This window comes from Streptomyces sp. NPDC028907, assembly GCF_055564995.1.
In genome coordinates, this window is record NZ_JBVHVE010000003.1 from 561,330 (window position 1) to 617,254 (window position 55,925).

Sequence of the window (55,925 nt, forward strand, 5' to 3'; positions counted from 1 at the left end):
GTCACCCAGGTCGCCCTCCAGCTAAGGGAGTTGGCCGAGGGAGTACGAGAGGCCGAGACCCTCTACGCGGTCCGCACCGACCTCACCGGCCCGTCGGGCAGCGTCCTGGAGCCCCTACGCCAGGAGGTGGCGGCGGCCCGCTCCATCGCCTCCCCGCACTGAAACCCATCTGACGGCGTGGAGGACCGACTCGGCTCGCTCAGGCCCCGGGGGCCGGTGCCCTGCGCCATCCGGCTAAGCCTTGACTGGTGCGGCCGACCTGGCGGCCTGCTCGATCTTCGCGCAGTAGGCCGCACGGGCTTCCTCGTCGATCTGCTGCTCGTTCTCGGCGCGCACCCCGGTCCGGCCGTCGAGGCTCTCGCGCAGGATGTCGGCGTGCCCGGCATGCCGGATGGTCTCGCCGAGGACATGGACCGTGATGGCGAACAGGTTGGTGTTGGGACAAGGCTCCGGCCACCACGGCACGTGGCCGGGGGCGTCGAGGGAAAGCTCGTTGATCGTCGCGTCCGAGTGTGCCCACGTGCGCCGGTAGAACCCGGTGATCTGATCGCGGGTCTCGTCCTCGGCCGCCCACAGATCGCTGCCGTCGTAGTCCTGCCACCGGGGCAGCGGTTCCGGGGAAGGGCGGTCGAAGACCTCGCCGAAGTACCTGGCCTCGACGGTGGCCACGTGTTTGACCAGGCCGAGGAGGTTGGTCCCGGTCGCCGTCAGAGGTCTGCGGGCGTCGTATTCGGACAGGCCGTCGAGTTTCCAGAGCAGCGCTTCGCGGTCCCGCCGCAGTCTCCCGTGCAGGTTGTCCTTCGCGAATTTGTCGATCATGCGGCGTGAACCTTCCATGGGCTGTTCGTGGTCTCAAGATCCCGTACGTGGTCCGCAACGGGGACTGTCTTTCAGAGAGCAGGTCGGGACGGGGACCGGGGAGGTGGGCGGGTGCCAGGTGAGAATCCAGCCGGCGGTAAGCACCGCCGCGCCGCCTGCCAGAGCGATTGCGCCGCCTGTTCCGATGCCTGCGGCCACCGCGCCGAAGCAGGCCGGCCCGACGCCCTGCAGCGTCATGCTGCCGGAGCCGAGCAGACCGAAGGCCTGGCCCTGGCCATCCTGCGGCAGGGCGTTCAGGAACGGCCGTTGCAGGCCCAGACCGTAGGCCAATCCGAAGCCGCAGAGCAGCAGCAGGCAGGACGAGACGCCCACTCCGGGCTCGGCGGCGAAGCCGACCAGCGGCAGTCCCGTCAGCGCGGTCAACGGGACCACCAGCCGCTCCCGGGTGGGTGGCCGTAGCAGTCGACCCACCAGCAGGTCACCGACAAGCATGCCGACCGGCAGACAGCCCATCAGCACCGCGTACCAGCCGGGCGCGAAGTGGCGTCCTCCCGCGTAGGCGACGATCAGACCTTCCGCGCCCGTCACGAACGCGGGCGGTAGCCACTGGGCCAGCATCAGTCGTCGTACCGTGTGTCCGCGCAGCAGCAGGCCGGCACCGTGCAGGCTCGCCCGGACGGCCCCGCCATCGGCCCGAGCGCTGCCGGGTGTGCCGCCGAACTCTCCCGGCTCCAGCCGGGGTAGCCGGATGCGGACGGCGAGCGCGCAGCCGAGGTAGAGGGCGGCGCTCACCACGAGCGCCCGGTGCGGGCCCAGTACCGCGACGACCGCACCTCCCAGCGCCAGACCGAACAACTGCGCGCCGGAGGAGGCGATGTTGTTCAGTGAACGGCCCAGTACATAGGCGTCGCCCTTCAGCCACTGCGCGACCAGCCGACTCGACGCGCCGCCGAACACCGGTGTGGCGAGGGCGACCAGCGCCACGACACCGAGGCTTGCCGCGATCGGCATCCGCACCAGGGCGAGCAGCAGGGCGGCTGCGCACTCCAAGGCATGGCCGCCGGCGATGAGCGCGCGGGGCGGCAGTCGGTCGGCCAGTGAGCCCAGCAGCAGCGAGCCGAACAACTGCGGGAGAAAGCCGATGCCGAAGGCCAGTGCGCTCAACAGCGCGGAGCCGGTGGTCGCGAAGACCAGCACCGAGAACGTGGTGATCCGCACCGAGCCCGCGGTGATCGCGACGGCTCGGGTCGAGAAGAGCAGCCGGAATCGCGGCTCGGCCAGTACCTCCCGGTAGGTGGCACGGTGGTCGCCCTGCGCGGGTCCGGCGGTTGGGGTCATGACGCGCAGCCTCGCCGTGCGCCCACGCCACTCACCAATGATTCGTCGGTGGACGAATCGGAACAGACGTCCGGCGGTAGCATCGCAGAGTGCTCCGCTTCGAAGTCTCCGTCGAGGACCTGCTGCGCAGCCGCTTCGCACTGTCGCCCGCGATGGACCTCTGCTTATTGCTGCGCTCGCTCGCCGGCCAGGACCGGCCGCTGCCGCGAGCCTGGTCCACCCGGCTCCTGCCGGCCTTTGAACGGCTTCGCCGCGAGACCGAACTGGACGCCGTCCTCGCCCTGCACACCCCGCAATCCGGACCGGACTTCGTCGCCCCGCCCTCGCGCGGCCTCAACCAGACCTGGGCAGACGACCTGGCCATGATCCGGGCCACACCGCTGGAAGCGGCCCGCCACGAGATCGCCACCACCGCGACCGGCCCGTCCACCCATGATCCCCGCGTACGCGCGGTGCTGGACTCCACCGACGCCGTATCCAGGATCGCCGAGGCGATGGACCAGGCGTGGCACGAGCTGCTCGCCACGGACTGGCCGCAACTGCGCGCGATCTGTGAGCGCGATGTCGTGCACCGGGTGGGTGTGATCGGCGAACACGGATGGGCCACCACGATCGAGAGCCTGCACCCGAGCATCGCCTGGCGCGCCGGCGGCATCGAGATCGGCTTCTTCCCCTCAGTCGGAAACGTCCGCCTCGCCGGTGACGGACTGCTGCTGATCCCTTCGGTCTTCGTCGCGAATATCGCCGCCCACCTGGACAGCCCCTGGCCCCAGACCTTGGTCTATCGTGCCCGCGGCACCGCCGCCCTGTGGGGCGAACAGGAGACCGTCCCCCAACCGGACGCGCTGACCGCTCTGGTCGGCCGGGCCCGAGCGCGGCTGCTGTTGGCGTTGGACGCCCCGGCCAGTACCAGCCATCTCGCCCGAAGCCTCGCCATGGCACCCGGCGCGGTGGGAGACCACCTCGCCATCCTGCGAGGCGCGGGGCTGCTCGTCCGCGCCCGGTCCGGACGGTCGGTGCTCTACCGGCGCACCCCGCTCGGCGAGGCGCTGGTCGCCGGTTCGGGCTGAGAGCTCGGATCAGCACTGTTCTTTGAGGCGCCGCCATATGATCGCCCGGACAGCTCCCAGCTGGGCGGACCGTCCACAAAAAACGGCGCGGCCGCCCCGTGCAGGGGAGCGACCGCGCCATGTGGGGGGTGGAACCAAACAGCCCTACCGGCCGACCTTCTCCAGAGCCTTGTCCATCGCGACAGCGAACCCGTTGGCCCACAGCTGGTCCACGCGGGCCCTCTCGTTGGCGTCCGGGACGGAATTCGTGCAGGACGGACCAGGCCCGCCGCCCGACATCAGCTCACTGCACGGCCCCTCGTAGTGGTCCGGCAGCCCCAGCACATGCCCCGTCTCGTGCGCGGTGACGCGAGTCGAGTCGTACTCCTGGTTCTGCTGGTAGTCGAGGAAGATGTAGCCGTTGCCGTGACCGTCGGTCGAGGCGTAGGAACCGCGCGGGTCGTTGCCCTCGCGGTAGGTGAAGTCGGCGTTCGAGCCCTGCTGGAGCTTGACGTTGGACACGGCGCCGTTCCATATCTCGGTGCTGCGGGCTATCTGCGCGCTGAACGTCGGCGCCGAGGAGGCGTCGTAGGTGACGGTGACGGCGGCGGCGCTCGGGTTCGCGGCGCGCTTCTCGGCGACGGACTTCAGGACCGCCTCGAAGAACGCCCGACTGGCGTCGGACTCCGCGGACTTGGCGACGTAGCCGGCGTGGGCGGGAGCCGCCGTGGCCGGAGCTGCCGTACCGAGACCGAGAGCCGCGACACTGAGGCTGACTGCCACCGCCGTACGGGCGGACAGGGACATACGCATTGATGACTCCTAGGTGGGGGGTGAGTCGTCAAGGCGAGTGTCGGCGCCTGTGAGGCCGATGTGATGATGGCAATCGGTGATAGCCCCGCCCTATCGGGGCCCCAATTGGCAGGGATCCGGGGGGATTTGTGCGGCTGGTGAAACCTGTTGTTCCGCTTTAGTGTGCGAGGGCATGGACCTTGAGGTGAGACACCTCCGCGCGCTGTGCGCCATAGCGGACACCGGCAGTCTGCACCGGGCCGCACGCCAGTTGGGTGTCGCCCAGCCATCGCTCAGCACGCAACTGCGGCGCATCGAGCAGGAGCTGGGCGGCGCGCTGTTCGTACGCGCGAGAACCGGCTGCCGCCCCACCCCGCTGGGCCGTCTGGTCCTCAGCCGGGCCCGTCCGCTGGTGGCCGATATGCGTGCCCTGGTCGCGGAGGCGAGGGCGGCCGCGGTGGGCGGTGCGGAGCTGCGGGTCGGGTCGACGGCGAGCAAGGCCCTGGCGGGCTGGCTGCGCCGGCTGCGCGGCCACGGCCAGGATCCGACCCTGCACATGAACGTCTCCCCGAACGCCCTGCTGCGCATGGTCGCCGACGGCCAGCTGGACGTCGCCTTCGTGCACGAGGTGGAGGGCTGCCCGCTGCGGATCCCACCCGAACTTCGCCTGCGCGTGCTGATGGAGCGCGAGCCGCAGTTCGTGTCGCTGCCGACCGACCATCCGGCCGCGGCGAAGACGGAGGTCACCCTGCCCGACCTGGCCGACGACCGCTGGATGGTCGATCCGACGGTCGACGGGGAGTGGGACGCGGTGCAGCGGATGTTCCGCGCGGCCGGCGTCAGCCCCCACGTCCTGCACGGCGACTACTACACGGCGGACGCCCTGGTCGCCACCGGCGAGGTGGTCGCCGTCTGCCAGCCGACCCACGCCGACAGCCCCACGATGGCGGTACGGCGCCTGCACGGCGACCCCCTGGGCGTACGCCTGCTCCTCGCGGCCCGTACGGAGACGGACCTGGACGGGGTCTATCCCGCGCTGGAGGAGGCGTACTGGGAGGTGGCACGGCAGGCGCCGGCGTACCGGGAATGGCTGGAGCGGGAATGGCTGGAACCCGACGGCGAGCGGCAGCCGCCGGTCCCAGCACTCCCGTGATCAGTCTCCGTGACCGGTGTCCGTGGGGTCAGACGCCGATGTCGCAGCCGTCCTTGCGCCAGACGGCGACGACCGCCGGGCGGTTGATCTTCCCTTCCCCGTCCGGCCAGGCGCTCAGCGGCTTCTCGGCCGTCGCGCCGTCGATCTCGCCCGGGTGCTGCACGGAGACCAACACACGGCGGTCCTCAATCACCGGCCCGCAGGTCTCCGCACCGTTCGGCATCGTCAGGAACTGCTTCAGCTCACCACGGCGCTCACCGCGCGTAGCGACACCGAAGAGGCCGTCGTGCGAGCCGAGCTGGTTGCCGTCGGTGGAGATCCACAGGTTGCCGTACGAGTCGAAGGCGACGTTGTCCGGGCAGGAGATCGGGGAGACGTCCTCCTTCGGGAACCCGGCGAAGTAGGTCGCCGGGTCGTCCGGGTCGCCCGCGACCAGGAACAGCGTCCAGGCGAACTTCTTGCTGTCGGCGCGGTTCCAGCGCTCGGTCAGCTCCAGGACCTGGCCGTGCTTGTTGGCGTTGCGCGGGTTGGCCTCGTCGGCCTTGGCATTCGACCCGACACCGCGGTTGGTGTTGTTGGTGAGGGCGACGTACACCTTGCCGGTGTGCGGGTTGGGCTCGATGTCCTCGGGCCGGTCCATCTTCGTCGCGCCGACCTTGTCACCGGCGAGACGCGTGAACACGAACACCTCGTCCGCGGTCATCCCCTCCACGTGCGAGACGGCGCCGTCGGCGGTGGCGGTGGCCAGCGGGATCCACTCACCGCTGCCGTCGAACTCACCGTCGGCGGGAAGCCTGCCGGTGCCGTCGATCTCGATGGCGGGCGAGTCCCCGGTGAGCTTGGCGACGTAGAGCGTCCCCTCGTCGAGCAGGGAGAGGTTGTGCTCCCGCACGGCCCGGCTCGACCCCTTCCGCATCCGCTTGCTGCCGATGAACTTGTAGAAGTAGTCGAAGCGCTCGTCGTCACCGGAGTAGACGACGGGACGCCCGTCCTCGGTCAGCCGAACCGTGGCCCCCTCGTGCTTGAAGCGGCCGAGCGCGGTGTGCTTGCGCGGCTTGGAGGCGGGGTCGTACGGGTCGAGCTCGACGACGTACCCGAAGCGGTGCGGCTCGTTCGGCTCCTGCGCGACGTCGAACCGCTTGTCGAACCGCTCCCACTTACGCTCGCTCGCACCGGTCCCGAGCCCGTACCGCTTGTCGGTCGCACGGGTGGCGCCCGCGAAGTACTGGTTGAAGTTCTCCTCGCCGTGGAGCGTGGTGCCCCACGGGGTGACGCCACCGGAGCAGTTGTTGAGCGTGCCGAGGACCTTGGTGCCAGTCGGGTCGGCGGAGGTCTTGAGCAGGTCGGACCCGGCGGCGGGCCCGGTGACCTCGAACTCGCTGGTGGCGGTGACGCGGCGGTTGAGCGGATGCCGGGGCACGGCGGTCAGCTTCCCGCTCCTGCGGTCCCCCTCGACCACGACGGCGGAGAGCCCGTGAGCGGCCCAGGCGACCTCGACCTGCTGCTTGGTCGGGTTGTCGGCGTCGTACTCGCGGAACATGAGCACTTCATCGGTGTACTCGTGATTGGCGACGAGAACCTGCCGGTGGCGCTCACCAGGCAGCGGAAGCAGCGCGAGGAAGTCATTGTTGTAGCCGAACTGCTTCGCCTGGGCCTCGGCGGTCTGGTTCTCCGGGTCGAACGCGGGGGCGCCCCGCAGGATGGGCTCGCCCCAGCGGATGACGATGTTCTGCGCGTAACCGTCCGGAATCGTCACGGTATCGGCGGTGTTCGGCGCGACGGGGTTGAAGCGCAGACCGCGCGCACCCCGGGAGGACCCGGTCCTTTCGGACACCCCGGCGGCCTCGGCGGCATCCGCCTTCGGCGCGGCCACGGTGACAGTGCCGCTCACGGCGGCGGCCGCGGTGACGACGGCGGCGGCGCGCAGCGTGGTGCGGCGGCTGACGGCTTCGGTGATGACGTCACCGACGTACGGGTTCGTGGTGGTGTTGGGCACCTCGTGGAAACACGCGTCACCACACCGGAACCGGCAGGTCAGGGCGGCCCGCCCGCCCGGGTGCGAGTCGCTGTTCGTTCTGATGATCGGCAACGGAATGCGCATGGTGTCTTGTTCTCCCCTTGCTTCCCCTTGAGTGCAGCGTGGGGGACGCTAGGGGCACGTCTGTGCGGGAGCGGGGCGACCGCATGAACTAAAAGTGAACCAGAGGTAGCGGTACCGAAGTTGGGCACCGTCCCGGACTCGGCGTGATGAGCCCTTGACGGACAAGGGGCTCAGGTGCCAGCCCCTCCCCAAGATCGCCATCCGGGGCCGCTAACCTTACGTGTCCGTCCTGGCCAGGGATCTACGGGCATCAACTCATGCGAAGGGTTGCGCACATGGGCATTCTCACTCTCCTGCGGAACGCGTTCGGCCGGTCACGCAAGGGGCGTACCGCCGAAGCAGAGGGTGCGACGACGCCTTCGCCGGAACCCCGGCCGACGGTCCCGTCCCCGACCCCGGAACCCCAGCCGACCCCGACGGCCCAGGTCCCGGAACCCCGAAGCGCGGACCGTCCGGCCCCGGAGGCCGTCAAGACCACCGAGAACACCGAGCCGCAGTCCGCTCAGGACAACTCGGACGAAGAGCACGAGCTGGTCTCGGCCGCCTTCGACAACGTGACGGTCCCGAAGTCGGAAGAGCCGGCGGCGGGAGAGTTGGCGGCGGAAGAGCGGGTGGCTGAAGAGCGGGTGGCTGAAGAGCCGGTGGCTGAAGAGCCGGTGGCTGAGGAGCCGGTGGCTGAGGCGCCTGTGGCGACTGAGGAGCCGGTGGTCGAGGAGCCGGCCGCGGTGGAGCCGGTCACCGAGGAAACGATCCCGGAGACACCTGCCGTCGACGAGCCGACGGTCGAGGAGCCGGTGGCTGAGGCGCCTGTGGCGGCTGAGAAGCCGGTGGTCGAGGAGCCGGCCGCGGTGGAGCCGGTCACCGAGACGCCGGTTGCCGAGGAGCCGGCGGTCGTAGAGCCGGTTGCCGAGGAGGAGCCGGTCGAGGCGGAGCCGGTGGCCGAGGAGCCCGCGGCGGAGCCCGAGCCCGCGGCCGCCGACGGCGAGGACGCCCCACAGGGGCCACCCGCGGTCGACGACGAGACCAGCACGGGTGGTGCGGGTGGGAACGCCCAGGCCGAAGGCAAAGCCGAGGCCGAACCGACGCCCCAGCCGGAGGCCCCCGCGGTCGACGACGAGACCAGCACGGGTGGTGCGGGTGGGAACACCCAGGCCGAAGGCGAAGCCGAGGCCGAACCGACACCCCAGCCGGAGGCCACCCCGCCCGCCCTCGCCCTCGCGAAGGCCGGCCTCACCACCGCCCGCGCCAAGGTCTACCTCGTCCTGGACCGCTCCGCGAGCATGCGCCCCTACTACAAGGACGGCTCAGCCCAGGCACTCGCCGACCAGACCCTCGCCCTCGCCGAGCACCTGGACCCCGACGCCCCGAACCACTCCCTCCACGTCGTCTTCTTCTCCACCGAGGTCGACGGCACGACCGACCTCACCCCGGCCTCCTCCGAGACCGCCGTCGACGACGCACACGCGGGCCTCGGCCGTATGGGCCGCACCAGCTACCACGCCGCCGTGGAAGCCGTCCTCGCCCACTACGACAAGAACGCCACCCCCGGCACCCCCGCCCTCGTCGTCTTCCAGACCGACGGCGCCCCCGACGCGAAGACCCCCGCCACCCAGGCCCTCACGAACGCCGCGAAGTCCCACCCCGCCGTCTTCTTCTCCTTCATCGCGTTCGGCGACCACGACAACAAGGCCTTCGACTACCTCCGCAAGCTGAAGACCGACAACACGGCCTTCTTCCACGCGGGCCCGACCCCCCTGGAGCTCACGGACGCGGAGCTCTACGACGGCGTACTGATCGACTGGCGCCCGTAACTCTCGTAGATCACCACCGCGAGGCAAACCCGAAGATCACCACTGAAGATCACCAGGCCGCCCCTTCCCACCCCTCAAAAACGGGAAGCGGGCGGCCCACCCATGTCGGCTACGATTTCAAGGTTCGCAAGACAGAAAACAAGCCCCCGAACACCGACCTGGGAGCAGCCCCGCGATGGCTCGACACCTCATCACCAGCGCCCTTCCGTACATCAACGGAATCAAGCACCTGGGCAACATGGTGGGGTCCATGCTCCCGGCGGACGTGTACTCCAGGTACCTCCGACAGCGCGGCCACGACGTCCTCTACATCTGCGCGACGGACGAGCACGGCACCCCGGCCGAGCTGGCCGCCAAGGAGCAGGGCCTCCCGGTGGACGAATTCTGCGCGCAGGCACACGACGCGCAGAAGGCGGTCTACGACGGCTTCGCACTGGCGTTCGACTACTTCGGCCGGAGTTCCTCCCCCCAGAACGTCGAGATCACCCAGCACTTCGCCCGCAAGCTGCACGAGAACGGCTTCATCGAGGAGCGGGCGATCCGCCAGGTCTACAGCCCGGCCGACGGCCGTTTCCTCCCGGACCGCTACGTCGAGGGCACCTGCCCGCACTGCGGCTACGACAAGGCCCGCGGCGACCAGTGCGAGAACTGCACCCGCGTACTCGACCCGACCGACCTGATCAACCCGCGCTCGGCGATCTCCGGCTCCACCGACCTGGAGGTCCGCGAGACCAAGCACCTCTTCCTCCTCCAGTCCAAGCTCCAGAACGAGGTCAAGGAGTGGGTCGCCCGCCACGACGGCGTGTGGCCGCACTTGGCGTCCTCCATCGCCCACAAGTGGCTGACCGAGGGCCTGCACGACCGGGCGATCACCCGTGACCTGGACTGGGGCGTGCCCGTCCCGGCGGACACGTGGCCGGAGCTGGCGGCCGAGGGCAAGGTCTTCTACGTCTGGTTCGACGCCCCGATCGAGTACCTCGGCTCGACGAAGGAGTGGTCGGACCAGGACCCGGAGAACCGCGACTGGAAGTCGTGGTGGTACGACGTCGACACCGACGTCCGCTACACGCAGTTCATGGCGAAGGACAACGTCCCGTTCCACACGGTGATGTTCCCGGCCACCGAGCTCGGCATCCGCGAGCCCTGGAAGAAGGTCGACTTCGTCAAGGCCTTCAACTGGCTGACGTACTACGGCGGAAAGTTCTCCACCTCCCAGAAGCGCGGTGTCTTCACCGACCAGGCCCTGGAGATCCTCCCCGCCGACTACTGGCGCTACTTCCTGATCGCCAACGCCCCCGAGTCGGACGACTCGTCCTTCACCTGGGAGCACTTCACGGCGACGGTGAACAAGGACCTCGCCGACACCCTCGGCAACTTCGTCAACCGCGTCCTGTCCTTCTCCAAGAAGCGCTTCGGCGAGGAGGTCCCGGCGGGCGCCGAGGCCGGCGAGGCGGAGGCGAGGCTCGGCGAGGAGATCGCGCGGCTGCTCGCGGAGTACGAGGAGCACATGGAGGCCCTCCAGTTCCGCAAGGCCGCGGCGGCGCTGCGCGCCCTGTGGTCCGCGGGCAACTCCTACCTGGAGGAGAAGGCCCCCTGGCTGGAGATCAAGACCGACAAGGACGCCGCCGCGCTCACCCTGCGTACGGCGATGAACCTGATCCACCTCTACGCGGTGGTCTCGGAGCCGTTCATCCCGACGTCGGCGGCCGCCATGCGCCAGGCCTTCGCCCTCAGCGACGACACGGCCACCTGGGTGAGCGCGGACGAGGCCCGCTCCCTCACGTCCGTCCCCGCCGGCACCCCCTTCACCGTCCCCCCGGTCCTCTTCGCCAAGCTGACGGACGACGACCTGGAGGCGTACAAGGAGCGCTTCGGCGGCGAGGCGGCGTAAGGGAGCCCGCAAGCTTGTGAAGGCCGTCGCCGGGGCAGTGGGCCGACGCCGTGGGTCGATCTACTTCAGAACCCCGGCGCCGGTCGTCCCCGCCAGCTCCGTCGCCAGGTTCTTCGCCGACGTCTGCAGCCCGGCCGTGAGCGTCGGCTTCCAGTTCACCGTCGTCTTGATCTTCTTCGAGCTCGCGGCGTTGTAGGCGGCCACGAGGTCGGTCGAGGTGCCGTTGACGAGGTTGCCGCTGCCGGCGATCGAGCCGGTGCCGTCGCCGCTCAGGAGCTTGGCGACCTTGGCGCCGGACGCGACCTTCCAGGCGTTGTGCTGGGCTACGACCTGGGCCTTGGCGCGGGAGTCGATGCTGTACTTCGGCGTGTAGCCGTTGAGCGTCGTCGTGTCGTACAGGTTGTTGTAGAGGTGGATCTGGCCGATCCGGGCCAGCGGGGCCCGCTGCACGATGCCCTTCCACACGTTGTGGTGGAGGGTGACGCGCAGCTTGCCGGTGCTGTCGCTGTCGCTGCTGCCGATCAGCATCGTCTTGTCGTGGCAGTCGAAGAGATTGCGCTCGACGGTCACCAGGTCGGAGCCGTTGGTGATGTCGAGGGCGCCGTCGTGGATCTGGTACTTGCGGCCGAAGTACGTCTTCAACGACTTGTCGAAGGTCGGGGCGTCCGTGAACGTGTTGTGGTCGGCCCAGACGTTCGTCGCCCCGCGCAGGGTGACCGAGTCGTAGCTCGAGTTCCACTCGCCGGCCGAGCCGTCCGTGGGGTCCCACTGCGGGAAGCAGTCCTCGGTGGCGGAGAAGGTGAGGTTGCGGACGATGACGTTCCTGACGTTCTGCACCTGGAGGCTGCCGCCCTTGATGCCGGCCTTGGTGCCGGGGACGCCCACGATGGTGGTGTTGGACGGCACCCGGAAGACGATGTTCTTCTTCTGCTTGCCGGCGGCGGCCTTGCGGGCGTTCTCCTGGCTGCCCGACGGCGCCTTCTTGCCGTAGGTGGCCGGGTCGTAGGCCTTCAGGTAGGCGGAGAGCGAGTAGCCGGTGCCCGAGGCGTAGTCGGCGCAGGTCAGCTTCTTGCCGGCGTCGCTGGTGTTGGCGTCGATGGTGCCCTTGATCTTGATGATCCGGGGCGTGGTGTCGGAGACCGAGCCCAGTGCCTTCACGAGCTGGGCACGGGTGCTGACGGTGAAGGTGTGCGCGGAGTCGGCCTTCGCGCCGCCCGTCGTACCGGAGCCGGAGGCCGCCCAGCCGTCCTTCGCGGGCAGGGACTGGTGGTACAGGTCGACCGTGCCGGCGTTCGCGTTCAGCACGAGGACACCGGCACCCACGCCGGCGGCCGCCACGGCGGCGGTGACGACGAGGGTGCGGCGCCCGCGGAGGGAACGGCGGTGGGAAGGGCTGTGGGCGGAGCGGGGGGTGGGGCGGTGCGAAGGGGATGCCACGAATGAGTCCTTACGTGCTTCGGTGAGGCTCGCGCGCCGGCGAGCGGGCCCGGCTGAGCGGGCTTCCGACTCGTTCGTGGTCACGGAGATCGGAAAGGTTGCCGTGAATTTCTTGACTGAACAGTGGTCAAGTCGCGGACATCACGGGGATGTTGCCCATTGGGTTGGCATCGATCGCCCCCCGCCGCCACCATGTCCCCCTTCACAACCGTATGGTTTCCGCCATGGCAGTCCCTGAGGTCATCCCGATCGCCTACGAGCCGCACGGTCGTACCGAGGCGATCGGCTGTTATGCGGACGGGCAGTTCATGGGGTCGGTCACCTACGCATTCCCCAAGGGGTTCGACCTCGACACCGGCTGGGAAGAGCACAAACGTCTCTATTCGGTCCTGCACACCTTCGACTCCGAGGGCAGGTACCGCGAGTCGGAGATCTGGTGCGCCGGCACCTGGGCCGAGCAGCAGCGCGCTCCGCACGGCCCCGACTCGGTGCTGGCCCGTGCCCGGGCCCACCTCGCGACCCGGCTGCGCAGCCTCCCCCGCCGTACGTACACGGACATCGCGGTCCGGCCCTTCCAACTCACCGTCGACGGTGTGCTGTTCGGCCTCGTGACCGGGGACGACGAGGGCGAGGCGTGGGCCGAGCTCCATCCGGACAACCTGGGTTTCGGGGCGCCCTGGGACGGTTCGTACGACACCTGATCGTTTACGCCCCTATGCCTGACCGCCCCCGAGCGGCTATACATTGCGAAGATCACGCAAGGCCGTCAGTTGGCCGCCAAAGGCCATCGAGTGGGGGGATCCATCCATGGCGCTCTTCGGAAACGCGCACACCGTCGACCCGGGCCAGGCTCAGCAGGACTTCGCCCGGCTGCTGGGCCACGGTGAGCAGGTACACGCGGCGTATCTGCTGATACGGGACACCATCCTGTTCACCGACCGCCGCCTCATCCTGGTCGACAAGCAGGGCATCACCGGCAAGAAGGTGGAGTACCACTCCATCCCCTACCGCAGCATCACGCACTTCGCGGTGGAGACGGCCGGCACCTTCGATCTGGACGCCGAGCTGAAGATCTGGCTCTCGGGCTCGGCGACGCCGATCGAGAAGACGTTCACCAAGGGTGTGGACATCTACGAGGTGCAGGCGATCCTGACGCAGTTCGTGGCTAAGTAGGGACCGTTGTTCGCTCTCCCCGTCGTCAGGCGGCTTGGCCGAGCGCCAGAGCGCCGACGACGGGGGCGGCGTAGACGAGCGGGTACGGGATGTGCGCGTACCAGCGGGCCCTGGCCACGGTCACGGCGGCGCCGGCGAAGTAGACCACCAGCCCGGTCCCGGCCAGCACCCCGATGACCGGTACGAACAGCCCGACCACCAGCCCGACGGCACCCGCGCCCTTGGCCAGCCCGAGCCAGGTCCACCACGAGCGGGGAACCCGGTAGTCGGTGAGCGCCCGCACGATCCACTCGGCGCGCATCAGCAGCACGACGGCCGAGAAACCGGCCATCACAGCGGCCAGGACAGTGACGACTACGTGTGCGACGTTCATGGTGGGCTCCTCGGCGTGCGCGGTCGGGTACGACGGTGTCTTTGTCATCCGTCACAGGGCTGACGCCGGGCATCGGGCGAGTGTGACAGCCAGGGGGGTGGCTTTCGGGTACGCCGAACGGACGGCATGTTGGCCGCACGTCCCTCCGTGCGGGACCGCGATAATCGGGCCCACCATGCTTCCCCCGCCCCGCGACCTCCCGTCCGACGTCCTCGCCGTCGGCGCCCGCTACCCGCTCGTCCTGGCCGGCGACTGCGCGGCCCGGGCGCACGGCCTGACCACCCGGCACGTGCGGTCGGTGGAGCTGGCGACCGAGCACCCCGAGCCCATGGACCAGATCGCGGCCATGGTCCGCCACGGCCTGACGGAACGCGGGTGGCGGGTACGTCCCCTGGAGGCCGACCCGCTCTCCGCCCGGCTGCTCGTCACGGACCCCGACACGGGTGAGGAACGCGCCGTCGACCTGCTGAAGGAGACCTTCTGGCGGCCCCCGGTGACGACCGGCCTCGGCCCGGCCCTGTCCCTGGAGGACCTCATCGGCACGAAGGTCCGGGCCCTCACCGACCGCGGCGCCGGACGCGACCTCATCGACGTCCACGTGGCCGCTGCCCACTGGAGCTACCCCGACCTGGAGGAACTCGGCCGCCGCCACGCCTGGGACGACCTCGACCTGGCGGACCTCCAGTCCCGCCTGGAGGCCACGGAGCTGCTGGACGACCGGGAGTTCGTCGCCGGCGGCCTGGCCCCGGAGTCGGTACCGGCGCTCCGCCGGTGGGCCCGGGCGTGGGCGGACGACATCGCGGAACGACTGCTGGAGGAGGAGGCGCTCAGGCCTCCGGCGGACGGGGACGAGTGACGGCCGCGGTACCGGCGCCGGTGCCGGTGCAGGTGCCGGTGCCGGTGCCGGTGCAGGTGCCGGTGCCGGTGCAGGTGCCGGTCACGATGTACGCAGTCGCCGAGCCGCCCAGGAAGATCGCGCTCGCCCGAGGATCAGGATCCGGTGTTCGTGGCCTCCGGGTCGACGCCCATGGTGATCGTGGCGACGACGCCCTTGGCGATGGCGTTCCTCTTGTACTTCAGCTTCAGCAGACCGCCCTCGGTCCCGTTGTCCGGGTAGATGGTGTCCTCGTCCAGCGTGGTGCGCGTGGTCGTGTTGGTGGAGTACGGCTCCACCTCGGCGGACGCCAGCACGCTCGCCTCGTCGAAGAACAGCTGCCCGGTGTGGCAGGTGTCGCCGCCCTCGTAACCGGCGTCCGTCCAGGTGCCGTTCACATGCACCTTGGTGTGGATGTGCACACAGCGACCCTGGTACCAGCCCGGGAAGACCGTCCGGAAGACCACCTGGCCGTTCCGGTCCGTCCGCCACGTGCCGCGCAGATACCGCTCGTCGTCCGTCGGCTCCTCGTGGCCGCCGCCTCCGCCACCCGGCTCGCCCGAGGGCGTGCCGGACGGGGGCTCGCCCGACGGCTCGCCCGTCGGCTCACCCGACGGCGGAGTACCGCCTCCGCCGCCCCCGCCGCTGCCCATCGCCTCATAGCCCGAGTACACGCCCAGCGCGTTGCAGTGCCAGATGTCGACCGCGGCGTTCCTGACCGGCTTGCAGGTCTCGGAGTCGATCACCTTCAGGCGCAGGGTGAGCGGGATGCCCTCCTGGTCCTCGGTCACGTCCTGGCGGAGCTTGTCCGCGTCGATGTAGTAAGGGCCCTCGGTCGTCTCGGAGGTCAGCCGGTAGCAGACCTCACGGCTCGACGAGCTGCTCGACGCGGTGGCGCCCGCGGCAGCGGAGCCCTTCGTCTCGCCGGCGAACGCGCCCGCCGCGAGCGTGCCGCCCACGCCCACCGCCGCGGCTGCTCCCGCACCGGCCACGACGACCTTGCGACGCGTGAGGTCCCGCTTGTGTTTCGGCCCTTCGGCCGTGTGGTTTCCCGTCATGGGCAGTGAAGTTAGGGACGGCGCCTGTCAGGAGCATGGGTAAGAGCTGGGCAAGAGCCCTGCATGAGCGCCGTGAACGAAAGTGGGTCGGAACCGACGCCGGTTCCGAGCCACTTCACCAAGTGCCGTCCGCTGTTGCCTACTTCGGCTGCGGCTTGCGCACCGTCAGGTGCAGCTCCTTCAGCCGCGCCTCCTCCAGCTCCGTCGGCGCGCCCATCATCAGGTCCTGGGCGTTGCCGTTGAGCGGGAAGGCGATGGTCTCGCGGATGTTCGGCTCGTCGGCGAGGAGCATGACGATACGGTCCACACCCGGGGCGATACCGCCGTGCGGCGGGGCGCCGAAGCGGAAGGCGCGGAGCATACCGGCGAACTTCTCCTCGACGGTCTCGCGGTCGTAGCCCGCGATCTCGAAGGCCTTCAGCATGATCTCCGGCTCGTGGTTCCGGATCGCCCCGGAGGACAGCTCGACGCCGTTGCAGACGATGTCGTACTGCCAGCCCAGGATGTCCAGCGGGTCCTGGGTCTGAAGGGCCTCCAGACCGCCTTGCGGCATCGAGAACGGGTTGTGCGAGAAGTCGATGGCGCCGGTGTCCTCGTCCTTCTCGTACATCGGGAAGTCGACGATCCAGCAGAACCGGAAGACGCCCTCCTCGAAGTGCCCGGCTCGCTTGGCGGCCTCGACCCGCACCGCGCCCATGATCTTCGAGACCTCGTCGAACTCGCCCGCGCCGAAGAACACGGCGTGACCGGCGGCCAGCGACAGGCGCTTGGTCAGCTCGGCGACGTTCTCCTCGGTGAGGAACTTCGCGATCGGGCCGGAGAGCGAACCGTCCTCGGCGACACGGACCCAGGCCAGGCCCTTCGCGCCCTGCGAGACCGCGAAGTCACCGAGCTGGTCGAAGAACTTCCGGGGCTGCGCCGAGACGTCCGGCACCGGCAGCGCACGCACGTGCTTGCCGGCGAACGCCTTGAACTCGGAGCCCTCGAAGATGTCGGTGATGTCGACGAGTTCGAGCTGGGCGCGCAGGTCCGGCTTGTCGGATCCGTACTTCAGCATCGCCTCGCGGAACGGGATCCGCGGGAAGGGCGAGGTGACGTGGCGGCCGTTGCCGAACTCCTCGAACAGCTCGGTCATCAGCTTCTCGACGGGCTGGAAGACGTCCTCCTGCTCGACGAAGCTCATCTCGATGTCGAGCTGGTAGAACTCGCCCGGCGAGCGGTCCGCGCGCGCGTCCTCGTCACGGAAACAGGGCGCGATCTGGAAGTAGCGGTCGAAGCCGGAGATCATCAGCAGCTGCTTGAACTGCTGCGGCGCCTGCGGCAGGGCGTAGAACTTGCCCGGGTTCAGGCGGGAGGGGACCACGAAGTCACGCGCGCCCTCGGGGGAGGTGGCGGACAGGATCGGGGTCGCCATCTCGTTGAAGCCGAGCGCCGTCATCTTGTGCCGGATCGCCGAGATGACCGACGTACGCAGCAGGATGTTCTTGTGCATGCGCTCGCGGCGCAGGTCCAGGAAGCGGTACTCCAGGCGCCGCTCCTCGTTGACCCCGTCCTCGGTGTTGATCGTGAACGGCAACGGGGCGGCCGCGCCGAGCAGCTCGACCTCGCCGACCTCGACCTCGACCTCACCGGTGGGCAGCTCGGGGTTGACGTTCTCGGCGCCGCGGGAGACGACCTTGCCGTCGACGCGGACCGTCGACTCCTTGGTCAGCTTGTCGAGGGCCTCGTACGCGGGCGTGCCGGGACGGGCGACGAGCTGCGTGATGCCGTAGTGGTCGCGCAGATCGATGAAGAGGATGCCGCCCAGGTCGCGCCGATTGTGCAGCCAGCCACTCAGTCGGACGTCGGTGCCGACGTCAGAGGAGCGGAGCTCGCCGCAGGTGTGGGACCTGTACCGATGCATCGTCGTTCATCCAGTCTTCGCGGATCGAGGGGCGTGTTTCACGTGAAACTTCCCCCAAGCCTACCGGGGACCCCAAGATCGCCTCCCCACCATTTCGCCGCGCCCGCGAGCCCACCCGCACCCCCGCCCGACCGGATGCCCCATACAGCTTCGGTGGCAGTCTGCGATCACCTGTTCTTAAAGTAGGGCAATGCGCACTGGTGAGCCCCTGCCCGCCGTGGGGGAGGTTCTCGCCGCCCTCGCGACCGGACTGTGGCACTGGAACACCGCCACGGGACTGGTCACGGTCGACGCGGAGGCGGCACGGCTGCTGGGGCTGCCCGCGGAGCGGGCCACCCTCAGCCAGGCCCAGGTGCGCGCCCGTCTGCACCCGGTCGACTGGAACGAGATCAGCGGGGTGATCCAGCTCGCCGTCGCCGAGGGCACGCTGGGCGAGGCGCGGGTGCGGATCATGGACGAGCGGGGCCGGGTCATCCGGGTCGGCCGCAGCCGCTTCCACGCCTCCTTCGACCGTGAGAAACGGTCGTACGAGGTGACCGGCTCCCTCCAGGAGGTCACCGAACCGACGCCGGGGACCCCCGCAGGGCGTACGGCGGTCACGGGTGACTGGCGGCGTTCGCGGGAGGCGTTCCTGCTGGACGCGGGCCGGGCGCTGGCCGAGGCGCGGTCGACGGAGGAGGTGCTGCGGGTCGCGGCCGGTCTGTCGATGCCGGGCTTCTCCCCGGACGGCCTCGCCGTGTTCGGGGTGACGGGCGATCGCCTGACGATCATCGGCCACCACGGCCAGCAGCCCGGCGACGAGGGCCCCTTCTCGCACATGGCCCTGGCCACCGACTATCCGGCCGCCGAAGTGGTCCGCACCGGTCGTGCCGTGTACCTGTCCACGCCCGAGCAGTACAAGGGCCGCTACCCGGTCACCTGGCCGCTCGCCGCGCACTTCAACCGGCAGTCCTGGGCGTTCCTGCCGCTGACCGTGGCCGGCCGCACGATGGGCGCCTGGATGGCCGCCTTCACCTACCCGGTGGCGTTCACGCCCGACGAACGGTCCGTGCTGACGACGGTCGCCCGCATGCTCGCCCAGGCCCTGTCTCGCGCCGAGGCCGCCGAGTCCGCGCGGGAGCTCACGGACGGCCTCCAGCGCTCGATGCTGCCGCAGCTCGGCCCCGAGATACCGGGCATGAGCGTCGCGGCCCGCTATGTGCCGACCGGGGGCGGACTCCAGGTCGGCGGCGACTGGTACGACATGATCCCGCTGCCCAACGGCCGGTTCGCCCTGGTCATCGGGGACGTCCAGGGCCATGACGTACGGGCGGCGGGCCTGATGGGCCAGCTCCGGATCGCGCTGCGCGCCTACGCCTCCGAGGGCCACCGCCCGGACGCCGTCCTCTCCCGCGCCTCCCGCTTCCTGCACGGCATGACGTTCGGCGCCCTCGACGAGGACCCGTCCGAACTGCGTTTCGCGACCTGCCTGTACGTGGAGGTCGACCCCACGACCGGCTTGCTGGACATCGCCCGCGCCGGGCATCCGGACCCGGCGATCCGCATGGCCGACGGCACGGTGCTGGCCCGCCCGACGGCCGGCGGCCTCCCGCTCGGCATCGACCCGGACGCCGACTATCCGACCACCCGGATCACCCTGGAACCCGGCGAGACCATGCTGATCTGCACGGACGGCCTGATCGAGACCGGCGGCCACGATCTGGAGACCGGCTGGAAGCGTATCCGCGCCATCCTGGAGGACCACGACGGCGACCTGGAGGCCCTCGCCGACGCCCTCGTCCAGGCCGTCCACGGCCCCTCCTCCCACCACACCACCGGCCCGCTGGCCGACCGGCGCGAGGACGACATAGCGGTCCTGCTGCTGCGCCGGGAGGGGGAGGGCTGCGGCTGCGGCGACACGGTCGCCGTGCGGCCCACGATCCGGCGCACCATGCTCACGGTCGCGCAGGACGAGCCGGAGCGGGTCGCGGTGGCCCGTCAGCAACTGCGGGAGCTGCTGCACGACTGGACCTCCGAGGACCAGGTGGACTCGGCGGTCCTGCTGCTGTCCGAGATGCTGACCAACGTTCTCGTCCACACCGACGCCGACGCCCTGCTCCTGGCCGAGGTGCGCGGCGCCTCGGGCGACCGCCGGATCCGCGTCGAGGTCACGGACACCAGCGACGACCTGCCCCACAAGCGCCGCCCCGGTGAACTGGCGTCCTCCGGCCGGGGCCTGATCCTCATCGAGATGCTGGCCCAGGCGTGGGGCGTGGACCCGCGGGGCGAGGGCAAGAGCATCTGGTTCGAGCTCTACGAGGCGGACGGCGCCGTGGGGCTCGGGGGTGCGGAAGGCCCGGGTGACGCCGGGGGCCCGGGGGGTTCCGGGCGCTCCGGGGCGGCGTAGCGCTCCCTGAGTTCGTTGACGACGCCGAAGGCGGCGGCGGTCAGCGGAACGGCGAGCAGCATGCCGAGGATGCCGGCCACGGAGGCCCCGGCGGTGATCGCCACCATGACGACGGCGGGGTGCATCTGCACGGTCCGGCTCTGGATCATCGGCGTCAGCACATGCCCTTCCAGGACCTGTACGGCGAGCACGACGGCCAGCACCCACAGCGCGATCACGAACCCCCGGTCGGCGAGCGCGACCAGCATCGCGACCGCCCCCGAGAGGAAGGCGCCGAGATAGGGGATGTACGCCCCGACGAAGACCAGCGCGCCGAGCCCGACCGCGCCCGGCACGTCGAGGACCAGCAGGCCGACGGTGATGCAGACGGCGTCGATCAGCGCCACGAAGGTGGTCCCCCGCATGAACCCCTCCACGGCCCGGAACGCCCGCCGGGCCACGGCCTCCACGAGGTCCCCGCCGGTGCCCGGGACGAGCGACCGCAGGGTGCCCGCGGCCCGGTCGGAGTCCCGCAGGAAGAAGAAGACCAGCAGCAGCGCGAGTACGGCCATGGCGATGGTCTCGCCCACGACGCTGACCCCGCTGAGGACACCGGAGGCGGCCGTGCCGCCGAACTTGGCGAGCAGCTCGCGGGCGTTGGAGGCCACGTCGTCCAGCGAGGTGCCGGCTGCCCCGAAGTGCTCGGCGAGATCCTCGGCCGCCTGCTTGAGAGCCGCGACGATCTCGTCGCCGGTGTCGACGACCGCGGCGACGACGATGTACACGGCCCCGCCGACGACGGCCACGACGGCGACGCAGGTGAGCCCGGCGGCGACGGACCGGTTGACCTTGGCCCGCACGAGCCGTCGGTGCAGCGGCCGGAGCAGGGCCGTCCCGAGCAGCGCGAGCAGCACGGGCACGACCGCCGTACGGAACTCCACGGCCAGTCGGATCCCGACGTAGACGACCCCGGCCACGAGCAACACGACGACACACCAGGCGGCGAGCCGCCGGACGGGGTCGGGGAGCAGCGGGGTGGGGGCCTGCACGGTTCCAGCGGATCACGGGCGGGGCGGCGCTGTCGTGCGCGGGCGGACCGGGCGGGTGACGGTGCGCGAAGGCCCGGAGCCGCGGCACAGGGCGGCGGCTCCGGGCCTCGGGCGTAGGAGGTCAGGCCTCGGACGGGCCGCCCCCCGTCATGCCGTGCACCGCCGGGATCGTCCCCAGCCGGCCCTTCTGGAAGTCGTCGAAGGCCTGCTGGAGTTCCTCACGGGTGTTCATGACGAACGGGCCGTAGTGGGCCATCGGCTCCCGGATCGGCTGCCCGCCCAGGAGGACGACCTCCAGGTCCGGCGTGTGGGAGTCCTGCTTCTCGTCGGCGCGTACGGTCAGCGAACCGCCCTCGCCGAAGACCGCCGTCTGGCCCAGCTGGACCGGGCGGCGCTCCGCACCCACCGTGCCGCGGCCCGCGAGGACGTACGCGAGGCCGTTGAAGTCCTCGCGCCAGGGCAGGGTGATCTCCGCGCCCGGGGCGAGGGTCGCGTGGATCATCGTGATCGGGGTGTGGGTGATGCCGGGGCCCTGGTGGCCGTCCAGCTCGCCCGCGATGACGCGCAGCAGCGCGCCGCCGTCGGGGGAGGTGAGCAGCTGGACGTGGCCGCCGCGGATGTCCTGGTAGCGCGGCGCCATCATCTTGTCCCTGGCCGGGAGGTTCACCCACAGCTGGAGGCCGTGGAACAACCCGCCGGACATGACGAGGGACTCCGGCGGCGCCTCGATGTGCAGCAGGCCCGAGCCCGCCGTCATCCACTGGGTGTCGCCGTTGGTGATGGTTCCGCCACCGCCGTTGGAGTCCTGGTGGTCGAAGATCCCGTCGATGATGTAGGTGACGGTCTCGAAGCCGCGGTGCGGATGCCAGGGGGTGCCCTTGGGCTCGCCCGGCGCGTAGTCCACCTCGCCCATCTGGTCCATCATGATGAACGGGTCCAGATGGCGGTAGTTGATCCCGGCGAACGCACGGCGCACCGGGAAGCCCTCACCCTCGAAACCGCTCGGCGCGGTCGTGACGGCGAGCACGGGACGAGCCACTGCCTCCGCGGGCGCGGCGACACGGGGCAGCGTCAGCGGGTTCTCGACGGTCACTGCAGGCATGTCGGTACCTCCTTGTGCGGCCAGTTTAGTTGAGCATTGAACTTCTTGCCACCCTCAACGGGAACGCCCCGCAGGACATTCCCTCCGGGCACAGCAGAAGGCCGGCACCCGCGCGGGGTGCCGGCCTCCGTCACAAGGACCTGGTTTCGGGGGCGGCTCAGTGTGCCAGCCGGAGAGGGGCGGGGGGCGGGAAAGCCCCAGGGCCGTCCTAGCCGCCGTACATCCGGCGCATCGCGAACTCGACCATCTGCTCCACGGCCTTCGCGTCGAAGACCATGCGGTGTTCGCCCTCCATGTCGAGGACGAAGCCGTAGCCGGTGGGGAGGAGGTCGATCACCTCGGCGCCGGTGATGACGAAGTACTTGGACTCCTTGCCCGCGTACCTGCGCAGTTCCTTGAGCGAGGTGAACATGGGGATCACCGGCTGCTGGGTGTTGTGCAGGGCGAGGAAGCCGGGGTTGTCGCCACGCGGGCAGTAGACCTTCGACGTGGCGAAGACCTGCTGGAAGTCCTCCGCGGACATCTGCCCCGTCGTGAACGCCCGCACCGCGTCCGCGAGCGAGGGCGGGGACGGCTCGGGGTAGAGCGGCGGCTGCTGGCCGTACCCGCCGACACCGCCGGGCTGCTGCGGCGGGGCGTACTGCTGCTGTGCACCGACGTTCTGGTCGTAGCCGTACATGGGCGCAAGCGTACCGAGAGCGAGCGAGGGGCGGGCCGGTACCGGCGGCTCGGGCAAACCGACAGCGACTTGACAGCGTGTGCCCCTGGGTTCGGGCCGTTGCCACTCCTAGCGTCTTCCCATGCGCCGAGACCATGCCGAAGCAGTCACCGAAGCACCCGCCGATGAAATCCACGAGCACGACCGCGGGCTCTCCCACGACCTGCCGGTCCTCGCCCGCCGCCGCATGATCCGGCTGGTGGCGGGGGCGGGACTGGTCCCCCTGGTGGGGTGCAGCTCGCAGGACGACACGTCGGCCGCCCCCTCCGCCAAGGGCTCCGGAGGTACCGCCTCGTCCGCCGAGTGCGCCACCATCCCGGACGAGACCGCGGGCCCCTTCCCCGGCGACGGCTCGAACGGCGTGAACGTCCTCAAGGAGAGCGGCGTCGTCCGCAGCGACATCACCAGGAGCTTCGGCGACTCCGCGGGCGGCACCGCCGAGGGCGTGCCCCTGACCGTCACGCTCACCGTCGTGGACGCCGCCTCCGGATGCGGGACGCCGAAGAAGGGCGCCGCCGTCTACCTCTGGCACTGCGACCGGGAGGGCAACTACTCCCTGTACTCGGACGGCGTCACGGACGAGAACTACCTGCGCGGCGTCCAGGAGACCGACGACAAGGGCCGGGTCACCTTCGAGAGCGTCTTCCCGGGCTGCTATCAGGGCCGCTGGCCGCACATCCACTTCGAGGTGTACGGCAGCCTGGCCGACGCCACGGCCGCCACGTCCATCACGAACACCTCGCAGCTCGCCTTCCCGAAGGACGTCTGCGACACGGTGTACGCCTCGGAGGGCTATGCGGCGAGCGTGCGCAACCTGAGCGGCCTCTCCCTGGAGACCGACGGCATCTTCAGCGACGGGTACGAGCAGCAGCTGGCCGCGACGGAGGGGAGCGTGGCGCGGGGATACACGGCGACGCTGACTGTTCCGGTGTGACCTGTCACAGATTGCGGATCGGGGTTGCGTCTTATTACTGGCGGGTAGCATCATCGTAGCTACTTGTTGGTACGTGAACTAGCGCGAGGATGCACTCCCAGTGCCTCGCCGATCTCTCTAACGGAGCCGTCGCCATGGGGCACTACAAGTCGAATCTCCGCGACATCGAGTTCAACCTCTTCGAAGTACTCGGGCGCGACAAGCTGTACGGCACCGGCCCGTTCGAGGAGATGGACACCGAGACCGCGAAAAGCATCCTCGACGAGCTGACCCGCCTCGCCGAGAACGAGCTGGCGGAGTCCTTCGCGGACGCCGACCGCAACCCGCCGGTCTTCGACCCGGAGACGAACACCGCGCCGGTCCCGGCGTCCTTCAAGAAGAGCTACAAGGCCTTCATGGACTCCGAGTACTGGCGGCTCGGGCTGCCCGAGGCCATCGGCGGCACCACCGCCCCGCCGTCGCTCATCTGGTCGTACGCGGAGCTGATCCTCGGCTCGAACCCGGCCGTGTGGATGTACTCCTCCGGCCCGGCGTTCGCCGGGATCCTCTACGACGAGGGCAACGACGTCCAGAAGAAGATCGCCCAGATCGCGGTCGAGCGGACCTGGGGCTCCACCATGGTCCTCACCGAGCCGGACGCCGGTTCGGACGTGGGCGCCGGCCGCACCAAGGCGGTTCAGCAGGAGGACGGCTCCTGGCACATCGAGGGCGTGAAGCGCTTCATCACCTCCGGTGAGCACGACATGGAGGAGAACATCCTCCACTACGTCCTCGCCCGCCCCGAGGGCGCCGGCCCCGGCACCAAGGGCCTGTCCCTCTTCCTCGTCCCGAAGTACCTCTTCGACTTCGAGACCGGCGAGCTGGGCGAGCGCAACGGCGTCTACGCCACGAACGTCGAGCACAAGATGGGCCTGAAGGCCTCCAACACCTGCGAGATGACCTTCGGCGACCAGCACCCCGCCAAGGGCTGGCTGATCGGCGACAAGCACGACGGCATCCGCCAGATGTTCCGCATCATCGAGTTCGCCCGCATGATGGTCGGCACGAAGGCGATCTCCACGCTGTCCACGGGCTACCTGAACGCCCTTGAGTACGCCAAGGAGCGCGTCCAGGGCCCTGACCTGGCGAACTTCATGGACAAGAGCGCGCCCAAGGTCACCATCACCCACCACCCGGACGTGCGCCGCTCGCTGATGACGCAGAAGGCGTACGCGGAGGGCATGCGCGCGCTGGTGCTGTACACGGCCTCCGTGCAGGACTCCATCGCGGTGAAGGAGGCGGCCGGCGAGGACGCCAAGGCCGAGCACGCGCTGAACGACCTGCTCCTGCCGATCGTCAAGGGCTACGGCTCCGAGAAGGGCTACGAGCAGCTCGCCCAGTCGCTGCAGACCTTCGGCGGCTCCGGCTTCCTGCAGGAGTACCCGATCGAGCAGTACATCCGGGACGCCAAGATCGACACCCTGTACGAGGGCACGACCGCGATCCAGGGCCAGGACTTCTTCTTCCGGAAGATCGTCCGCAACCAGGGCGCCGCGCTGAACTCGCTCGCCGAGGACATCAAGAAGTTCCTGGCGCTCGGCGAGGGCGGCGAGGAGCTGGCCGGCGCCCGCGAGCACCTCGCGAAGGCGGCCGTGGAGCTGGAGGCGATCGTCGGTCTGATGCTGACCGACCTCGCGGCCACCGAGCAGGACGTCAAGAACATCTACAAGGTGGGCCTGAACACCACCCGCCTGCTGCTGGCCTCCGGTGACGTCGTCGTCGGCTACCTGCTCCTCAAGGGCGCCGCGGTCGCCGCCGAGAAACTGCAGACGGCCTCCTCGAAGGACAAGGCGTTCTACACGGGCAAGATCGCGGCGGCGAAGTTCTTCGCGGCCAACGTCCTGCCGGGCGTCACCGGCGCGCGCAAGCTCGCCGAAGGCATCGACCTGGACCTGATGGAGCTGGACGAGGCCGCGTTCTAAACGTCCGTTCCAGTCACTCACGGACAATCCACATCGCCCTTACGAGGGCCCGCTCCCCTTCACCGGGAGCGGGCCCTCGTACGTCGTTAAGGTGAACCCCATGAGCGAACCCCCCCGCTTCGACCGCGGCCACACCGACGACCTCATGTCCTTCCTGACGGCCAGCCCGTCGCCGTACCACGCCGTGGCGAACACCGCCGAACGGCTGGAGAAGGCCGGATTCCGGCAGGTCGCGGAGACGGACGCCTGGGACGGGTCGAGCGGCGGCAAGTACGTGCTGCGCGGTGGCGCGATCGTGGCCTGGTACGTCCCCGAGGGCGCGGCGCCCCACACGCCGTACCGGATCGTCGGCGCGCACACGGACTCCCCCAACCTGCGGGTGAAGCCGCTGCCGGACGCCGGGGCGCACGGCTGGCGGCAGGTGGCCGTGGAGATCTACGGCGGGCCGCTGCTCAACTCCTGGCTCGACCGCGACCTGGGCCTGGCCGGCCGGCTGACCCTGCGGGACGGTACGACCCGGCTGGTGAACGTGGACCGCCCGCTGCTGCGCGTCCCCCAACTCGCCATCCACCTGGACCGTTCCGTGTCGGCGGAGGGGCTCAAGCTCGACAAGCAGCGGCATCTGCAGCCCATTTGGGGCCTCGGCGACGACGTCCGCGACGGCGACCTGATCGCCTTCCTGGAGGAGACGGCCGGGCTGCCGGCGGGCGAGGTCACCGGCTGGGACCTCATGGTCCACTCCGTGGAGCCGCCGGCCTACCTGGGCCGGGACAAGGAGCTCGTCGCGGGCCCGCGCATGGACAACCTGCTCTCCGTGCACGCGGGCGTGGCGGCGCTGACCGCGGCGGCGGCCTCGGGCGCGGCCCTCCACTCCATCCCGGTGCTGGCCGCCTTCGACCACGAGGAGAACGGCTCGCAGAGCGACACCGGTGCCGACGGGCCGCTGCTGGGCGGTGTCCTGGAGCGTTCGGTGTTCGCGCGCGGCGGATCGTACGAGGACAGGGCACGGGCCTTCGCAGGCACGGTCTGTCTTTCGTCGGACACCGGCCACGCGGTCCACCCCAACTACGCCGAGCGTCACGACCCGACGCACCACCCGCGCGTCAACGGCGGCCCGATCCTGAAGGTCAACGTCAACAACCGCTACGCGACCGACGGTTCGGGCCGGGCGGTCTGGGCGGCGGCCTGCGAGAAGGCGGACGTCCCCTTCCAGTCCTTCGTCTCCAACAACTCCATGCCCTGCGGCACCACGATCGGCCCGATCACCGCGGCCCGGCACGGCATCAAGACCGTCGACATCGGCGTGGCGATCCTGTCGATGCACAGCGCCCGGGAGTTGTGCGGCGTGGACGACCCGCATCTGCTGGCGAACTCGCTGGTGGCGTTCCTGGAGGGGTAGTCCGGGCCCGGTGGGGTACCCGCCTCCGACCGGAACCACCGGACCAGGGAGGCGACACTTATGGGCCTCGGCGGATGCATCATCCTCATCGCCGCGGGAGCCATCCTCACGTTCGCGACCGACTGGGACATGGAGGGAGTCAATCTCGACCTGGTCGGCATCATCCTGATGATCGTCGGGCTGATCGGCGTCACGACGTTCAGCAGCATCGCCCGGCGCAGGCGCGTGGTGGTACCGCCCGCGACGCCGGTCGTGAGCGAGGAGCCCCACCACCATCGGCGGGACGGGTACAGCGACGGTTATGGGGTCTGACCCCCGCCCATTCCCGCCAGCACCAGGGGCAGACGGCCGGCGCCGCCCTCGGCGAGACGGACCGGCACACCCCAGTCCTGCTGGTGGACATGGCAGGCCGGGTACTCGTTGCGGACCAGGAGGCGGGTCGAGGGGCCGTACCGGGTGTCGCTTCTGGCCCGCCGGGGCCTGGAAGATCACATCCAACTGGAGCTTGCCGGGGGCGACTTCGGTGGCGGCACGCTGCGTGCGGTGGGCCACGGAGGCCACCTGTACCGCTTCCTCCGGCAGACGCAGGCGCGTGTGCGCATGGCGCTATTCCGTGTGCCCCTCACCGGTCCAGACGATCCGAAGCCGCTTCTCGGGCTCGAACCGGCGTCCTTGCCCGGGTGCCCTGGCCACCCAGACTCGCTCCACGGCCGCAGACAAGAGGGCCCGCCTTTGCGGAACCTCGCTCCTCTCCCACTGGGCCGCTAGTGTCGGATTCCGGCCCAGGAAGGCGGTGACCACCGCCTCTTCCACGCGTGTTGCCATTGCCCGCGCTCCCGGGCAGCCGTGGCCGAGGCGCACGCCCTGGCAGACGTACGACGTGCCGTTCCTGCTCATGCGTGCCCCACACCCCTCTACTCCGCAGTGGAGCAGCCCCGTCAGCAGGTGAGCCGGCCCCCGGGCGGGCCCCTTGGTTCCGTCACCGCGAAGCCTGGTCCGGGACTCCAGTTCCACGGCGATCAGTCGCTGCTCCTCCACGGTGATGATCCCCTCACCCACGACCACAGACCTTCCCGTCTCCGGATCCAGGTAGGGACGGACGACACTGGTGTACTTGTGGCGGCCGCGTTCCTCATCCCACGCAACCTCTGTTTCCGGAAGGAGTCCTGCGAACGCCGGTGCCTTGAGCAATTGCGACAGCGAGCCAACCTGCCACAAGCCGCCTCGGGGGGCAGGGATCTCGTACTCGTTGAGCAGCCTGGCGATTCTCACCAGCGGCTTCCCTGCCAGCGCCTCATCCGCGATCAGGCGCGCGTACACAGCCGTGTCAGGGTCCGGCTCCAACCGGCCCGAGTCGGCGTCGATGCGAAGGCCGTACGGTGGCCGCCCTCCGATCCATCTCCCTCGACCGCGGAGGTAACGCTTGGCATGGCGGACCCGCTCACCCTGAGCTTCTGCCTCGGCACGGGCCCACTCCGACAGAGAGGCCATGGCGAGCCTGTCCCCGGGCAGGCTCGAATCCAGCCCGTCCATGACAGAGATCAGACGACCGCCGACCCGGCCGAACTCTTCCAGTAGCGGGCCGACCTCGGCAGTCCCCTTTCGGCTGAGCCGATCCAGTTTCCACACGATCAACGTCGGTACCCCACCCGACGTGACCGCCAGCGTGGCCGCGTCAAAGCCATTTCGTGCGACGTCTTTATACCCGGACCTCCCCCGGTCGACGTGCACCTGACGAACAACCAGACCATGTTGAGCGGCCCAGGCCCGGCAATCGGACTCCTGCCGCTCGATGGCTGTCTTGCCCTCGCGGTCCAGCGAAAGCCGAAGGTAGAGATCGGCGCGAGAATCCCACTGCCGCATGTCCCCTCCCAGAGTTGCTCACTCTGTGAACGAACAGGGGAGTCGAAGGTAATGAACTTCTTCATGCATCACGGCAGCGCATGCCCGGTCGTGGCGTCCACATGGGCCGGTACCTCGTCGTGGCGGTCGCCGACAGTAAGGGTGCCGGTGGGCTCGAAGACGAGGATCGCGGTGGGCAATGGGGCGTACGGCTTGTGCTCGGTGCCGCGGGGGACCGTGAAGACGGAGCCCTGGGGGAGGACGACCGTGCGCTCGCCCCGCGTCTCCCGCAGGGAGATGTGCAGTTCCCCGTCGAGGACCAGGAAGAACTCGTCGGTGTGGTCGTGGACGTGCCAGACGTGATCGCCGTCGACCTTGGCCACGCGGACGTCGTAGTCGTTGACGGCGGTGACGATGCGGGGGCTCCAGGTCTGCGTGAAGGAGGCGAGGGCGGCTTCGAGGGAGATGGGCTCGGAGGTGGGTTCCATGAGCTCATCGTGCGGGGTGGCCCGGGCGCCACACGAGTGCTAGGAATCGCATATGGCGCAAGGATCCTCTCAACCGCTGCACCGTGTCGCCGTGATCGTCGACGAGGGCACCAACCCCTTCGAGGTCGGCGTCGCCACCGAGTTGTTCGGGCTGCCGCGGCCCGAACTGGGCCTAGCCGGGCCGCTGTACGACGTGACCCTGTGCACGCCCACGCGCGAGGTGCGGATGAACCACGGCTTCTTCACGCTGACCGGCGTGCCAGGCCTCGAGGCGGCCGACGCTGCGGACACCCTCGTCGTACCCGGCCGCCCGGACAACGTCGTACCGCGCGGCGTCGCCGTCCTCGACGCCATCCGGCGCACCCACGCGCGCGGGGCCCGCGTCATGAGCCTGTGCACCGGAAGCTTCGCGCTCGCCGAGGCGGGGCTGCTCGACGGGCGCCGGGCCACGACCCACTGGCGCTGGGCGGACTCCTTCCGGCAGCTGCATCCAAGGGTGCTGCTGGAGCCGGACGTGCTCTTCGTGGACGACGGCGACATCCTGACCGCCGCGGGCAGCGCCGCCGCACTCGACCTGTGCCTGCATGTCGTTCGGCATGACCATGGCGCCGAAGTCGCCAACGCGGTCTCCCGGAGGCTGGTGTTCGCCGCGCACCGGGACGGCGGGCAGAAGCAGTTCGTGGAGCGGCCGGTGCCGGACGTGCCGGACGAGTCGCTGGGGCCGCTGCTGGCGTGGGCGCAGGAGCGGCTGGGCGAGCCGCTGACGGTGGCCGACCTCGCGGCGCGGGCGGCGGTGTCGCCGGCGACCCTGCACCGGCGCTTCCGTACGCAGTTGGGGACGACGCCGCTGGCCTGGCTGACGGGGGAGCGCGTGACGCTGGCGTGCCGGCTGATCGAGCGCGGGGAGGAGCGGCTGGACGTGGTGGCGGCCAGGAGCGGGCTCGGCACGGCGGCGAACCTACGCGCACGCGTGCGGCGCGAGACGGGGCTCAGCCCGTCGGCCTACAGACGGCGTTTCGGACCGGGTGGCGGGGAACGCCTCGTGTCATGAGATTCCTCGTACGCGACCGGCTCCTCGGCTTCGGTGACGACTACTGGATCGAGGACGACCGGGGCAACAAGGTGTACCTCGTCGACGGCAAGGCGATGCGGCTGCGGGACACCTTCGAGCTGAAGGACACCGAGGGGCGCGTCCTCGTCGACATCCACCAGAAGATGCTCGCCCTGCGCGACACGATGGTGATCGAGCGGGACGGCGGGCCGCTCGCCACGATCCGCCGCAAACGGCTGTCCCTGCTGCGCAACCACTACCGGGTGTCCCTGGCGGACGGCAGCACGGAGCTCGACGTGAGCGGCAAGATCCTCGACCGGGAGTTCGCCGTCGAGTACGACGGCGAACTGCTGGCCGTCGTCTCCCGCAGATGGCTGCACGTGCGAGAGACGTACGGCGTGGACGTCGTACGGGACGACGCCGACCCGGCGCTGCTGATCGCGGTCGCGGTGTGTGTGATCCACCTGGCGGAGAAGGAGCGGCGGGACGACGACTGACGGGGCCGGCCCTCAGCGGCGCGGCGCCGCCAGCCCCAGCACCCGGTCCTTGAGCGCCGGGAACTGGTCCCGCGTCACCGCGACCTTCCCCGGGTCGAACTCCACGGTGAGCGCCTGCTCTTCCGCGCCGGCCTGCGCCAGCACCTCGCCCCACGGGTCCACCACGATCGAGTGACCGGCCTGTGGAACTCCCGCGTGCGTCCCGGCCGTTCCACAGGCGAGCACGAACGCCTGGTTCTCCACCGCCCGCGCCTGAGCCAGCAGCGTCCAGTGCGCCCGGCGGCGCTCCGGCCAGCCCGCCGGGACGACCAGGGTCTCGGCGCCGGCGTCGACGAGACCGCGGAACAACTCGGGGAAACGGAGGTCGTAACAGGTGGCCACGCCGACCGTGGTCTCGGGCAGACGCACCGTCACCAGTTCCTCGCCCGCTCCCATCAGCACGGCCTCGCCCTTGTCGAAGCCGAACCGGTGGATCTTGCGGTACGCGGCGGCCAGATCACCGGCAGGGGAGAAGACGAGAGAGGTGTTGTAGAGGGGACCCTCAGGGTCACGCTCGGGAATCGACCCCGCGTGCAGCCAGACCCCCGCGTCGCTCGCGGCCTTCGCCATCGCCTCGTACGTCGGCCCTTCGAGCGGCTCGGCCTCGCTGCCGAACTCCTCGTAGGCGAAGGCTCCGGTGGTCCACAGCTCGGGGAGGACGACGAGGTCGGCCGCGCCGGCCTGGTCCCGGACGAGGGAGGCTACACGCGCTCGGCGCGATTCGACCGATTCGCCCTCATTGACGTCGATCTGGAGCAAAGAGGCGCGCACACTACCACCGTCCTGGCATTCGAGCGGTCCACATGGGCTTCCCCACGGGGCCTACGATCGTCACACGAAAGCACTGCCGGGGTGCCTCACAGCAGCGTAACTTAGCGTTTCAAGACACCCGCCGACAGCCGCCACCTCCCACTGGCAACGCCGCCACAAACCGCCCGTGTACCGACCGCCGAGGGGTCCCGTTCCGTGAGTCTGCATCCCACCCTCCAGCCCTACGCCGACGCCTGGACCCACTCCATCGAAGCGATATCCGAGCTGGTGACGCCGCTTGTGGAGGGTGAGTGGAACCGGCGCACGCCCTGCCCCGGCTGGTCGGTCCGTGACGTCGTGTCGCATGTCATCGGCCTGGACTGCGAGATGCTCGGCGACCCGCGGCCCATCCACACGCTCCCGCGCGACCTCTTCCACGTCACCAACGACCACCAGCGCTACATGGAGATGCAGGTCGACGTCCGCCGGCACCACACGGCGCCGGAGATGACGTCCGAGCTGGAGTACACGGTCATCCGCCGCAACCGCCAGCTGCGCAACGAGTCCCGCGACCCCGGCACGAAGGTCCGCGGCCCGCTCGGCGCCGAGCTCACCCTCGAAGAGTCCATGCGGGCGCACGCCTTCGACATCTGGGTCCACGAACAGGACCTGCGGGCCGCTCTCGGCCGCCCCGGCAACCTCGACTCCCCCGGCGCGCAGGTGGCCCGTGACGTCCTGCTCGCAAAGCTGCCCGACGTCGTCGCCACCAAGGCAGACGCCCCGCGCAGCTCGGCGATCGTCTTCGACGTCCACGGCCCGATCGAGTTCCTCCGCACCATCCGCATCGACATCCAGGGCCGCGGCAGCCTGGAAACGGCCCCCGCCCTGGGCCCCGCCGCCACCCTCACCCTCGACTGGGAGACCTACGTCCGCCTGGCCTGCGGCCGCGTCACCCCGGAAGCGGCGGCGGACCGTGTGAAGACGGAGGGCGACACGGACCTGACGGCAGCGATCCTGCGCAACTTCACGGTGACGCCGTAGCCTTTCTCAGCCTGTCCGGCGTTCGAGGACAAGGCTCATCAGGCCGATGGGGGGTCTGGGGGCGCATCCCCCAGGGATGGGACGGGTAGGGGCGGCGGGGGCGAAAACCGCTGTCGCCCGCCACCCACCCCCGGCTAACGTCCCGCCGTGACCAACACCCACCCACCCCGCCTGACCCGACTCACCTTCCACGGCCCGCTGTCGGAGACCCGCGCCGACCGCCTCGTCCAGCGCCTCACCCGAACGGACCCCGCCACCGTCCTCGACATCGGCTGCGGCTGGGGCGAGTTGCTGCTGCGCATCCTGACGGCGGCACCCGCCGCGAAGGGCACCGGCATCGACGTGAACGCCAGGGACCTCACCCGCGGCCGCGACAACGCCGGGGCCAGAGGCCTGACCTCCAGGGTCGAGTTCGTCGAGGAGTCCGCCGTCGGAACCCGACGCGGCCCCGCCGACCTGGTCCTGTGCGTCGGCGCGAGCCAGGCGCTCAGCACGGCCAGAACCCCCGACCACACCACCGAGGCGCTGCGCGAACTGCGCCGCCTGGTCACCGACAACGGCCGCGTCCTGCTCGGCGAGGGCTTCTGGCAGCGCCCCCCGACCCCCGCCGAACTCGAGGGCATGTGGCCGGGAGCAGCCGCGACCGACCACCACGACCTCGCCACCCTCCTCGACCTCGCGGTCGCCGCGGGCTTCCGCCCGGAGTGGACCGAGACGGCGAGCCTCGACGAGTGGGAGGAGTTCGAGTCGGCGTACCAGGCGGACGTCGAGGTGTGGCTCGCCCAGAACCCCGGCCACCCGCTGGCCGCCGAGACCCGCGAGGACCTCGACAGGCACCGCGCCCGGTGGATGAGCTACCGCGGGGTGCTGGGGCTGGCGTATCTCACCCTGGTGCCCGTCCTCTGAACCACCGGACCCCCGCCGGTTCAGGCGGGAACGTGCACCGTCTCCACCCTGCTGGCGACCAGCCGTTCCCGCTCCCTGCGCGCCGCCCGCGTGCGCAGCCGCAGGATCTGGCTGACGCCCAGCGCCTGGAGGACGAAGACCACCGAGAAGGCGAGGGCGTAGTCGTCCCCGGTCGCGTCCAGCAGCACGCCGATCGCGAACAGCGTGGTCATCGAGGCCACGAAGCCGCCCATGTTGGTGATGCCGGACGCCGTGCCCTGCCGCTCCGGCGGGTTCGCGGGCCGGGCGAAGTCGAAGCCCAGCATCGAGGCGGGTCCGCAGGCCCCGAGCACCGTGCACAGCACGATGAGCAGCCACATCGGTGCCGTCTCGCCGGGCCAGGCCAGCGTCGTCGCCCAGAGCAGCGCGGTCGCGCCCACCGTGCCGAGCGCCAGCGGCAGCCGCGCCTCGTGGTGCCGGGCGACGACCTGGCCGTAGACCAGGCCCACGACCATGTTCGACAGGACGACGAGGGTGAGCAGTTCACCGGCCGTGGCCCGGGACAGCCCCTGCGCCTCCACCAGGAACGGCATGCCCCACAGCAGCAGGAACACCATCGCCGGGAACTGCGTCGTGAAGTGCACCCACAGGCCCAGCCGGGTGCCCGGCTCCCGCCAGGACGCGGCGATCTGACGTCGTACGTATGCCGCGCCCCGGTGCGGCAGCGGCTCGGGCTCGTGGCCCTCGGGGTGGTCCTTCAGGAACAGCAGGAGCAACACGAACACCACGACGCCGGCGCCGGCGCTGCCGGCGAACGCGGCCGTCCAGCCGACCCCGTGCAGCAGCCGTGCCAGCACCAGCGTGGAGACGAGGTTGCCCGCCATGCCCGCGAGGCCGGCGAGCTGTGCGATGAGCGGGCCGCGGCGGGCGGGGAACCAGCGGCTGCCCAGCCGCAGCACGCTGATGAACGTCATCGCGTCGCCGCAGCCCAGCAGGGCGCGCGAGGCGAGGGCCATGCCGTACGACGGCGAGAAGGCGAAGCCGAGTTGGCCCGCGGTGAACAGCACCACGCCCAGGCCCAGCACCTTCTTGGTGCCGAGCCGGTCGACGAGCAGGCCGACGGGTATCTGCATGCCCGCGTAGACGAGGAGTTGGAGGATCGAGAACGTCGACAGGGCCGAGGCGTTCACGTCGAAGCGGTCCGCCGCGTCGAGGCCGGCGACTCCGAGGGACGTACGGAAGATGACGGCGACGAAGTAGACCGAGACGCCAATGCCCCAGACGGCGACGGCGCGGCGGCCGCCGGGAGGGTCGCCGGGCAGTGCGGTGGACCTCATCGCTCCTCACCCCGAGCGAGGTGCGAGAACCAGCCGATGTGCCGGTGGACCAGCCCGACGGCGGCCTCGGCGTCGGCGGAGCGCAGGGCCTGAAGGATCTCCTCGTGCTCGGTCAGGGTCTTGGCGATCCGGTCGGGGTGGGAGTGCAGGACGGCGACGCCCATGCGCAGTTGGCGGTCGCGCAGTTGGTCGTAGAGCCGGGACAGGATCTCGTTGCCGCCGCTGCGGACGATCTCGGCGTGGAAGCAGCGGTCGGTGACGGCGGCCGCGGCGAGGTCACCGGCGGCGGCCTGTTCCTTCTGCTGGGCGAGCAGTTCCTCCAGGCGTGCGATGAGCCCGGGGGGCGCGGGGACCGCCTTGCGCGCGGCGTGCTCCTCGACGAGCATCCGGGTCTCCACGACGTCCTTGATCTCCTGCGCGGAGACGGGCAGGACCAGGGCGCCCTTCTTCGGGTAGAGCTTGATCAGCCCTTCGACCTCCAGCCGCAGCAGCGCCTCCCGTACCGGCGTGCGCGAGACGCCGACGGCCTCGGCGAGCTCTCCCTCGGTGAGCAGGGTCCCGCCCTCGTAACGGCGGTCCAGGACGCCCTGCTTGACGTGTGTGTAGACGCGGTCGGCGGCGGGCGGCTGCTTGAGGGGCACGGGCGGGGCGGAAGGCATGCCCACAGCATAGATACAACACGTACGCATGCCGGTGGTCATTCCAGCATGCGGACTTCGCGACGAATCCGTGTGATCTACGAAATCTTCCGGCAAAGAAGCGCCATCCACCCCACGTGTGGCACAACCTTCTGTGCTAATTACGTGTCACACACGTGCGGCCCCACTTTCTTTCCCCTCCCAATCGGCCGCACTTTCGGGGCATCAGAAGTAATCGGGGTATTTCAGTTGATAAGTGCCATCAAGGGCATGCGTGTCCGCAGAGCCGCAGCCGTCGTGCTCACGACCGGCGCCGTCATCGCCTCCGGAGCGATCACCGCGGCGCCCGCGCAGGCCGTCACCGCGCCCTCGATCAGTGCCAAGGGCGGGTTCCTGATGAACAGCGCGAACGGCAAGACGCTGTTCGCCAAGTCCGCTGACACCAAGAGGCTGACCGCCTCCACCACCAAGATCATGACCGCGAAGGTCGTGCTCTCGCAGCCGAACCTGAACCTTGACACCAAGGTCACCATCAGGAAGGAGATCAGCAACTACATCGTCTCCAAGGGAGCCTCGTCCGCCCGGCTGATCGTCGGTGACAAGGTCACGGTCCGTCAGCTGCTGTACGGGATGATGCTTCCGTCCGGCTGCGACGCCGCGATGGCCCTCGCCGACAAGTTCGGTTCCGGCTCGACGGTCTCGGCCCGCACCAAGAACTTCATCGGCAAGATGAACACCATGGCCAAGAGCCTGGGCATGACCAACACGAAGTTCGACTCGTTCGACGGCATAAGCAATGGCTCCAACGCCTCGACGCCGCGCGACCTGACCAAGCTCGCCCGCAGCGTGATGAAGAGCTCCACGTTCAAGACCGTCGTGAAGACCAAGTCCTACACGGCGAAGACGATCACGAAGACCGGCGCCACCCGCACGATGGCCGCGTGGAAGAACACCAACACGCTGCTCGGCTGGAACGGCACGCTCGGCATCAAGACCGGCTCCGGTAGCCAGGCCAAGTACTGCCTCGTGTTCGCCGCCACGAAGAGCGGCGAGTCGGTGATGGGCGCCGTCCTCACCGCGCCCTCGGAGGCCAAGCGCACGGAAGACGTGAAGAAGCTGATCAACTACGGCTACGCCAGGATCTGACGCCCGCTGAGGCTCACGTCGACGAAACGGGGCGGCCACTCGACAGTGGCCGCCCCTTTCGCTGCGCCGCTCGCTGCTCCGGCTCGCTGCTCCTACGGGCTCACGCCCAGGTGATGAGCCGTTTGGGCTGTTCCAGGATCGCGGCGACGTCGGCCAGGACCTTGGAGCCCAGCTCGCCGTCCACCAGGCGGTGGTCGAAGCTGAGGGCCAGCGTGGTGACCTGACGTGGTTTCACCTTGCCCTTGTGGACCCAGGGCTGGAGTTTGATCGCGCCGATGGCGAGGATCGCGGACTCGCCGGGGTTGAGGATCGGGGTGCCGGTGTCGACGCCGAAGACGCCGACGTTGGTGATGGTCACCGTGCCGCCCTGCATGGCGGCGGGGGTGGTCTTGCCGTCGCGTGCCGTCGACACCAGCTCGCCGAGTGCCTGCGCGAGCTGTGGGAGTGTCTTGGTGTGGGCGTCCTTGATGTTGGGGACGATCAGGCCGCGCGGGGTCGCCGCGGCGATGCCCAAGTTCACGTAGTGCTTGTGCACGATCTCCTGGCCGGCCTCGTCCCAGGACGCGTTGACGTCGGGGTTGCGTTTGATCGCGACCAGCAGGGCCTTGGAGATCAGCAGCAGGGGGTTCACGCGCAGGCCCGCGAACTCCCTGTCCTCCTTGAGCTCCTCGACCAGCTTCATCGTGCGCGTCACGTCGACCGTCACGAACTCGGTGACATGCGGTGCCGTGAACGCCGAGCCGACCATCGCCGCCGCCGTCGCCTTGCGGACGCCCTTGACCGGGACACGGGTCTCCCGGGCCGCGTCGTACGTGACCACCGGCGCCGGGACGGCGGCGGGCGCGGCGACCTCGCCGGCCGGGGTGGCCTGCGGTGCCGGTTCGGCGGCAGGCGCCTGCGGGGCCGCCGCGGCGTGGACGTCCTCGCGGGTGATGATGCCGTCGGGCCCGGTGGGCGTCACCGCGGCCAGGTCGACGCCCAGGTCCTTCGCCAGCTTGCGCACCGGAGGCTTGGCCAGCGGCCGGGTAGGCGTCACGGCTTCCGCCGGGCCGTGGCCGTTCAGCTCGGACTGGAGTGCCTGGGCCGCGGCCGCGGGCTCCTGCCGCGGGACGTCGGCTCCCTTGCGGGGGCGGCGCTTGGTGGAGGACGTGGCCACGCCGTAGCCGACCAGCACCGGCTGGCGGCCGGCCGGCTTGGCCTCCTCCGGCTCCGCCTCGGCGGGAGCCTCGGCCCGGTCCGGCGCCTCGGCGGCCGGGGCCGCCCCGCCCCCCAGGTCCACCGCGATGATCGCCGTACCGACGTCCACCGTGGTGCCCTCGGGGAATCGCAGCTCGCGGACCACTCCGTCGTACGGGATGGGCAGTTCGACGGCCGCCTTGGCGGTCTCGACCTCGCACACCACCTGGCCGTCGGTGACCGTGTCGCCCGGCTGGACGTACCACTTGAGGATCTCGGCCTCGGTGAGTCCCTCGCCCACGTCGGGCATCTTGAACTCGCGCACGGACGCTTCCGTCATCGTCGTCACGACCCTCTCCTCAGTACGCCAGGGCACGGTCGACGGCGTCGAGCACCCGGTCCAGGCCCGGCAGGTACTCCTCCTCCAGACGCGCCGGCGGATACGGGGCGTGATACCCGCCCACCCGCAGCACCGGGGCCTCCAGATGGTAGAAACAGCGCTCCGTGATCCGGGCGGCGATCTCCGCACCCGAGCCGAAGAACACCGGCGCCTCGTGGACCACGACCAGGCGGCGGGTCTTCTCGACGGAGGCCTGGATGGAGTCGAAGTCGAGCGGGGAGACCGAGCGCAGGTCCAGGACCTCCAGGGACTTGCCCTCCTCGGCGGCCGCACCGGCGACCTCCTGGCACAGCTTCACCATCGGGCCGTAGGCGGCCAGGGTGAGGTCCGTGCCCTCGCGCACGACCCGCGCCTTGTGCAGCGGGCCCGGGATCGCCTCGGTGTTGACCTCGCCCTTGTCCCAGTAGCGCCGCTTCGGCTCGAAGAAGATCACCGGGTCGTCGCTCTGCACGGCCTGCTGCATCATCCAGTACGCGTCCGACGCGTTCGACGGCGAGACGACCTTCAGCCCCGCCACATGCGCGAACAACGCCTCCGGGGACTCCGAGTGGTGCTCCACCGCACCGATGCCGCCGCCGTAAGGGATCCGCACGACGACCGGCAGCTTGACCTTGCCCAGCGAACGCGCGTGCATCTTCGCCAGCTGCGTGACGATCTGGTCGTACGCCGGGAAGACGAACCCGTCGAACTGGATCTCCACCACCGGGCGGTAACCACGCAGGGCCAGACCGATCGCCGTACCCACGATGCCCGACTCCGCCAGCGGCGTGTCGATGACACGGCTCTCACCGAAGTCCTTCTGCAAACCGTCCGTCACCCGGAAGACGCCGCCGAGCTTGCCGACGTCCTCGCCCATGACCAGGACCTTCGGGTCCTCCTCCAGCGCACGGCGCAACGACTCGTTGATCGCCTTGGCCAGAGCCAGGTTCCTGACCGTCTCCGCTGCCATGTCAGACCCCCTCGACATCCGCGAACGACGCCTGGTAGGCGGCGAACTGGGCGCGCTCCTCATCGACGAGCGCATGCCCGTCCGCGTACACGTTCTCGAAGATGGCGAAACGGTCCGGGTCCGGCATGGCACGGACCGCCTCGCGCACTCGCCTGCCCAACGCCTCGCTCTCGGTCTCCAGTTCCGCGAAAAATCCCTCGTCCGCGTGGTTTGAAGCCTCCAGATAGGCCCGCAGACGCAGAATCGGGTCCTTCGCCTCCCAGGCCTGACGCTCCTCGTCACCCCGGTAACGGGTGGGGTCGTCGGAAGTGGTGTGGGCGCCCATGCGGTACGTGTACGCCTCCACCAGCGTCGGACCCTCACCCGCACGGGCCCGCTCCAACGCCCACTTCGTCACCGCCAGGCACGCCAGGACGTCATTGCCGTCGACCCGGACACCCGGGAAGCCATAGCCCTGCGCACGCTGGTACAGCGGCACCCGGGTCTGCTTCTCCGTCGGCTCCGAGATCGCCCACTGGTTGTTCTGACAGAAGAACACCACCGGAGCGTTGTAGACCGCGGAGAAGGTGAAGGACTCGGCGACATCGCCCTGGCTGCTCGCGCCGTCGCCGAAGTAGGCGATGACCGCGCTGTCGGCGCCGTCCTTGGCGATGCCCATCGCATAGCCGGTGGCGTGCAGCGTCTGGGAGCCGATGACGATCGTGTAGAGCTGGAAGTTGTTGCTGTTGGGGTCCCAGCCGCCGTTGTTCACGCCGCGGAACATACCGAGCAGGTTGGTGGGGTCGACCCCGCGGCACCAGGCGACGCCGTGCTCGCGGTAGGTCGGGAAGACGTAGTCGTCCTCGCGGGTGGCCCGGCCGGAGCCGATCTGGGCGGCCTCCTGGCCGAGCAGCGAAGCCCACAGGCCCAGCTCGCCCTGGCGCTGCAGGGAGGTGGCCTCGGCGTCGAAGCGCCGGGTGAGCACCATGTCGCGGTAGAGGCCGCGGAGCTCTTCGGGGGTGATGCCGGCGACGTACTTGTCGAACTCGGCGTTCTTGACGCGCTTGCCCTCGGGCGTCAGCAGCTGCACGAGCTCGGGGTCCTTGCTCGGCGTTTTCCTTGCGGTTGTCTTGCCGGCCGTGCTCTTGGTACCGGCGCTGCGTCGCGGCTTTCGCGCGGCAGTGCTCTCCACGGTCACGTGTGCTCCTCCGTCGGTCCGGCTACCCGGGTTCGCCGGGTGCCAGTGCGGCTCACCTGCAGCCCTACGGACGCACAGGGTGGGTGCGGCTCGTTGGGGACAGGCGTGACAGGTGCCCCGGCGAGCGCCCTGCAAAAGGCACGTTACCCAGTGCTCCACATTTCTGTGAAACCCCTCCTGACCTGCGATTTTGCTTGGATATCCAAGTAAATCACGAAAGGAGGGAACAACTCCTGGTCACAGCCTTGCAGGGGGCCGGAACAACGGCACGTTATATCGGTGACCCAGGTCACGGGAAGAGTCGCCGGGCGGAGATCGGCAAAAGGAAGATCAAAAGGGAGATCAACGGCACGCGCGCGTGGGGCCCGTTTCGGGGCCGCACGCGCGCGTGGGTGGGTTCTTCCGGGTGAGACTTCAGCGGGACCGGGCCGGCGGGCCCGTCAGACGCCCGCCGATCAGACGCCGCCCCCGGTACCGCCGTCCGTCGGGGTAGGCAACGTCGGCGGCGTGGACGGATCCTCCGTGGGCTCCTCCGTCGGATCCTCCGTGGGCTCGTCGGTGGGATCGGCCGTGGTCGGGTCCTCGGTCGGCTCGTACGTCGGGTCCTCGGTCGGCTCGTACGTCGGGTCCTGCGTCGGCTGGTAGGTCGGGTCGGTGCCCGTGCCGCTGCCGTCGTCGGTGACCTCGTCCGTCGGCTCCTCGGTCGCCTCGTCCGTGGCCTCGTCGGTCGGCTTGTTCTCGTCCTGGGTCTGCGAGGTCGTCGGCTTCTGCGTGGGGTCGGTGCCGGGGCTGTCTGAACCGGTGCCCTTGATCGCCAGCGCGACCCCGGCCGCGATGGCGATCACCGCGAAGACGGCCAGGATCCACAGCTTGCCGCGGCCGCCGCCCTTGTTGCCGTGCCCCTCGAAGCCGCCGTCGTCGCCGCCCCCGTACCGGTTGGGCAGGATCGGCTGCGGGATCTGGGTCGTGCCGGAGCCCGAGTCGCCGGGGTGCCCCATGACCGTGGTGTTCGCGAAGCCCGCGGCCGGGGTGTGCCGGCCGTCGTGCATGGTCACCGGGCCGGTGTTCCAGGTGCCGGTGTGGCCGCCCTGGTCGTACAGCATCTGCAGGCCGTACTGGACGAGCCCGCGCATCTCCTCGGCCGTCTGGAAGCGGTCGTCGGGCTCCTTGGCGAGCGAGCGCATGACCAGGCCGTCGAGCTCGGGCGGCGTGGCGTCGGAGACCTCGGACGGCGGGGTCGGGATGTCCTGTACGTGCTGGTAGACCACCGACAGCGGGGTCTCACCGGTGAACGGCGGGCGCAGCGCGAGGAGTTCGTAGAGCAGGCAGCCCGTCGCGTACAGGTCGGAGCGGTGGTCGACGGCCTTGCCGAGTGCCTGCTCGGGCGAGAGGTACTGCGGGGTGCCCATGACCATGCCGGTCTGGGTCATCGTCGACTGTGCGCCGTGCAGGGCGCGGGCGATGCCGAAGTCCATCACCTTCACGGCGCCGTTGTGCGTGATGATGACGTTGGCGGGCTTGATGTCGCGGTGCACGATGCCGTGCTGATGCGAGTAGGCGAGGGCCTCCAGGACGCCGGAGACGATGATCAGGGCCTGCTCGGGGCCGGGTGCCTCGGCGTTGAGGAGGAGGTCGCGGATGGTGCGGCCCTCGACGATCTCCATCACGATGTACGGCACGCTGTGGGCGCCGACGACGTCCTCGCCTGAGTCGTACACGGCGACGATCGCGTGGTGGTTGAGGCCGGCCACCGACTGGGCCTCGCGCGTGAAGCGCGCCTTGGACACCGGGTCCTCGGCGAGGTCGGCGCGCAGCAGCTTGACCGCCACGGTGCGGCCGAGGCGCACGTCCTCGGCCGCGAACACCTCGGCCATACCGCCCCGGCCGAGTCTGCGGGTCAGCCGATAACGGCCGTCCCCGACAAGTCCGCCATTACCCCACATTTCCGGCGCGTCTGACATACCGCCGCCAGCCGCCTCGGGGTCGGACGGGCCCTGAGCGCGCTGCTGCTGTGCCATCAGTCCTCGCCGTCGTTTCTGCCCGCGGTGCGCGCGGTGTTGTTACGGTCTCCGTCGGCCACGCTACAGCCTCCGCGCAAGCCGTCGGTCCGAGACGGCCACCCCTACCGGAAGGAGACGGACCGGTCATCAAACCGGTACCCCGTCCACTCGTGCAAATTCTGTGCACCGGTCGTACGACCCTTGTAACGCTTCCGCGACGCTCCCTTCGCGTACGGTCACGGAACGGGCACCGCGCTTGACCTGTCAGTGCCGTGGGGCAGACTTGGCCGGGAATAGCACATTGGATCACTCGGGATTGCCGGTTCGCGGCAATCGCAGGCGCCCGAGAGGCTACGGGGGACGCAGAACATGAGCCAGGACGGCGCACAGGGCCGATACGTGGGGCGGGCACTGGCCGGCGGCCGCTATCAGCTGCGCGACTTGCTCGGCGAGGGCGGCATGGCCTCGGTGCATCTCGCGTACGACTCCGTGCTCGACCGCCAGGTCGCGGTCAAGACCCTGCACACCGAACTCGGCCGCGAGCAGGCGTTCCGCGAGCGCTTCCGCCGCGAGGCCCAGGCCGTGGCGAAGCTCACGCACACCAACATCGTCTCGGTCTTCGACACCGGCGAGGACGATGTCGACGGCATGACGACGCCGTACATCGTCATGGAGTACATCGAGGGCCGCCCGCTCAGCTCGGTCTTCGACGAGGACGTACGGCAGTTGGGCGCGATGCCCGCCGACAAGGCGCTGAAGATCACCGCCGACGTGCTCGCGGCGCTGGAGATCAGCCACGAGATGGGCCTGGTCCACCGGGACATCAAGCCGGGCAACGTGATGCTGAACAAGCGCGGCGTCGTGAAGGTCATGGACTTCGGCATCGCGCGCGCCATGCAGTCCGGTGTGACGTCCATGACACAGACCGGCATGGTGGTCGGCACGCCGCAGTACCTCTCGCCGGAACAGGCCCTCGGCCGCGCCGTGGACGCCCGCTCAGACCTCTACTCGGTCGGCATCATGCTGTTCCAACTCGTCACCGGGCGGCTGCCGTTCGACGCCGACTCCCCGCTGGCCATCGCGTACGCGCATGTGCAGGAGGAGCCGGTGGCGCCGTCCTCCATCAACCGCGCCCTGCCGCCTGCCGTGGACGCGCTGGTCGCCCGCGCCCTGAAGAAGAACCCGAACGAGCGTTTCCCCAGCGCCGAGTCCATGCGTGACGAGTGCCTGCGGGTGACCGCGTCCTTCCAGGCCGCCCCGCCCAGCATCGTGCCGGGCGCGCAGACGCAGAACGGCCAGGGTGTCGGCGCCTCGGTGTTCCCGCCGGTCGGCCAGACGCCCCCGCCCGCGGGCCCCGTCCAGACGCCGTACCCGCAGACCCCGCAGACCCCGGCCCCGAACCCGTACGGCACCCCGCCGCCGTCGATGCCGTCGCCCGCGTACGGCTACCCGCAGCAGCCCGGCTTCCAGACGCCGCCCCCGGCCTCGTACTCCCCGCAGCCGGGTCACGCGACGCCGCCGCCGTACACCATGTCGCCCCAGCGGCAGCCCGGTTCGGGCAGCGGCAAGAACAACCGGCCCGTGATCATCGGCTCGATCGTCGTGTCCGTCGTCGCGGTGGGCGGCCTGATCGCGGCCCTGACGCTGACCGGCGGCGGCACCGAGGACGACGGCGGAAGCGGCGGCAGCGGCGGCTCGACCGCCACGGCGACGGAGTCGACGTCGAAGGCGCCCGGATACCGGGCGGGGGACAGCGGTGACACGGTCGAGACGAGCGAGTGCACCGAGCCGCGGGAGTCACTCCTCGATCCCGACAAGGTGCAGATGCCGGACTTCTCCTTCAAGTACTGGCCGTCCGTCGTCAAGTGCCTCGACGCCGCGGGATGGGGCTACAAGAAGGTCGACGTCAACGAGAACACCTTCGGCGAGGGCACCATCATGCGGCAGTCGCCCTCGGCGCGTACGGACATGGATCCGGACGACCCGCCGGAGCTGGAGTTCCAGGTCTCCACGGGCAATCCGGAGTGATCCCGACAGCAGTGATCGCGACAACAGTGATCGCAGCGAACTGAAAGGGCCCGGCAGCCTCGGCTGCCGGGCCCTTCGCGTACACGTCGGACGTCTTGTGTCGTACAGGTGTCTTACAGGTATGGCCCACCCTGGCGGTGTTCGCCACCCTCCTCGTGGCCGCCGACGCCCGGCGGAAGAGCGCGGCGCATCTGCTCCAGCTGGGCGCGGGCGGCCATCTGCTGGGCGAAGAGCGTGGTCTGGATGCCGTGGAAGAGGCCCTCCAGCCAGCCGACCAACTGGGCCTGCGCGATCCGCAGTTCCGCGTCGCTCGGGGTCGCCTCGTCCGTGAACGGCAGGGAGAGCCGCTCCAGCTCCTCGACGAGCTCCGGGGCCAGGCCGTCCTCCAGCTCCTTCACGGAGCTGGCGTGGATCTCCTTCAGCCGGACCCGGCTGGCCTCGTCCAGGGGAGCGACGCGCACCTCTTCGAGCAGCTGCTTGATCATGCTGCCGATCCGCATGACCTTCGCCGGCTGCTCGACCTGCTCCGTCACCGGGATCTCGCGGGAGTCCTCGTCTCCGTTGCCGCCGCTGAGCGCCATCCCGTCCTGGCCCACGACCAGGATCTGGGGGTTCTCGGACGACCTTTCGTTCCTCGGCATCTCCATGCCGCCATTCTCTCGCACCCGTACAGCTCATCATCGTGGTGCCCCCTGTGTGGGGTGATCCACCGTTTACGCCGGCGGAGATTCCGTTGGGCGCCGTGTCCGCATGCCCGGGTCGTGCGCCCGGTTCGGTCGGGTGGCGCAGTTCGGAATGCCGCGTATGCACCATGCTGTGACGCTTGTTCCATGACTTCATGGCTGGCGGTGGTACGCGGGGGGCGGGGACGGCCGCGCGCCGCTCACAGTGACCGGTGCGGCTCGCCGACGGGGGTGCTGCGGACGGCCGGGACGTTGGGTGTGCTGGTGGCAGGGCTGGTCGTCGGGCCGTACGGGGCGGCCGGGGCGGCGTACTGCTTCGAGGGCCCGCGGGGGCCGACCGCGTCCGGGGCCTCCTCCGGCTCCCCAGCGGCTTCGCGGACGCCGTCCGAGCCTTCCGTGCCCGCGGCTCTCCCCAGGGCTGACTCCGAGAACCCCTCCAACGCCCGCCCGAGCAGCCCCGGCCCCACGGCCGAGTCCCGGCCCTCCTCCAGCGCCACGGGCCCGTCCGGGTCCCCTTCGGCCTCGTCTGGCGGGTCGGGGCAGTCGGGGAGGCCCGGAAAACCCGGGAAGCCCGGGCAGCCCGGCAGGTCCGAGCAATCCCGGCAGGACGCGAAGGACACGAACGAAAGGAACGACAAGAACGACAGGAACGACAGACAGGGCAGGCAGGGCAGGCAGGACAGGCACGAAACGCATTCCGGGGAGTCCCCCACCCCGAGCGCTCACGGGCCCGGCGCCTTCCGTCCCGCCCCGTCCGACGAGCCCTCCCGGGCCGGGAGCCGGGCTGGAGAGGGGCGGGAACGGCCGGGTCGGGAGAAGGGGCCGCTGGAGGACGAGGAAGCGGCGGCGCGTCACGAGCCGTACGGCCGGGAAGGCGACCGGGAGCGGGATCAGGAGGAAGACGGCGACGCGGGGAGGCCGCCGGCCGAGAACCCGGACGGTGCTGACGAGACCTCCACGGACCCCCTCGCCCCGGCCGACCCGCCCGCCCGGCAGCCCGTCGCGCACACCGCCGACCCCGCCGAGCCCGTGCTGCAGGTCCTGCCGCTCGGTACCGGCCTGGTCCTCATCGGGCTCGGTCTGGGCCTCGCCTTCGTCGGTCTCCGGCTGCGGCGCGGCTAAAGGCCGTTGCACAACGGGGTCAGCGCTGGCTTCCCGCCATGATCGGATCTGCCGAGACCTTCGGTTTGCCCGGTTTCCTGGTGACTGGCTACGCCTGTTGATATCGCACGCGAGGCGCTGCGCGATCTTCCAGGAGCGTTGTCCAACAGCCTTTAGGGCCGTCCGGTGGATCAGGCCCCAGGGCCGCCCGGCCGGTCGGGGCGGCCGAATCGGTGCTACGGCGCCACCAGGAGCACCTTGCCGACGTGACCGCTCTCCTCCAGCACACGGTGTCCCTCGGCCGCGTCGTTCATCGGAACCTCGCGGTCGACCACCGGGCGGACATGGCCGGCGTCCAGGAGGGGCCAGACATGCTCGCGTACGGCCGCGACGATCGCCGCCTTCTCGCCGAGGGGACGGGCCCGCAGCGAGGTCGCGCTGATGGCGCCGCGCTTGGCCAGGAGCGCGCCGATGTTGAGCTCGCCCTTGACGCCGCCCTGCATGCCGATGATGGCGAGACGGCCGCTGACGGCGAGGGCCTGGACGTTGCGGTCGAGGTACTTGGCGCCCATGTTGTCGAGGATGACGTCGGCGCCGGCCCCGTCGGTGGCCTTCTTGACCTCGGCGACGAAGTCCTGTTCCTGGTAGTTGACGAGGATGTCGGCGCCCAGCTCGGCGCACCGGTCGAGCTTCTCCTCGCTGCCCGCCGTGACGGCGACCTTGGCGCCGACGGCCTTGGCGAGCTGGATGGCCATCGTGCCGATGCCGCTGGAGCCGCCGTGCACGAGCAGGGTCTCGCCGGGGCGCAGGTGGGCCACCATGAAGACGTTCGACCAGACCGTGCACACCACCTCGGGCAGGGCGGCGGCCTGAATGAGGCTCACGCCTTTGGGCACGGGCAGCAGTTGGCCGGCCGGTACGGCGACCTTCTCGGCGTAACCGCCGCCCGAGAGCAGCGCGCACACCTCGTCGCCGACCGCCCAGCCGGAGACGCCGGGGCCGAGCCCGGCGATCCGGCCGGAGCACTCCAGGCCCGGGTAGGGGGAGGCACCGGGCGGCGGGTTGTAGAAGCCCTGCCGTTGCAGGATGTCGGCGCGGTTGACGGCCCCGGCCACCACCTCGACCAGTACCTCGCCCTCACCGGGCACGGGATCGGGGACCTCGTCCCACACCAGCGCCTCGGGCCCACCAGGTTCGGGAATCGTGATCGCATGCATGGGACGGACGCTACTCCCCGGGGCCCGCGACCCGGTGCCCAGTCCCTCGGACCCTCATCCCCTCGGTCTCCCGTCCCCCGGCTCCTCAGCCCTCGGTCCCCCAGCCCCTCGGTCCTTGGGCGGGTCCGGTCGAAAATCCCTGGGCGGCACCGATGAGTTTGCGGGACCGTAAAGGTCTCCCCATGCGTAGCCCAAGAACGCGGAAGGCCACTCGGAAGGACCCCGAAGCATGAGCACGCAGACGACGTCCGGTCTCGCGATCGAGACCGCGGGCCTGGTGAAGACGTTCGGTGAGACACGGGCTGTCGACGGCGTGGACCTCGCGGTTCCGGCCGGCACGGTCTACGGCGTCCTCGGCCCGAACGGCGCCGGCAAGACGACCACGGTGAAGATGCTCGCCACCCTGCTACGACCCGACGGCGGTGAGGCCCATGTCTTCGGCCACGACGTCGTCCGCGAGGCCGACGAGGTGCGCGGCCGGGTGAGCCTGACCGGCCAGTACGCCTCCGTCGACGAGGACCTGACCGGCACCGAGAACCTGGTCCTGCTGGGCCGCCTCCTCGGGCACGGCAAGCATGCCGCGCGGGAGCGGGCCGGGCAGCTGCTGGAGGCCTTCGGGCTGTCGGAAGCGGCCGGGAAGCAGGTCAAGAACTACTCCGGTGGCATGCGGCGCCGTATCGACATCGCCGCGTCCATCCTGAACACCCCCGACCTGCTGTTCCTCGACGAGCCGACGACCGGCCTCGACCCGCGCAGCCGCAACCAGGTCTGGGACATCGTGCGCGCGGTCGTCGCCCAGGGCACCACCGTGCTGCTGACCACGCAGTATCTGGACGAGGCCGATCAGCTGGCGTCCCGGATCGCAGTCATCGACCGCGGCAAGGTGATCGCCGAGGGGACCAAGGGCGAGCTGAAGGCGTCCGTGGGCGCCGGTTCCGTGCATCTGCGGCTGCGTGACGCGGCGCAGCGGCCGGAGGCCGAGCGGGTGCTGCGGCTGATCCTGGACGCGGACGTGCAGCTGGAGCCCGATCCCGTGGCCCTGACCGCCCGCGTCGGCTCCGCCGAGGCGGGCGGCCAGGGCGCCGCGGAGCAGGCGGGCCGCGTGCTCGCCGAGCTGGCCCGCACCGGCATCACCGTCGACAACTTCTCGCTTGGCCAGCCCAGCCTGGACGAGGTGTTCCTCGCCCTCACCGGCCACGACACGCACGACGGCCAGAACGCCAGGAACGACAACAACGACAAGGACGACAAGGACGAGGTGGCGGCATGAGCACCGCGACGCAGACCGAGAGCAAGGAACTCGCCCCCGTCAGCGCCGAGTCGCTCGCCGCGCTGCTGGTCTCCGGGGAACGGCCCCCGCGGCCCAGCGCCTGGTCGGCCTCGATGACCTTCGGCTGGCGGGCGATCCTGAAGATCAAGCATGTGCCGGAGCAGCTCTTCGACGTCACCGCGTTCCCGATCATGATGGTGCTGATGTACACGTACCTGTTCGGGGGCGCCCTGGCCGGGTCCCCGAAGGAGTACATCCAGTTCCTGCTGCCGGGCATCCTGGTGATGTCGGTCGTGATGATCACGATGTACACCGGTGTCTCGGTGAACACCGACATCGAGAAGGGCGTCTTCGACCGGTTCCGGTCGCTGCCCATCTGGCGGCCGTCGACCATGGTCGGCTATCTGCTGGGCGACGCCCTGCGCTACACCATCGCGTCCATCGTGATGCTCACCGTCGGCATCATCCTGGGTTACCGCCCGGACGGCGGCGTCGGCGGGGTGCTCGCCGGGATCGCGCTGCTGGTCGCCTTTTCGTTCGCGTTCTCGTGGATCTGGACGATGTTCGGGCTGATGCTGCGCTCCGAGAAGTCCGTCATGGGCGTCAGCATGATGGTGATCTTCCCGCTGACCTTCCTGTCCAACGTGTTCGTCGACCCGAGGACCATGCCGGGCTGGCTTCAGGCCTTCGTCAACAACAGCCCGATCACCCATCTGTCGTCGGCCGTCCGCGGATTGATGGGCGGCGACTGGCCGGCGGACGAGGTCGCCTGGTCACTGGGCTGGGCAGGGTTGTTCCTGGCGGTCTTCGGGCCGATCACGATGCGGCTGTACAACCGGAAGTAGCCGGGCGGGCGCCGGAAGGCGCCACATCCCCCGGGGCGTCATGGCGTCATGGGCTTGACCCCCGGGGGCAGACGCCGCTCATCAGGTGCGACCTGACTGCCCGGCGTCGCCCGCACGATCGTGATGAGCCGGTCCGTCAACTCCAGTGTCCCGACGGCCGGATCGTCGTATCCGAGCACCCGGTGTCCGCGTACGACGCTCACCACCAGGTCGTCCATCTCCCGTGGGCTCTTGCCCACTTCGGCCTTTATGACCGGCCGTTCGACGATGTCGAGCCCGCTGCCCTGCTGGATGAGGTCTTCCAGGACCATGCCGGCGGCAGGGCTGAGCACCGAGAGGCCGAGCAGTCGACCGGCCGCGCTGGCGCTGGTGATGACCGCGTCGGCACCGGACTGCTTGAGCAGTGGGGCGTTCTCCTCCTCACGGACCGCGGCCACGATCTTCGCGCCACGGTTGAGCTGCCGGGCCGTCAGGGTCACCAGGACGGCCGTGTCGTCCCGCTGGGTGGCGATGATGATCTTCCGCGCCTTGTGCACCTCGGCCCGCTTCAGCACCTCGCTGCGCGTCGCGTCCCCCGTGACCCCGGCGTATCCGTCGGCGACGGCCGCCTCGATCACCTTGGAACTGGGGTCGACCACGACGACTTGGTCCTTACTCAGCCCGGTCGCGCAGACGGTCTGGATCGCCGATCGCCCCTTCGTCCCGAAACCGACGACGACGGTGTGGTCACGCAAGGTGGACCTCCAGCGGTTCAGACGCCATTCCTCCCGGGTCCGTTCGGTGAGGACCTCAAGTGTGGTGCCGACCAGGATGATCAGGAACAGCACCCGCATGGGCGTGATGACGAAGATGTTCGTGAACCGGGCAGCATCGCTGACCGGGGTGATGTCGCCGTATCCGGTGGTGGAGAGGGTGACGGTCGCGTAGTAGAAGGCGTCGAGGAGATCGACGGAGCCGTCGGAATTGTCGGTGTAGCCCTCGTGGTCGGCGTAGACGATCAAGGCCGTCATCACGAGCAGCATCATGGCCAGCGACACCCGCTTGGCGACCTGACGGAACGGATGCTCCACGATCTTCTTCGGGAGTTTCACACGATAGGTCGCGACCCTCTCGTCCGCCTCGCGGGCGATCGCGTCCTGGCCCGGAAGTTTCACGTGAAACACACCTCGATACCGGCGAGCGCCCAGGGCAGGTCGAGCAGTTCGGCCTCCTGACCGGCACGGACACCACCCGGCGGCACGACGGCCACGGCATCGGCCGCCGCCATGCCCCGCAGCATGGCCGGCCCGTGGTAGTGCAGCGGCACGGCATGGTCACCGCGCAGCACGACGGGGATGAGCCGGGTGTCGTACGGATGCCCGTGCGCCGCCTCCCGCAGAGGCAGCGTGTAGGGCTCCGGAGCGGGGCGCGCGGCCAGCGTGCGCAGCAGGGGTTCGGCGAGCGTGAGCAGGCCGGAGACGGCGGCGAGGGGGTTGCCGGGCAGGCCGACGAGGTGCTGGTGCTCCTTGATGCGGGCCAGCAGCATGGGGTGGCCGGGGCGCACCTTGACGCTGTCCACCAGCAGTTCGGCGCCGATGCGGTGCAGCGTGGGGTGGACATGGTCGACGGGGCCGGCCGCGGTGCCGCCGGTGGTGACGACGAGGTCGGCACGGGAGGTCGTGAGGGCCTTGTGCAGGGCCTTGGCGTCGTCGCCGAGTCGGCGTACGGCGGTGACCTCGGCGCCGAGTGCGCGCAGCCAGGGCGGCAGCATCGGGCCGAGGGCGTCACGGATCAGCCCGTCGTGCGGGAGCCCTTTGGTGAGCAACTCGTCGCCGAGGACGAGGACTTCGACGCGGGGCCGGGGCACGGCGGTGAGGCTGTCGTATCCGGCCGCGGCTGCCAGGCCGAGCACGGCCGGGGTCACGAGGGTGCCCACGGCGAGCAGGTGATCTCCGTTACGGCACTCCTGGCCGCGTGGGCGGATGTCCTGGCCCTGCTGGACCTCCCGGGTGGCGTGCAGCTGGCCCTTGGTGTCGGTGCGGCCGTGCTCGCTACGCAGGACCGCGGTGGTGTCCGGCGGGATACGGGCACCGGTCGCGATCCGGACGGCCTCGCCGTCGGTGAGCGGCTCGGGTTCGGCGTGTCCGGCCAGGACGCCCTCTTCCCGTACGGCCCAGGGGCCGGGGCCCGCGATGGCCCAGCCGTCCATGGCCGAGGTGTCGAAGGAGGGCAGGTCGGTGAGGGCGGTGAGGGGGGCGGCCAGGGCGAGGCCGAGGGCGGCGTCGAGCGGGACGGAGACGGGAGCGCGGCCGGCGGCCCGGGTGGCGGCCGCGGCGGCACGGGCGGCGATCTCGCGGGCCTCGGGCCAGGGGGTGGCCTTGTGGTGACGGTCCGACGTGGGCTGATCCGGCTTGGGCCAGTCAGTCCGGTGCCGGTCCGACGCGTGCCGGTCCGAGGTGTGCCGGTCCGAGGTGTGCCGGTCCGGCTGGTCGGGGCCGGTGGTGTGCGGGGCGGGTGCGGGCACGGGGTCGCCAGGGGTGTGGTGGCCGTTGTCTTCGTTCACGAGGGCGAGCACCTCCTCGACGTCGAAGTCCTCGGCGTCCTCGTCCGCCCGGGTGCCGCGGGGGGTCATCCGGCGTCCGGGCGGGTGTCGGGGGTGGCGTCGGGGGCCGCGTCGGACTGGGCGGCGGCCTCTTCCGCCCAGCGCAGGGCGAGCGCGGCGGCCTTGCGGGAAGCCTCGGCGACGGCCTCGGGGCCGCCTTCGCCGCCCTTGGCCCGCGCTGCCGCGTACCCGACGAGGAAGGTGGTCAGCGGGGCCGCGGGCCTGGCCACGCCGTGGGCGGCGTCGCGGGCGAGGTCCAGCAGCAGCTTGGTGTCGACGTCGAGGTCCAGGCCCAGTTCGTCCTTGACTGCGGAAATCCATTCATCCAACACGTGCCCATGCTCCCTGATGCGTGCCCTGGCGGTGGCGATGTCGTCCCAGGTGTCGCAGTCGAACGACGCGACGGGGTCGGGGACGCGGGTGAGACCGAGCGCGCCGGTCAGCCGGCGCAGGGGAAGGCCGGTGAGGCCGTCGTCATCCCGTGTGAGCGCGGCCAGTTCGCGGCGCAGTACGGGCGCGCGGTAGGCGGCGACGAGGGGTTGGTCGCGGCCGTCGGCGTCGGTGAGCAGCGCGCCGTCGGCGCCGCTGGTGAGCAGCGCGGCAAGCAGCCGTCGTACCGTGCGCTCGTCGAGGAAGGGCAGGTCGGCCGAGAGGACGACGACCTGCTCCGCGGTGGTGTGCCGGAGCCCGGCGTCCAGGGCTGCGAGCGGACCGCCGCCGGGCGGGTCCTCTCGGGCCCAGGTCACCGCTCGCGCGGTCGACCGGGGCTCGGCTACGACGACGGTGCTCCGCGCGTCGGCGCAGGCGGCGAGCACCCGGTCGAGCAGCGGGCGCCCGCCCACCCGCACACCGGGCTTGTCCACACCGCCGAGCCGCCGCGCGCCGCCCCCGGCGAGCACGACGGCGTCGTACGCGATGTCGTGTCCGGCAGCGGCGGCGTCCTGTGCGCCCATCGGTTCGTACGCGGTCACCCCCCGAGTATGCGTGCCTCAGCGATCACAGGGAACGCAAGGGAGGCGGCGGCCCCGGGGGGATCCCTCACAGCGTGCGCAGCAGCACCGCCGGGTGTTCGACGCAGTCCGCCACATAGCGCAGGAAGCCGCCCGCCGTGCCGCCGTCGCAGACCCGGTGGTCGAAGGTGAGCGCGAGCTCGACGACCTGCCGGACCGCAAGCTCGCCCTCGTGCACCCACGGCTTGGGGATGATGCGGCCGACGCCGAGCATCGCGGCCTCGGGGTGGTTGATGATAGGCGTGGAGCCGTCGACGCCGAACACACCGTAGTTGTTCAGCGTGAAGGTGCCGCCGGTGAGTTCCGCCGGGCTGAGGGTGCCGGTGCGGGCCGCCTCGGTCAGCCGGGCGAACTCCGCGGTCAGCGACTCGGCGTCACGCGCGTGCGCGTCCCGTACGACCGGGACGACGAGTCCGCGGTCGGTCTGCGCGGCGAATCCGAGGTGCACCTGGTCGAGTTGGACGACCTCCCTGGCCTCCATGTCGACCGTGGAGTTCAGCTCGGGGAACCGGGCCAGGGCGGCGGTGCAGATCCGGGCCAGCAGGGCGATCAGGGAGATCTTCGGCCCGCCCGCGGCGTTCATCGCGGTGCGCGCCCGCATGAGTTCCGTCGCGTCGGCGTCCACCCAGCAGGTGGCGTCCGGGATCTCCCGCCGGCTGCGGGAGAGCTTGTCGGCGACGGCGCCGCGGATGCCCTTGAGGGGGACGCGCAGGCCGGCCGGGGCGGCGGAGGAGCGGACAGGGGGCTGCGCGGGCGGCACGGCCGAGGTGGGCGTCGACGGCACGCGCGGGTGCGGCTCGGCGGCGGGCGGCGCGGTGCGGCCATGCGCCTCGGCGGCGCGCAGCGCGTACTCGACGTCGGCCCGAAGGATGAGCCCGTCCGGCCCGGAGCCGTGCAACTCCCGCAGATCCAGGCCGTGCTCGCGGGCGAGGCGGCGCACGAGCGGGGAGATCACGGGCACGGGGCCCTCGCCCCGGGTCTCCTCGTCGGCGCCCGGTGCGGTGTACCTGCCATGCCCTTCAGGGCCGTGCCCCGCCGCCGTGCCGAGGGGGCGCGCCACACTCTCGGCGGGCGGGGTGGCCTCGCGCGTGGCGGCGCCGTTCGCCGGCTGGGCGGCGGGCGGCGTCGGGGTGGCCGGCCGCACCCTGCGGCGCCGGGCCGGTGCCTCGGAGGTGCCGTAGCCCACCAGCACGTTCCCTGAGCCCTCGGTCTCGCCCTCGGCGGCGGGCGCGCCCACCGCGACCGTGATCAGCGGCGCCCCGACGGGCAGCTCCGTGCCCTCCTCGCCGAACCGGGCCGTGACCACTCCGGCGTAGGGGCAGGGAATGTCGACCATCGCCTTGGCCGTCTCCACCTCGACGACCGGCTGGTCGACGGCGACGACGTCACCGACCTCGACCAGCCAGCGGACGATCTCCGCCTCGGTGAGCCCCTCCCCGAGATCGGGGAGCTTGAACTCCAGCACCTGTGCCATCAGCTCTCCGCCTCCCACTGCAGACGCCCCACGGCGTCCAGGATCCGGTCCACGCCGGGCAGGTGGTGACGCTCCAGCATCGGCGGCGGATAAGGGATGTCGAACCCGGCCACGCGCAGCACCGGCGCCTCCAGGTGGTGGAAGCAGCGCTCCGTGACCCGGGCCGCGATCTCCCCTCCCGGTCCGCCGAACCCGCCCGACTCGTGTACGACGACCGCCCGTCCGGTCCGCCGTACCGAGGCGGCGACCGTCTCGTCGTCGAACGGCACCAGCGAGCGCAGGTCGACGACCTCCAGGTCCCAGCCCTCGTCCCGGGCCGCCTCGGCGGCTTCGAGGCAGACGGGCACGGACGGTCCGTACGTGATGAGCGTGGCGCTCCTCCCCGAGCGCCGCACCACCGCGCGGCCGATCGGTTCAACGCTCGGCGGGTCCTCCGGGTTCCAGGTGTCCTTCGACCAGTACAGCCGCTTGGGCTCCAGGAAGACCACCGGGTCGTCGGAGGCGATGGCGGCGCGCAGCAGTCCGTAGGCGTCGGCGACGGTCGCGGGCGTGACGACATGGAGCCCCGGAGTCGCCATGTAGTACGCCTCGGAGGAGTCGCTGTGGTGCTCGACGCCGCCGATGCCGCCGCCGTAGGGGACGCGGATCGTGATCGGGAGCGGCATCTTGCCGCGCGTGCGGTTGCGGGTGCGGGAGACGTGCGAGATGAGCTGTTCGAACGCCGGGTAGGCGAACGCGTCGAACTGCATCTCCACGACCGGGCGCAGTCCGTACATGGCCATGCCCACCGCGGTGCCCAGGATCCCCGCCTCGGCCAGCGGGGTGTCCGTGCAGCGGTCCTCGCCGAACTCCTTGGCGAGTCCGTCGGTGACGCGGAAGACGCCGCCGAGGGTGCCGACGTCCTCGCCCATGACGTGCACGGACGGGTCGGCCGCCATGGCGTCGCGCATCGCGCGTGTGAGGGCCTGCGCCATGGTGGCCGGCTTGACGGCGACGGTGG

49 protein-coding genes and 1 pseudogene (2 of these 50 cut by a window edge) are annotated in these 55,925 nt (G+C 70.4%); 22 read left to right on the forward strand and 28 right to left on the reverse strand.

Translation table 11 applies throughout. The annotated features are described in order from the left end of the window. Positions 1 to 162: the 3' end of an FUSC family protein gene (locus ACZ4UU_RS11680; RefSeq protein ID WP_468038812.1), read on the forward strand. The gene continues 1,794 nt to the left of window position 1, outside the view; the window shows 162 of its 1,956 coding nt (coding positions 1,795–1,956); its start codon lies off the left edge, out of view; its stop codon occupies positions 160 to 162. Positions 163 to 234: 72 nt separating this feature from the next. Here the strand turns inward: ACZ4UU_RS11680 and ACZ4UU_RS11685 are convergent, their stop codons facing one another. Together ACZ4UU_RS11685 and ACZ4UU_RS11690 are read right to left on the reverse strand one after the other, a co-directional pair. After that, positions 235 to 819 (reverse strand): DinB family protein, encoded by a 585-nt coding sequence (locus ACZ4UU_RS11685; RefSeq protein WP_468038814.1) that lies wholly within the window; start codon positions 817 to 819, stop codon positions 235 to 237. 33 nt (positions 820 to 852) lie between these two features. Next, entirely contained in the window at positions 853 to 2,157 is a 1,305-nt protein-coding gene (locus ACZ4UU_RS11690) for an MFS transporter (protein ID WP_468038816.1), read from the reverse strand. Positions 2,158 to 2,246: 89 nt separating this feature from the next. On the opposite strand from ACZ4UU_RS11690, the gene ACZ4UU_RS11695 reads away from it, so the two are divergent. Continuing rightward, positions 2,247 to 3,227, forward strand: a complete 981-nt coding sequence (locus ACZ4UU_RS11695) for a winged helix-turn-helix domain-containing protein (protein ID WP_468038818.1) — start codon at positions 2,247 to 2,249, stop codon at positions 3,225 to 3,227. A 144-nt stretch (positions 3,228 to 3,371) separates the two neighbouring features. On the opposite strand, the gene snpA is transcribed toward ACZ4UU_RS11695, so the two are convergent. Continuing rightward, positions 3,372 to 4,019, reverse strand: coding sequence for a snapalysin (snpA, locus tag ACZ4UU_RS11700; RefSeq protein ID WP_468038820.1), 648 nt, complete (start codon positions 4,017 to 4,019; stop codon positions 3,372 to 3,374). 172 nt (positions 4,020 to 4,191) lie between these two features. Here snpA and ACZ4UU_RS11705 point away from each other — a divergent pair, with 172 nt between their 5' ends. Beyond that, positions 4,192 to 5,151 carry a LysR family transcriptional regulator gene (locus tag ACZ4UU_RS11705; RefSeq protein ID WP_468038822.1) on the forward strand — a complete coding sequence of 320 codons (960 nt, stop codon included), beginning with the start codon at positions 4,192 to 4,194 and terminating at the stop codon, positions 5,149 to 5,151. Positions 5,152 to 5,179: 28 nt separating this feature from the next. On the opposite strand, the gene ACZ4UU_RS11710 is transcribed toward ACZ4UU_RS11705, so the two are convergent. Beyond that, entirely contained in the window at positions 5,180 to 7,252 is a 2,073-nt protein-coding gene (locus ACZ4UU_RS11710) for a PhoX family protein (RefSeq protein ID WP_468038824.1), read from the reverse strand. A gap of 275 nt (positions 7,253 to 7,527) precedes the next feature. On the opposite strand from ACZ4UU_RS11710, the gene ACZ4UU_RS11715 reads away from it, so the two are divergent. Both ACZ4UU_RS11715 and metG read left to right on the forward strand, forming a co-directional pair. After that, positions 7,528 to 9,063: a VWA domain-containing protein gene (locus tag ACZ4UU_RS11715; protein ID WP_468038826.1), complete on the forward strand. Its 1,536-nt coding sequence runs from the start codon at positions 7,528 to 7,530 to the stop codon at positions 9,061 to 9,063. 175 nt (positions 9,064 to 9,238) lie between these two features. Next, positions 9,239 to 10,954: a methionine--tRNA ligase gene (metG, locus tag ACZ4UU_RS11720; RefSeq protein WP_468038828.1), complete on the forward strand. Its 1,716-nt coding sequence runs from the start codon at positions 9,239 to 9,241 to the stop codon at positions 10,952 to 10,954. 60 nt (positions 10,955 to 11,014) lie between these two features. Here metG and ACZ4UU_RS11725 read toward each other — a convergent pair whose 3' ends face one another. Further along, the gene (locus ACZ4UU_RS11725; protein WP_468038829.1) at positions 11,015 to 12,391 is read right to left on the reverse strand and encodes a pectate lyase family protein; all 1,377 of its coding nucleotides are present in this window, start codon (positions 12,389 to 12,391) and stop codon (positions 11,015 to 11,017) included. 224 nt (positions 12,392 to 12,615) lie between these two features. Between ACZ4UU_RS11725 and ACZ4UU_RS11730 the strand changes: the two genes are divergently transcribed. Further along, positions 12,616 to 13,092, forward strand: coding sequence for a hypothetical protein (locus tag ACZ4UU_RS11730; protein ID WP_468038830.1), 477 nt, complete (start codon positions 12,616 to 12,618; stop codon positions 13,090 to 13,092). Positions 13,093 to 13,198: 106 nt separating this feature from the next. Continuing rightward, positions 13,199 to 13,564 carry a PH domain-containing protein gene (locus tag ACZ4UU_RS11735; RefSeq protein WP_468038832.1) on the forward strand — a complete coding sequence of 122 codons (366 nt, stop codon included), beginning with the start codon at positions 13,199 to 13,201 and terminating at the stop codon, positions 13,562 to 13,564. A gap of 25 nt (positions 13,565 to 13,589) precedes the next feature. On the opposite strand, the gene ACZ4UU_RS11740 is transcribed toward ACZ4UU_RS11735, so the two are convergent. Further along, positions 13,590 to 13,937, reverse strand: a complete 348-nt coding sequence (locus tag ACZ4UU_RS11740; protein ID WP_468038834.1) for a DoxX family protein — start codon at positions 13,935 to 13,937, stop codon at positions 13,590 to 13,592. A 175-nt stretch (positions 13,938 to 14,112) separates the two neighbouring features. Between ACZ4UU_RS11740 and ACZ4UU_RS11745 the strand changes: the two genes are divergently transcribed. Then, positions 14,113 to 14,793, forward strand: a complete 681-nt coding sequence (locus tag ACZ4UU_RS11745) for a nucleotidyl transferase AbiEii/AbiGii toxin family protein (protein WP_468038836.1) — start codon at positions 14,113 to 14,115, stop codon at positions 14,791 to 14,793. 134 nt (positions 14,794 to 14,927) lie between these two features. Here the strand turns inward: ACZ4UU_RS11745 and ACZ4UU_RS11750 are convergent, their stop codons facing one another. Continuing rightward, positions 14,928 to 15,869, reverse strand: coding sequence for an intradiol ring-cleavage dioxygenase (locus ACZ4UU_RS11750; protein ID WP_468038838.1), 942 nt, complete (start codon positions 15,867 to 15,869; stop codon positions 14,928 to 14,930). Between the two features lie 139 nt (positions 15,870 to 16,008). Further along, on the reverse strand, positions 16,009 to 17,772 hold the full coding sequence (gene aspS, locus ACZ4UU_RS11755; protein ID WP_468038840.1) for an aspartate--tRNA ligase: 1,764 nt from the start codon (positions 17,770 to 17,772) through the stop codon (positions 16,009 to 16,011). A 190-nt stretch (positions 17,773 to 17,962) separates the two neighbouring features. On the opposite strand from aspS, the gene ACZ4UU_RS11760 reads away from it, so the two are divergent. After that, positions 17,963 to 20,158 carry a SpoIIE family protein phosphatase gene (locus ACZ4UU_RS11760; protein ID WP_468038842.1) on the forward strand — a complete coding sequence of 732 codons (2,196 nt, stop codon included), beginning with the start codon at positions 17,963 to 17,965 and terminating at the stop codon, positions 20,156 to 20,158. Here ACZ4UU_RS11760 and ACZ4UU_RS11765 read toward each other — a convergent pair. The 3 genes from ACZ4UU_RS11765 to ACZ4UU_RS11775 all read right to left on the reverse strand — a co-directional run bounded on the left by ACZ4UU_RS11765 (position 20,065) and on the right by ACZ4UU_RS11775 (position 22,967). Next, positions 20,065 to 21,186, reverse strand: coding sequence for an AI-2E family transporter (locus tag ACZ4UU_RS11765; protein WP_468038843.1), 1,122 nt, complete (start codon positions 21,184 to 21,186; stop codon positions 20,065 to 20,067). The genes ACZ4UU_RS11760 and ACZ4UU_RS11765 overlap by 94 nt on opposite strands. 121 nt (positions 21,187 to 21,307) lie before the next feature. Then, positions 21,308 to 22,288 carry a pirin family protein gene (locus tag ACZ4UU_RS11770; RefSeq protein ID WP_468038845.1) on the reverse strand — a complete coding sequence of 327 codons (981 nt, stop codon included), beginning with the start codon at positions 22,286 to 22,288 and terminating at the stop codon, positions 21,308 to 21,310. 208 nt (positions 22,289 to 22,496) lie between these two features. Beyond that, complete coding sequence (locus ACZ4UU_RS11775; protein ID WP_383449745.1) at positions 22,497 to 22,967, reverse strand: SseB family protein; 471 nt, start codon at positions 22,965 to 22,967, stop codon at positions 22,497 to 22,499. 121 nt (positions 22,968 to 23,088) lie between these two features. Between ACZ4UU_RS11775 and ACZ4UU_RS11780 the strand changes: the two genes are divergently transcribed. The 4 genes from ACZ4UU_RS11780 (at position 23,089) to ACZ4UU_RS11795 (ending at position 27,612) form a co-directional block, all read left to right on the forward strand. After that, a complete protein-coding gene (locus ACZ4UU_RS11780; RefSeq protein WP_468038847.1) occupies positions 23,089 to 23,940 on the forward strand; it encodes an intradiol ring-cleavage dioxygenase in 852 nt (283 codons plus the stop codon). Between the two features lie 134 nt (positions 23,941 to 24,074). Next, on the forward strand, positions 24,075 to 25,901 hold the full coding sequence (locus ACZ4UU_RS11785) for an acyl-CoA dehydrogenase (protein WP_468038849.1): 1,827 nt from the start codon (positions 24,075 to 24,077) through the stop codon (positions 25,899 to 25,901). Between the two features lie 100 nt (positions 25,902 to 26,001). Then, positions 26,002 to 27,300: a M18 family aminopeptidase gene (locus tag ACZ4UU_RS11790; RefSeq protein WP_468038851.1), complete on the forward strand. Its 1,299-nt coding sequence runs from the start codon at positions 26,002 to 26,004 to the stop codon at positions 27,298 to 27,300. Between the two features lie 60 nt (positions 27,301 to 27,360). Beyond that, entirely contained in the window at positions 27,361 to 27,612 is a 252-nt protein-coding gene (locus ACZ4UU_RS11795) for a DUF6458 family protein (protein WP_468038853.1), read from the forward strand. On the opposite strand, the pseudogene ACZ4UU_RS11800 reads toward ACZ4UU_RS11795, so the two are convergent. The 3 genes and pseudogenes from ACZ4UU_RS11800 to ACZ4UU_RS11810 all read right to left on the reverse strand — a co-directional run. Then, positions 27,600 to 27,906 (reverse strand): annotated as a pseudogene (locus tag ACZ4UU_RS11800) (alkyl hydroperoxide reductase); the annotation flags it as partial. The gene ACZ4UU_RS11795 and the pseudogene ACZ4UU_RS11800 sit on opposite strands and share 13 nt — an antisense overlap. After that, positions 27,907 to 29,163 (reverse strand): recombinase family protein, encoded by a 1,257-nt coding sequence (locus tag ACZ4UU_RS11805; protein WP_468038855.1) that lies wholly within the window; start codon positions 29,161 to 29,163, stop codon positions 27,907 to 27,909. 68 nt (positions 29,164 to 29,231) lie between these two features. Next, positions 29,232 to 29,630, reverse strand: coding sequence for a cupin domain-containing protein (locus ACZ4UU_RS11810; RefSeq protein ID WP_468038857.1), 399 nt, complete (start codon positions 29,628 to 29,630; stop codon positions 29,232 to 29,234). Positions 29,631 to 29,682: 52 nt separating this feature from the next. Between ACZ4UU_RS11810 and ACZ4UU_RS11815 the strand changes: the two genes are divergently transcribed. Continuing rightward, a complete protein-coding gene (locus tag ACZ4UU_RS11815; RefSeq protein WP_468038859.1) occupies positions 29,683 to 30,681 on the forward strand; it encodes a GlxA family transcriptional regulator in 999 nt (332 codons plus the stop codon). Beyond that, positions 30,678 to 31,178 (forward strand): LURP-one-related/scramblase family protein, encoded by a 501-nt coding sequence (locus tag ACZ4UU_RS11820; RefSeq protein WP_383449739.1) that lies wholly within the window; start codon positions 30,678 to 30,680, stop codon positions 31,176 to 31,178. The genes ACZ4UU_RS11815 and ACZ4UU_RS11820 overlap by 4 nt, the downstream gene beginning before the upstream one ends. 12 nt (positions 31,179 to 31,190) lie before the next feature. On the opposite strand, the gene ACZ4UU_RS11825 is transcribed toward ACZ4UU_RS11820, so the two are convergent. Further along, on the reverse strand, positions 31,191 to 31,988 hold the full coding sequence (locus tag ACZ4UU_RS11825) for a carbon-nitrogen family hydrolase (protein ID WP_468038861.1): 798 nt from the start codon (positions 31,986 to 31,988) through the stop codon (positions 31,191 to 31,193). A 195-nt stretch (positions 31,989 to 32,183) separates the two neighbouring features. On the opposite strand from ACZ4UU_RS11825, the gene ACZ4UU_RS11830 reads away from it, so the two are divergent. After that, on the forward strand, positions 32,184 to 33,008 hold the full coding sequence (locus tag ACZ4UU_RS11830) for a maleylpyruvate isomerase family mycothiol-dependent enzyme (RefSeq protein WP_468038863.1): 825 nt from the start codon (positions 32,184 to 32,186) through the stop codon (positions 33,006 to 33,008). A gap of 147 nt (positions 33,009 to 33,155) precedes the next feature. Beyond that, positions 33,156 to 33,914, forward strand: coding sequence for an SAM-dependent methyltransferase (locus tag ACZ4UU_RS11835; protein ID WP_468038865.1), 759 nt, complete (start codon positions 33,156 to 33,158; stop codon positions 33,912 to 33,914). Positions 33,915 to 33,934: 20 nt separating this feature from the next. Here the strand turns inward: ACZ4UU_RS11835 and ACZ4UU_RS11840 are convergent, their stop codons facing one another. Next, entirely contained in the window at positions 33,935 to 35,230 is a 1,296-nt protein-coding gene (locus tag ACZ4UU_RS11840; RefSeq protein WP_468038867.1) for an MFS transporter, read from the reverse strand. Continuing rightward, positions 35,227 to 35,889: a GntR family transcriptional regulator gene (locus ACZ4UU_RS11845; protein WP_468038869.1), complete on the reverse strand. Its 663-nt coding sequence runs from the start codon at positions 35,887 to 35,889 to the stop codon at positions 35,227 to 35,229. The genes ACZ4UU_RS11840 and ACZ4UU_RS11845 overlap by 4 nt, the downstream gene beginning before the upstream one ends. 249 nt (positions 35,890 to 36,138) lie before the next feature. Here ACZ4UU_RS11845 and ACZ4UU_RS11850 point away from each other — a divergent pair, with 249 nt between their 5' ends. After that, a complete protein-coding gene (locus ACZ4UU_RS11850; protein WP_468038871.1) occupies positions 36,139 to 37,014 on the forward strand; it encodes a D-alanyl-D-alanine carboxypeptidase family protein in 876 nt (291 codons plus the stop codon). Positions 37,015 to 37,114: 100 nt separating this feature from the next. Here ACZ4UU_RS11850 and ACZ4UU_RS11855 read toward each other — a convergent pair whose 3' ends face one another. From ACZ4UU_RS11855 to ACZ4UU_RS11870, 4 genes are all read right to left on the reverse strand, one after another. Beyond that, a complete protein-coding gene (locus ACZ4UU_RS11855; protein WP_468038873.1) occupies positions 37,115 to 38,539 on the reverse strand; it encodes a dihydrolipoamide acetyltransferase family protein in 1,425 nt (474 codons plus the stop codon). A 10-nt stretch (positions 38,540 to 38,549) separates the two neighbouring features. Beyond that, positions 38,550 to 39,539 carry an alpha-ketoacid dehydrogenase subunit beta gene (locus ACZ4UU_RS11860; RefSeq protein WP_468038875.1) on the reverse strand — a complete coding sequence of 330 codons (990 nt, stop codon included), beginning with the start codon at positions 39,537 to 39,539 and terminating at the stop codon, positions 38,550 to 38,552. A gap of 1 nt (position 39,540) precedes the next feature. Continuing rightward, positions 39,541 to 40,716: a pyruvate dehydrogenase (acetyl-transferring) E1 component subunit alpha gene (pdhA, locus tag ACZ4UU_RS11865; RefSeq protein WP_468038877.1), complete on the reverse strand. Its 1,176-nt coding sequence runs from the start codon at positions 40,714 to 40,716 to the stop codon at positions 39,541 to 39,543. Positions 40,717 to 41,171: 455 nt separating this feature from the next. Continuing rightward, the gene (locus ACZ4UU_RS11870; RefSeq protein ID WP_468038880.1) at positions 41,172 to 42,734 is read right to left on the reverse strand and encodes a protein kinase domain-containing protein; all 1,563 of its coding nucleotides are present in this window, start codon (positions 42,732 to 42,734) and stop codon (positions 41,172 to 41,174) included. A gap of 351 nt (positions 42,735 to 43,085) precedes the next feature. Between ACZ4UU_RS11870 and ACZ4UU_RS11875 the strand changes: the two genes are divergently transcribed. Beyond that, a complete protein-coding gene (locus tag ACZ4UU_RS11875; protein WP_468038882.1) occupies positions 43,086 to 44,744 on the forward strand; it encodes a protein kinase domain-containing protein in 1,659 nt (552 codons plus the stop codon). A 113-nt stretch (positions 44,745 to 44,857) separates the two neighbouring features. Here ACZ4UU_RS11875 and ACZ4UU_RS11880 read toward each other — a convergent pair whose 3' ends face one another. Beyond that, positions 44,858 to 45,391: a bacterial proteasome activator family protein gene (locus ACZ4UU_RS11880; protein WP_030050626.1), complete on the reverse strand. Its 534-nt coding sequence runs from the start codon at positions 45,389 to 45,391 to the stop codon at positions 44,858 to 44,860. Between the two features lie 183 nt (positions 45,392 to 45,574). Between ACZ4UU_RS11880 and ACZ4UU_RS11885 the strand changes: the two genes are divergently transcribed. Continuing rightward, complete coding sequence (locus ACZ4UU_RS11885) at positions 45,575 to 46,549, forward strand: hypothetical protein (protein WP_468038884.1); 975 nt, start codon at positions 45,575 to 45,577, stop codon at positions 46,547 to 46,549. A 215-nt stretch (positions 46,550 to 46,764) separates the two neighbouring features. Here ACZ4UU_RS11885 and ACZ4UU_RS11890 read toward each other — a convergent pair whose 3' ends face one another. After that, complete coding sequence (locus tag ACZ4UU_RS11890) at positions 46,765 to 47,745, reverse strand: NAD(P)H-quinone oxidoreductase (RefSeq protein ID WP_468038886.1); 981 nt, start codon at positions 47,743 to 47,745, stop codon at positions 46,765 to 46,767. 229 nt (positions 47,746 to 47,974) lie between these two features. On the opposite strand from ACZ4UU_RS11890, the gene ACZ4UU_RS11895 reads away from it, so the two are divergent. Next, on the forward strand, positions 47,975 to 49,015 hold the full coding sequence (locus tag ACZ4UU_RS11895; protein WP_468038888.1) for an ATP-binding cassette domain-containing protein: 1,041 nt from the start codon (positions 47,975 to 47,977) through the stop codon (positions 49,013 to 49,015). Next, complete coding sequence (locus ACZ4UU_RS11900) at positions 49,012 to 49,860, forward strand: ABC transporter permease (protein ID WP_468038890.1); 849 nt, start codon at positions 49,012 to 49,014, stop codon at positions 49,858 to 49,860. The genes ACZ4UU_RS11895 and ACZ4UU_RS11900 overlap by 4 nt, the downstream gene beginning before the upstream one ends. Before the next feature lie 38 nt (positions 49,861 to 49,898). Here the strand turns inward: ACZ4UU_RS11900 and ACZ4UU_RS11905 are convergent, their stop codons facing one another. The 5 genes from ACZ4UU_RS11905 to ACZ4UU_RS11925 form a co-directional block, all read right to left on the reverse strand. Beyond that, positions 49,899 to 51,023 (reverse strand): potassium channel family protein, encoded by a 1,125-nt coding sequence (locus ACZ4UU_RS11905; protein ID WP_468038892.1) that lies wholly within the window; start codon positions 51,021 to 51,023, stop codon positions 49,899 to 49,901. After that, complete coding sequence (locus tag ACZ4UU_RS11910) at positions 51,011 to 52,471, reverse strand: molybdopterin molybdotransferase MoeA (protein ID WP_468038894.1); 1,461 nt, start codon at positions 52,469 to 52,471, stop codon at positions 51,011 to 51,013. The genes ACZ4UU_RS11905 and ACZ4UU_RS11910 overlap by 13 nt, the downstream gene beginning before the upstream one ends. After that, a complete protein-coding gene (locus ACZ4UU_RS11915; RefSeq protein WP_468038895.1) occupies positions 52,468 to 53,412 on the reverse strand; it encodes an NTP transferase domain-containing protein in 945 nt (314 codons plus the stop codon). The genes ACZ4UU_RS11910 and ACZ4UU_RS11915 overlap by 4 nt, the downstream gene beginning before the upstream one ends. Positions 53,413 to 53,479: 67 nt before the next feature. Further along, a complete protein-coding gene (locus tag ACZ4UU_RS11920; protein WP_468038897.1) occupies positions 53,480 to 54,925 on the reverse strand; it encodes a dihydrolipoamide acetyltransferase family protein in 1,446 nt (481 codons plus the stop codon). Then, positions 54,925 to 55,925 carry the 3' portion of an alpha-ketoacid dehydrogenase subunit beta gene (locus ACZ4UU_RS11925; protein ID WP_468038899.1) on the reverse strand. 4 nt of this gene lie beyond the right edge of the window, so the window shows 1,001 of its 1,005 coding nt (coding positions 5–1,005); the start codon falls outside the window, past its right edge; it ends in the stop codon at positions 54,925 to 54,927. The genes ACZ4UU_RS11920 and ACZ4UU_RS11925 overlap by 1 nt, the downstream gene beginning before the upstream one ends.

What these genes read in the sequence shown, in the direction of transcription:
- ACZ4UU_RS11735 (WP_468038832.1), top strand. Translation starts at nt 13,199, where the DNA reads ATGGCGCTCTTCGGAAACGCGCACACCGTCGACCCGGGCCAGGCTCAG.
- ACZ4UU_RS11805 (WP_468038855.1), bottom strand. Translation starts at nt 29,163, where the DNA reads ATGCGGCAGTGGGATTCTCGCGCCGATCTCTACCTTCGGCTTTCGCTG.
- ACZ4UU_RS11685 (WP_468038814.1), bottom strand. Translation starts at nt 819, where the DNA reads ATGATCGACAAATTCGCGAAGGACAACCTGCACGGGAGACTGCGGCGG.
- ACZ4UU_RS11850 (WP_468038871.1), top strand. Translation starts at nt 36,139, where the DNA reads ATGCGTGTCCGCAGAGCCGCAGCCGTCGTGCTCACGACCGGCGCCGTC.
- ACZ4UU_RS11910 (WP_468038894.1), bottom strand. Translation starts at nt 52,471, where the DNA reads ATGACCCCCCGCGGCACCCGGGCGGACGAGGACGCCGAGGACTTCGAC.
- ACZ4UU_RS11810 (WP_468038857.1), bottom strand. Translation starts at nt 29,630, where the DNA reads ATGGAACCCACCTCCGAGCCCATCTCCCTCGAAGCCGCCCTCGCCTCC.
- ACZ4UU_RS11770 (WP_468038845.1), bottom strand. Translation starts at nt 22,288, where the DNA reads ATGCCTGCAGTGACCGTCGAGAACCCGCTGACGCTGCCCCGTGTCGCC.
- ACZ4UU_RS11715 (WP_468038826.1), top strand. Translation starts at nt 7,528, where the DNA reads ATGGGCATTCTCACTCTCCTGCGGAACGCGTTCGGCCGGTCACGCAAG.
- ACZ4UU_RS11745 (WP_468038836.1), top strand. Translation starts at nt 14,113, where the DNA reads ATGCTTCCCCCGCCCCGCGACCTCCCGTCCGACGTCCTCGCCGTCGGC.
- ACZ4UU_RS11870 (WP_468038880.1), bottom strand. Translation starts at nt 42,734, where the DNA reads ATGGCACAGCAGCAGCGCGCTCAGGGCCCGTCCGACCCCGAGGCGGCT.
- ACZ4UU_RS11730 (WP_468038830.1), top strand. Translation starts at nt 12,616, where the DNA reads ATGGCAGTCCCTGAGGTCATCCCGATCGCCTACGAGCCGCACGGTCGT.
- ACZ4UU_RS11845 (WP_468038869.1), bottom strand. Translation starts at nt 35,889, where the DNA reads ATGCCTTCCGCCCCGCCCGTGCCCCTCAAGCAGCCGCCCGCCGCCGAC.
- metG (WP_468038828.1), top strand. Translation starts at nt 9,239, where the DNA reads ATGGCTCGACACCTCATCACCAGCGCCCTTCCGTACATCAACGGAATC.
- snpA (WP_468038820.1), bottom strand. Translation starts at nt 4,019, where the DNA reads ATGCGTATGTCCCTGTCCGCCCGTACGGCGGTGGCAGTCAGCCTCAGT.
- ACZ4UU_RS11785 (WP_468038849.1), top strand. Translation starts at nt 24,075, where the DNA reads ATGGGGCACTACAAGTCGAATCTCCGCGACATCGAGTTCAACCTCTTC.
- ACZ4UU_RS11710 (WP_468038824.1), bottom strand. Translation starts at nt 7,252, where the DNA reads ATGCGCATTCCGTTGCCGATCATCAGAACGAACAGCGACTCGCACCCG.
- ACZ4UU_RS11860 (WP_468038875.1), bottom strand. Translation starts at nt 39,539, where the DNA reads ATGGCAGCGGAGACGGTCAGGAACCTGGCTCTGGCCAAGGCGATCAAC.
- ACZ4UU_RS11885 (WP_468038884.1), top strand. Translation starts at nt 45,575, where the DNA reads ATGACTTCATGGCTGGCGGTGGTACGCGGGGGGCGGGGACGGCCGCGC.
- ACZ4UU_RS11690 (WP_468038816.1), bottom strand. Translation starts at nt 2,157, where the DNA reads ATGACCCCAACCGCCGGACCCGCGCAGGGCGACCACCGTGCCACCTAC.
- ACZ4UU_RS11875 (WP_468038882.1), top strand. Translation starts at nt 43,086, where the DNA reads ATGAGCCAGGACGGCGCACAGGGCCGATACGTGGGGCGGGCACTGGCC.
- ACZ4UU_RS11775 (WP_383449745.1), bottom strand. Translation starts at nt 22,967, where the DNA reads ATGTACGGCTACGACCAGAACGTCGGTGCACAGCAGCAGTACGCCCCG.
- ACZ4UU_RS11840 (WP_468038867.1), bottom strand. Translation starts at nt 35,230, where the DNA reads ATGAGGTCCACCGCACTGCCCGGCGACCCTCCCGGCGGCCGCCGCGCC.
- ACZ4UU_RS11750 (WP_468038838.1), bottom strand. Translation starts at nt 15,869, where the DNA reads ATGACGGGAAACCACACGGCCGAAGGGCCGAAACACAAGCGGGACCTC.
- aspS (WP_468038840.1), bottom strand. Translation starts at nt 17,772, where the DNA reads ATGCATCGGTACAGGTCCCACACCTGCGGCGAGCTCCGCTCCTCTGAC.
- ACZ4UU_RS11880 (WP_030050626.1), bottom strand. Translation starts at nt 45,391, where the DNA reads ATGGAGATGCCGAGGAACGAAAGGTCGTCCGAGAACCCCCAGATCCTG.
- ACZ4UU_RS11740 (WP_468038834.1), bottom strand. Translation starts at nt 13,937, where the DNA reads ATGAACGTCGCACACGTAGTCGTCACTGTCCTGGCCGCTGTGATGGCC.
- ACZ4UU_RS11795 (WP_468038853.1), top strand. Translation starts at nt 27,361, where the DNA reads ATGGGCCTCGGCGGATGCATCATCCTCATCGCCGCGGGAGCCATCCTC.
- ACZ4UU_RS11890 (WP_468038886.1), bottom strand. Translation starts at nt 47,745, where the DNA reads ATGCATGCGATCACGATTCCCGAACCTGGTGGGCCCGAGGCGCTGGTG.
- ACZ4UU_RS11705 (WP_468038822.1), top strand. Translation starts at nt 4,192, where the DNA reads ATGGACCTTGAGGTGAGACACCTCCGCGCGCTGTGCGCCATAGCGGAC.
- ACZ4UU_RS11815 (WP_468038859.1), top strand. Translation starts at nt 29,683, where the DNA reads ATGGCGCAAGGATCCTCTCAACCGCTGCACCGTGTCGCCGTGATCGTC.
- ACZ4UU_RS11820 (WP_383449739.1), top strand. Translation starts at nt 30,678, where the DNA reads ATGAGATTCCTCGTACGCGACCGGCTCCTCGGCTTCGGTGACGACTAC.
- ACZ4UU_RS11760 (WP_468038842.1), top strand. Translation starts at nt 17,963, where the DNA reads ATGCGCACTGGTGAGCCCCTGCCCGCCGTGGGGGAGGTTCTCGCCGCC.
- ACZ4UU_RS11780 (WP_468038847.1), top strand. Translation starts at nt 23,089, where the DNA reads ATGCGCCGAGACCATGCCGAAGCAGTCACCGAAGCACCCGCCGATGAA.
- ACZ4UU_RS11920 (WP_468038897.1), bottom strand. Translation starts at nt 54,925, where the DNA reads ATGGCACAGGTGCTGGAGTTCAAGCTCCCCGATCTCGGGGAGGGGCTC.
- ACZ4UU_RS11895 (WP_468038888.1), top strand. Translation starts at nt 47,975, where the DNA reads ATGAGCACGCAGACGACGTCCGGTCTCGCGATCGAGACCGCGGGCCTG.
- ACZ4UU_RS11790 (WP_468038851.1), top strand. Translation starts at nt 26,002, where the DNA reads ATGAGCGAACCCCCCCGCTTCGACCGCGGCCACACCGACGACCTCATG.
- ACZ4UU_RS11900 (WP_468038890.1), top strand. Translation starts at nt 49,012, where the DNA reads ATGAGCACCGCGACGCAGACCGAGAGCAAGGAACTCGCCCCCGTCAGC.